At 73.1% G+C, this 57,671-nt stretch carries 47 protein-coding genes and 1 pseudogene (2 of these 48 only partly in view); 30 read left to right on the plus strand and 18 right to left on the minus strand.

Annotated elements, in window-relative coordinates; all coding sequences use genetic code 11:
- Positions 1-305 carry the 5' portion of a YitT family protein gene (locus tag ACGFIW_RS22155; protein WP_393318714.1) on the minus strand. 361 nt of this gene lie to the left of the window's left edge, so only the first 305 of its 666 coding nucleotides appear in the window; its start codon is at positions 303-305; its stop codon lies off the left edge, out of view.
- A 59-nt stretch (positions 306-364) separates the two neighbouring features.
- Here ACGFIW_RS22155 and ACGFIW_RS22160 point away from each other — a divergent pair, with 59 nt between their 5' ends.
- Positions 365-1,822: a PLP-dependent aminotransferase family protein gene (locus tag ACGFIW_RS22160; protein WP_393318717.1), complete on the plus strand. Its 1,458-nt coding sequence runs from the start codon at positions 365-367 to the stop codon at positions 1,820-1,822.
- Between the two features lie 61 nt (positions 1,823-1,883).
- Here the strand turns inward: ACGFIW_RS22160 and ACGFIW_RS22165 are convergent, their stop codons facing one another.
- From ACGFIW_RS22165 to ACGFIW_RS22175, 3 genes are all read right to left on the minus strand, one after another.
- Positions 1,884-3,710, minus strand: coding sequence for an AMP-dependent synthetase/ligase (locus tag ACGFIW_RS22165; protein WP_393319403.1), 1,827 nt, complete (start codon positions 3,708-3,710; stop codon positions 1,884-1,886).
- Between the two features lie 138 nt (positions 3,711-3,848).
- Positions 3,849-4,796, minus strand: coding sequence for a terpene synthase (locus ACGFIW_RS22170; RefSeq protein ID WP_393318720.1), 948 nt, complete (start codon positions 4,794-4,796; stop codon positions 3,849-3,851).
- A gap of 128 nt (positions 4,797-4,924) precedes the next feature.
- The gene (locus ACGFIW_RS22175) at positions 4,925-5,554 is read right to left on the minus strand and encodes a TIGR03085 family metal-binding protein (protein WP_393318722.1); all 630 of its coding nucleotides are present in this window, start codon (positions 5,552-5,554) and stop codon (positions 4,925-4,927) included.
- A gap of 172 nt (positions 5,555-5,726) precedes the next feature.
- Between ACGFIW_RS22175 and ACGFIW_RS22180 the strand changes: the two genes are divergently transcribed.
- The 3 genes from ACGFIW_RS22180 to ACGFIW_RS22190 all read left to right on the plus strand — a co-directional run bounded on the left by ACGFIW_RS22180 (position 5,727) and on the right by ACGFIW_RS22190 (position 10,342).
- Entirely contained in the window at positions 5,727-7,610 is a 1,884-nt protein-coding gene (locus ACGFIW_RS22180) for an ABC transporter ATP-binding protein (RefSeq protein ID WP_393318725.1), read from the plus strand.
- Between the two features lie 116 nt (positions 7,611-7,726).
- Positions 7,727-9,505, plus strand: coding sequence for an ABC transporter ATP-binding protein (locus tag ACGFIW_RS22185; RefSeq protein WP_393318728.1), 1,779 nt, complete (start codon positions 7,727-7,729; stop codon positions 9,503-9,505).
- Between the two features lie 87 nt (positions 9,506-9,592).
- On the plus strand, positions 9,593-10,342 hold the full coding sequence (locus ACGFIW_RS22190; protein ID WP_393318731.1) for a DUF2470 domain-containing protein: 750 nt from the start codon (positions 9,593-9,595) through the stop codon (positions 10,340-10,342).
- Positions 10,343-10,536: 194 nt separating this feature from the next.
- Here the strand turns inward: ACGFIW_RS22190 and ACGFIW_RS22195 are convergent, their stop codons facing one another.
- The 3 genes from ACGFIW_RS22195 to ACGFIW_RS22205 form a co-directional block, all read right to left on the minus strand.
- Positions 10,537-11,133: a TetR family transcriptional regulator gene (locus tag ACGFIW_RS22195; protein WP_393318734.1), complete on the minus strand. Its 597-nt coding sequence runs from the start codon at positions 11,131-11,133 to the stop codon at positions 10,537-10,539.
- Positions 11,134-11,364: 231 nt separating this feature from the next.
- Positions 11,365-12,120 (minus strand): ABC transporter permease, encoded by a 756-nt coding sequence (locus tag ACGFIW_RS22200; protein WP_393318737.1) that lies wholly within the window; start codon positions 12,118-12,120, stop codon positions 11,365-11,367.
- Positions 12,117-12,872: an ABC transporter ATP-binding protein gene (locus ACGFIW_RS22205; protein WP_393318740.1), complete on the minus strand. Its 756-nt coding sequence runs from the start codon at positions 12,870-12,872 to the stop codon at positions 12,117-12,119. The genes ACGFIW_RS22200 and ACGFIW_RS22205 overlap by 4 nt, the downstream gene beginning before the upstream one ends.
- 556 nt (positions 12,873-13,428) lie before the next feature.
- On the opposite strand from ACGFIW_RS22205, the pseudogene ACGFIW_RS22210 reads away from it, so the two are divergent.
- From ACGFIW_RS22210 to ACGFIW_RS22225, 4 genes and pseudogenes are all read left to right on the plus strand, one after another.
- A pseudogene (locus tag ACGFIW_RS22210) lies at positions 13,429-13,752 on the plus strand (phosphoribosyl-AMP cyclohydrolase); the annotation flags it as partial.
- Positions 13,753-13,932: 180 nt separating this feature from the next.
- Positions 13,933-14,364, plus strand: coding sequence for a phosphoribosyl-AMP cyclohydrolase (gene hisI / locus ACGFIW_RS22215; protein ID WP_393319406.1), 432 nt, complete (start codon positions 13,933-13,935; stop codon positions 14,362-14,364).
- A 58-nt stretch (positions 14,365-14,422) separates the two neighbouring features.
- The gene (locus ACGFIW_RS22220; RefSeq protein ID WP_393318743.1) at positions 14,423-15,976 is read left to right on the plus strand and encodes an anthranilate synthase component I; all 1,554 of its coding nucleotides are present in this window, start codon (positions 14,423-14,425) and stop codon (positions 15,974-15,976) included.
- Positions 15,977-16,149: 173 nt separating this feature from the next.
- Positions 16,150-16,740: a Trp biosynthesis-associated membrane protein gene (locus tag ACGFIW_RS22225; protein WP_393318745.1), complete on the plus strand. Its 591-nt coding sequence runs from the start codon at positions 16,150-16,152 to the stop codon at positions 16,738-16,740.
- A gap of 29 nt (positions 16,741-16,769) precedes the next feature.
- Here the strand turns inward: ACGFIW_RS22225 and ACGFIW_RS22230 are convergent, their stop codons facing one another.
- Positions 16,770-17,039, minus strand: a complete 270-nt coding sequence (locus ACGFIW_RS22230) for a hypothetical protein (RefSeq protein WP_393318748.1) — start codon at positions 17,037-17,039, stop codon at positions 16,770-16,772.
- Positions 17,040-17,526: 487 nt separating this feature from the next.
- Between ACGFIW_RS22230 and trpC the strand changes: the two genes are divergently transcribed.
- Genes trpC through trpA form a run of 3 tightly spaced genes read left to right on the plus strand, consistent with a single transcriptional unit; the run spans position 17,527 to position 20,412 of the window.
- Entirely contained in the window at positions 17,527-18,330 is an 804-nt protein-coding gene (trpC, locus tag ACGFIW_RS22235; protein WP_355032734.1) for an indole-3-glycerol phosphate synthase TrpC, read from the plus strand.
- A 38-nt stretch (positions 18,331-18,368) separates the two neighbouring features.
- Positions 18,369-19,607 (plus strand): tryptophan synthase subunit beta, encoded by a 1,239-nt coding sequence (gene trpB, locus ACGFIW_RS22240; RefSeq protein ID WP_393318751.1) that lies wholly within the window; start codon positions 18,369-18,371, stop codon positions 19,605-19,607.
- Position 19,608: 1 nt separating this feature from the next.
- Complete coding sequence (gene trpA, locus ACGFIW_RS22245; protein ID WP_393318754.1) at positions 19,609-20,412, plus strand: tryptophan synthase subunit alpha; 804 nt, start codon at positions 19,609-19,611, stop codon at positions 20,410-20,412.
- 87 nt (positions 20,413-20,499) lie between these two features.
- On the opposite strand, the gene ACGFIW_RS22250 is transcribed toward trpA, so the two are convergent.
- Positions 20,500-21,204: an NUDIX domain-containing protein gene (locus tag ACGFIW_RS22250; RefSeq protein WP_393318757.1), complete on the minus strand. Its 705-nt coding sequence runs from the start codon at positions 21,202-21,204 to the stop codon at positions 20,500-20,502.
- Positions 21,205-21,306: 102 nt separating this feature from the next.
- On the opposite strand from ACGFIW_RS22250, the gene lgt reads away from it, so the two are divergent.
- Together lgt and ACGFIW_RS22260 are read left to right on the plus strand one after the other, a co-directional pair.
- On the plus strand, positions 21,307-22,491 hold the full coding sequence (gene lgt, locus ACGFIW_RS22255) for a prolipoprotein diacylglyceryl transferase (protein WP_393318760.1): 1,185 nt from the start codon (positions 21,307-21,309) through the stop codon (positions 22,489-22,491).
- 15 nt (positions 22,492-22,506) lie between these two features.
- Positions 22,507-23,694: an FAD-dependent oxidoreductase gene (locus tag ACGFIW_RS22260; protein ID WP_393318762.1), complete on the plus strand. Its 1,188-nt coding sequence runs from the start codon at positions 22,507-22,509 to the stop codon at positions 23,692-23,694.
- 170 nt (positions 23,695-23,864) lie between these two features.
- On the opposite strand, the gene ACGFIW_RS22265 is transcribed toward ACGFIW_RS22260, so the two are convergent.
- The gene (locus ACGFIW_RS22265) at positions 23,865-24,710 is read right to left on the minus strand and encodes a GNAT family N-acetyltransferase (RefSeq protein ID WP_393318765.1); all 846 of its coding nucleotides are present in this window, start codon (positions 24,708-24,710) and stop codon (positions 23,865-23,867) included.
- Between the two features lie 164 nt (positions 24,711-24,874).
- On the opposite strand from ACGFIW_RS22265, the gene gltB reads away from it, so the two are divergent.
- The 4 genes from gltB to ACGFIW_RS22285 all read left to right on the plus strand — a co-directional run bounded on the left by gltB (position 24,875) and on the right by ACGFIW_RS22285 (position 33,299).
- Positions 24,875-29,557 carry a glutamate synthase large subunit gene (gene gltB, locus ACGFIW_RS22270; protein WP_393319410.1) on the plus strand — a complete coding sequence of 1,561 codons (4,683 nt, stop codon included), beginning with the start codon at positions 24,875-24,877 and terminating at the stop codon, positions 29,555-29,557.
- A complete protein-coding gene (locus ACGFIW_RS22275) occupies positions 29,550-31,085 on the plus strand; it encodes a glutamate synthase subunit beta (protein ID WP_393318768.1) in 1,536 nt (511 codons plus the stop codon). The genes gltB and ACGFIW_RS22275 overlap by 8 nt, the downstream gene beginning before the upstream one ends.
- Positions 31,086-31,253: 168 nt before the next feature.
- Positions 31,254-32,639 (plus strand): MFS transporter, encoded by a 1,386-nt coding sequence (locus tag ACGFIW_RS22280; RefSeq protein WP_393318771.1) that lies wholly within the window; start codon positions 31,254-31,256, stop codon positions 32,637-32,639.
- A 69-nt stretch (positions 32,640-32,708) separates the two neighbouring features.
- Positions 32,709-33,299 carry a hypothetical protein gene (locus tag ACGFIW_RS22285; protein ID WP_393318773.1) on the plus strand — a complete coding sequence of 197 codons (591 nt, stop codon included), beginning with the start codon at positions 32,709-32,711 and terminating at the stop codon, positions 33,297-33,299.
- 231 nt (positions 33,300-33,530) lie between these two features.
- On the opposite strand, the gene ACGFIW_RS22290 is transcribed toward ACGFIW_RS22285, so the two are convergent.
- Complete coding sequence (locus tag ACGFIW_RS22290; protein ID WP_393319413.1) at positions 33,531-35,057, minus strand: M1 family metallopeptidase; 1,527 nt, start codon at positions 35,055-35,057, stop codon at positions 33,531-33,533.
- Between the two features lie 153 nt (positions 35,058-35,210).
- Here ACGFIW_RS22290 and ACGFIW_RS22295 point away from each other — a divergent pair, with 153 nt between their 5' ends.
- From ACGFIW_RS22295 to ACGFIW_RS22305, 3 genes are all read left to right on the plus strand, one after another.
- Positions 35,211-37,940: a hypothetical protein gene (locus ACGFIW_RS22295; RefSeq protein ID WP_393318776.1), complete on the plus strand. Its 2,730-nt coding sequence runs from the start codon at positions 35,211-35,213 to the stop codon at positions 37,938-37,940.
- 82 nt (positions 37,941-38,022) lie between these two features.
- The gene (locus ACGFIW_RS22300; protein WP_393318779.1) at positions 38,023-40,578 is read left to right on the plus strand and encodes an FtsK/SpoIIIE domain-containing protein; all 2,556 of its coding nucleotides are present in this window, start codon (positions 38,023-38,025) and stop codon (positions 40,576-40,578) included.
- A gap of 2 nt (positions 40,579-40,580) precedes the next feature.
- On the plus strand, positions 40,581-41,693 hold the full coding sequence (locus ACGFIW_RS22305) for a hypothetical protein (RefSeq protein WP_393318781.1): 1,113 nt from the start codon (positions 40,581-40,583) through the stop codon (positions 41,691-41,693).
- 147 nt (positions 41,694-41,840) lie between these two features.
- Here the strand turns inward: ACGFIW_RS22305 and ACGFIW_RS22310 are convergent, their stop codons facing one another.
- On the minus strand, positions 41,841-42,170 hold the full coding sequence (locus ACGFIW_RS22310; protein ID WP_393318784.1) for a hypothetical protein: 330 nt from the start codon (positions 42,168-42,170) through the stop codon (positions 41,841-41,843).
- Between the two features lie 236 nt (positions 42,171-42,406).
- Between ACGFIW_RS22310 and ACGFIW_RS22315 the strand changes: the two genes are divergently transcribed.
- Together ACGFIW_RS22315 and ACGFIW_RS22320 are read left to right on the plus strand one after the other, a co-directional pair.
- The gene (locus ACGFIW_RS22315; protein WP_393318787.1) at positions 42,407-42,529 is read left to right on the plus strand and encodes a GntR family transcriptional regulator; all 123 of its coding nucleotides are present in this window, start codon (positions 42,407-42,409) and stop codon (positions 42,527-42,529) included.
- A 191-nt stretch (positions 42,530-42,720) separates the two neighbouring features.
- Entirely contained in the window at positions 42,721-42,984 is a 264-nt protein-coding gene (locus ACGFIW_RS22320) for a DUF6244 family protein (RefSeq protein ID WP_030489032.1), read from the plus strand.
- 275 nt (positions 42,985-43,259) lie between these two features.
- Here ACGFIW_RS22320 and ACGFIW_RS22325 read toward each other — a convergent pair whose 3' ends face one another.
- Both ACGFIW_RS22325 and map read right to left on the minus strand, forming a co-directional pair.
- Complete coding sequence (locus ACGFIW_RS22325) at positions 43,260-43,727, minus strand: nitroreductase family deazaflavin-dependent oxidoreductase (protein WP_393318790.1); 468 nt, start codon at positions 43,725-43,727, stop codon at positions 43,260-43,262.
- A gap of 104 nt (positions 43,728-43,831) precedes the next feature.
- On the minus strand, positions 43,832-44,650 hold the full coding sequence (gene map, locus ACGFIW_RS22330) for a type I methionyl aminopeptidase (RefSeq protein ID WP_393318793.1): 819 nt from the start codon (positions 44,648-44,650) through the stop codon (positions 43,832-43,834).
- A 100-nt stretch (positions 44,651-44,750) separates the two neighbouring features.
- Between map and ACGFIW_RS22335 the strand changes: the two genes are divergently transcribed.
- Entirely contained in the window at positions 44,751-45,017 is a 267-nt protein-coding gene (locus ACGFIW_RS22335) for a helix-turn-helix domain-containing protein (RefSeq protein WP_393318796.1), read from the plus strand.
- 117 nt (positions 45,018-45,134) lie between these two features.
- Here ACGFIW_RS22335 and ACGFIW_RS22340 read toward each other — a convergent pair whose 3' ends face one another.
- Both ACGFIW_RS22340 and ACGFIW_RS22345 read right to left on the minus strand, forming a co-directional pair.
- Positions 45,135-46,121, minus strand: coding sequence for an SEC-C metal-binding domain-containing protein (locus tag ACGFIW_RS22340; RefSeq protein WP_393318799.1), 987 nt, complete (start codon positions 46,119-46,121; stop codon positions 45,135-45,137).
- Between the two features lie 106 nt (positions 46,122-46,227).
- On the minus strand, positions 46,228-47,694 hold the full coding sequence (locus ACGFIW_RS22345) for an MFS transporter (RefSeq protein ID WP_393318802.1): 1,467 nt from the start codon (positions 47,692-47,694) through the stop codon (positions 46,228-46,230).
- Between the two features lie 208 nt (positions 47,695-47,902).
- Here ACGFIW_RS22345 and ACGFIW_RS22350 point away from each other — a divergent pair, with 208 nt between their 5' ends.
- Entirely contained in the window at positions 47,903-48,478 is a 576-nt protein-coding gene (locus ACGFIW_RS22350; protein ID WP_393318804.1) for a TetR/AcrR family transcriptional regulator, read from the plus strand.
- A 7-nt stretch (positions 48,479-48,485) separates the two neighbouring features.
- On the opposite strand, the gene ACGFIW_RS22355 is transcribed toward ACGFIW_RS22350, so the two are convergent.
- Positions 48,486-49,844, minus strand: a complete 1,359-nt coding sequence (locus ACGFIW_RS22355; protein WP_393318807.1) for a pentapeptide repeat-containing protein — start codon at positions 49,842-49,844, stop codon at positions 48,486-48,488.
- Positions 49,845-50,139: 295 nt separating this feature from the next.
- Here ACGFIW_RS22355 and ACGFIW_RS22360 point away from each other — a divergent pair, with 295 nt between their 5' ends.
- A complete protein-coding gene (locus ACGFIW_RS22360) occupies positions 50,140-52,344 on the plus strand; it encodes a M48 family metalloprotease (RefSeq protein ID WP_393318810.1) in 2,205 nt (734 codons plus the stop codon).
- A 12-nt stretch (positions 52,345-52,356) separates the two neighbouring features.
- Positions 52,357-52,746: a hypothetical protein gene (locus ACGFIW_RS22365; protein WP_393318813.1), complete on the plus strand. Its 390-nt coding sequence runs from the start codon at positions 52,357-52,359 to the stop codon at positions 52,744-52,746.
- Between the two features lie 25 nt (positions 52,747-52,771).
- On the opposite strand, the gene ACGFIW_RS22370 is transcribed toward ACGFIW_RS22365, so the two are convergent.
- The gene (locus ACGFIW_RS22370; RefSeq protein ID WP_393318815.1) at positions 52,772-53,644 is read right to left on the minus strand and encodes an aldo/keto reductase; all 873 of its coding nucleotides are present in this window, start codon (positions 53,642-53,644) and stop codon (positions 52,772-52,774) included.
- Positions 53,645-53,818: 174 nt separating this feature from the next.
- On the opposite strand from ACGFIW_RS22370, the gene ACGFIW_RS22375 reads away from it, so the two are divergent.
- The 4 genes from ACGFIW_RS22375 to ACGFIW_RS22390 all read left to right on the plus strand — a co-directional run.
- Positions 53,819-54,181, plus strand: a complete 363-nt coding sequence (locus tag ACGFIW_RS22375) for a YciI family protein (protein WP_357556258.1) — start codon at positions 53,819-53,821, stop codon at positions 54,179-54,181.
- Positions 54,182-54,314: 133 nt separating this feature from the next.
- A complete protein-coding gene (locus ACGFIW_RS22380; RefSeq protein ID WP_393318818.1) occupies positions 54,315-55,697 on the plus strand; it encodes an FAD-binding oxidoreductase in 1,383 nt (460 codons plus the stop codon).
- A gap of 199 nt (positions 55,698-55,896) precedes the next feature.
- Positions 55,897-57,345 carry a pyruvate kinase gene (gene pyk, locus ACGFIW_RS22385; protein WP_393318821.1) on the plus strand — a complete coding sequence of 483 codons (1,449 nt, stop codon included), beginning with the start codon at positions 55,897-55,899 and terminating at the stop codon, positions 57,343-57,345.
- Positions 57,342-57,671 carry the start of an acyl-CoA thioesterase II gene (locus ACGFIW_RS22390; protein WP_357556255.1) on the plus strand. Its footprint extends 555 nt past the window's final position, so 330 of the gene's 885 nt are visible here — the first part of the coding sequence; its start codon is at positions 57,342-57,344; its stop codon lies beyond the right edge, outside the window. The genes pyk and ACGFIW_RS22390 overlap by 4 nt, the downstream gene beginning before the upstream one ends.

Here is a 57,671-nt window from a genome sequence, read left to right on the forward strand (position 1 = left end):
GGCAGGAGGGCCAGCGTGGCATCCACGACCAGGCCAATCACCACGACATTGCTGACCGTGCCGAGACCCGGTCGCTGTCGCAACGGGATCCAGAGCAGCAGCACCAGCGCGCCGACGGCGATGGTGACGGTGCCGAAGGAGAGCCCGGTCAGCTTGGACAGCCCCTGGTGGAACACGTCCCAGGGGTCGAGGCCCAGGTCGGAGCGGAGCATCAGGGCCATGCTGACGCCGTAGAGGGTGAGCCCGAGGTAGAGCTGCGCCAGTCGCCGAACCGGCCGGTGCCGCAGATTGCCAAGCAGTGCCATGCATGCCACTCTAGGTGCCAATCCTCAGCGAGGAAGAAGCCAATATTCCAGGAGTGGTTATGACCGGGCAGGTGCGTGGCGTCCAATTGGCCCGTCTGCTCGGCCAGTGGCACGCCCTGCCGGGTCGTCGGCGCAGCCCCGACTACGCCGCACTCGCCGGGTCGGTGCGCGGGCTGCTCGCCGACGGCCGGTTGCCGCTGGGCGTCCGCCTCCCGGCCGAACGGGAACTGGCCGAGGCGCTGCGGATCAGCCGGACCACGGTCACCGCCGCGTACCGGCAGCTACGCGAGACCGGGCACCTGGCCAGCCGCCGCGGTGCCGGCAGCTGGACGATGCTGCCCGGCAACCACCGGGTGGCCAGCACCGGCCTGTGGACCCCGCTCGACGACCGGGACATGCTCGACCTCGGCGTCGCCGCGCTGGCCGCCCCGCCGCAACTGCTGACGGCCGCCCGCGCGGCCACGGAGGACCTGCCCCGATACCTGGGTGGGGCCGGTTACCACCCGACCGGCATCATCGAGCTGCGCGAGGCGGTGGCCGGCGCGTACACCGCCCGGGGTCTGCCCACCTCGCCCGACCAGATCATGGTCACCAGCGGCACCCAGCACGCACTGGACCTGGTGTTGCGACTCGCTCTCGCCCCGGGCGGCAACGTCCTGGTCGAGTCACCGACCTATCCCAACGCGCTCGCCGCGCTGGCCGGCCGCCGCGCCCGGATCACCACCCACGGCCTGGCCGCCGACGTCGGGGGGTGGGAGCCGGACCTGCTGCTGGGCAGCCTCCGGCAGACCCGGCCCAAGCTGGCCTACCTGATCCCGGAGTTCCAGAACCCGACCGGGCACCTGATGCCCGCCGTGCTTCGGGAGCGGGTGGTGGCCGCCGCCCACGCGGTCGGCACCGACCTGGTCATCGACGAGTCCTTCGTGGACCTCGCGTTGGACGGCGGCGAGCCGCCACCCCCGGTCGCCGTCTACGACCGGCACAGTCGGGTGATCAGCATCGGCGGGATGAGCAAGACCTACTGGGGCGGCCTGCGGATCGGCTGGGTGCGCGCCTCCGCGCCGCAGGTGCAGCGGCTGGCCGCCGTCCGGGTCGGGGTGGACATGGCCAGCCCGGTGCTGGACCAACTGGTGGCGGTGCACCTGCTCGCCGACGCCGAGGCCATCGTCGCCGACCGCCGCGTCCAGTTGACCGGCCAGCGCGACGCCCTGCTCGGCGCGCTGGCGCACCGGCTGCCGGACTGGCGGGTCACCGTGCCAACCGGTGGCGTGACGCTCTGGGCCGAGTTGGACGGCCCGGTCTCCAGCGCGCTGGCCCGGGCCGCCGAGGAGGTCGGCGTACGGCTGGCGCCCGGCCCCCGGTTCGGCCTGGACGGCACCCTGGAGCGTTTCCTGCGGCTGCCGTTCACCCTGCCCGCCGCGGATCTGGTGGAGGCCGTCGGGCGGATCGCGGCGGTCCGCTACGACCTGGACCGGACCGGCGGGCAGCGGTGGCGGCAACCGGCGGTCATCGCCTGAGCCGGACCGACGGAGAAGCCGGTGGCCCCGCACCGGCGGGTGCGGGGCCACCGGCGACGCGTCACAGTTCGGCGAGGCTGCCGGCGTACATCTTGTCGATCTCGGCCGCGAAGTTGCTCTCCACGCCCCGTCGCTTGATCTTCAGGGACGGGGTGATCTCGCCGTCCTCGATCGTCAGGTCGCGGGGCAGGATGGCCACCTTCTTGATCGTCTCCCAGCGGTTGAGCTTGGCGTTGAGCTGGGCCACGTACTCCTCGACCATCGTCTGGGCCTCCGGCGAGGCGACGATCTCGGTGTAGTCGCGTCCTTCGAGAGGGCCGCCGGCGACCCAGCCCCGGATCGCCTCCGGGTCCAACGTGACGAGCATCGTGCAGAAGTTGCGGGCCTGACCGACCACGATCGCCTGCGAGGTGTACGGGCAGATCGCCTTGAACATCCCCTCGATGTGCGACGGTGCCACGTACTTGCCGCCCGAGGTCTTGACCAGGTCCTTCTTGCGGTCGGTGATCCGCAGGTAGCCCCGCTCGTCCAGGGTGCCGATGTCACCGGTACGGAAGAAGCCGTCCTCGGTGAACGCGGCGGCGGTCTCCTCCGGCAGGTTGTGGTAGCCACGCATCACCGGCCGACCCCGCACCAGGATCTCCCCGTCGGTGTCGATCCTGCACTCCAGGTCACCCATCGCCCGGCCCACCGTGCCGATCTGGAGCCCGGACGGCGGGTTGACGAAGTTGCCGGCGCTGGTCTCGGTCAGGCCGTAGCCCTCGGAGATCGGCAGGTTCGCCGCGGCGAAGAAGGTGGCGATCTCCGGGCTGAGCGGAGCCGCGCCGGACACCAAGACCCGCATCCGGCCGCCGAGGCGGGCCTGTAGTTTGCTGAACACCAGCTTCTCAGCCAGGCCGTAGCGCAGCTTCAGCCCACCCGGCACCGGCTTGCCGGCTTGCTCCAGGGCCACCTTCTCCTTGCCGACCCGGACGCCCCAGGCGAAGATCTTCGCCTTCGCGCCGCCGGCGCCCTGTGCGGTGGTCACCGCCCGGTTGTAGACCTTCTCGAACACCCGGGGGGCACCGCACATCAGCGTCGGGCGGATCACCGACAGCAGGTCGACCAACTTCTCCACCCGCCCGTCGACATAGGTGGGCAGGCCGACGTGGATGGCGCCGCAGAGCAGCGTCTTGCCGAACGAGTGGGCCAGCGGCAGCCACAGGTACTGCAGGTCGTCGTCGCGTAGCAGCCCGACCTCCGCCTGCGCCACGGCCTCCCAGCACCAGCCGCCGTGCAGCAGCTCGACGCCCTTGGGCCGACCGGTGGTGCCGGAGGTGTAGATCAGGGTGGCCAGGTGGTCGGGGCCGATGCCGGCCACCAGCATGTCGATCAGCTCCGGCTCGGCGGCCAGCGCGCGGGTGCCCCGCTCCTCCAACTCGGCGAGCGTCAGTTGCGGGATCGCGGCGGCGGGGTCGACGGCGCCGTCGAGGAGCACCACGTGGGTCAGCGCGGGCAGGTCGGCGCCGGCGATCTTCCCCGCCTGGGCCGGGTTCTCCGCGAAGAGCACCTTCGAGCCGGAGTCGGCGACGATGTACGTCGCGTCCGCCGGCTCGGTGGTCGGGTAGACGGTGGTCGTCGCCCCGCCGGCGCACATGATGCCGAGATCGGCGACCACCCAGTCCAGTCGGGTGTTGGCGAGGATCGCGACCGGGTCCTCCGGGCCGACGCCCAGACCGTGCAGGCCGGCGGCGACCGCCTTGGCCCGCTGGCCGACCTGCTCCCAGGTCAGCCAGACCGGTCCCGCGTCGTCGGGGGCCGGGGACGCGAACGCGTGCCGGTCGGGGGTGGCCGCCACGCGCCTGAGAAACATGTCCGGGATGGAGCGGTACGGGACATCGAGAGCCATCGCTGTAGCCGCCTTCGGGGGTGGTGGCGTGACGGTCGTCACGTCATGATGGTTACCGAAGAGTATTGCCTGGCGCGGTGCGTCGGCTAGCCCCGGTGATCGTCCGGCCGTCGCGCCCCGCCGATCGGTACCGTCGGATCAGGCGTACCGGGCGGCCACGACCGACCAGTCGTAGGTGGCGCGGACCCAGTTGCGCCGTGCGGCCAGCGTGTCGCGCATGCCCTCGCCGCCCCTGGCCAGCAGCGCCTCCTCGGCATCGACGAACGCGGTAAGCCCCTCGTTGAACCGGTTCGCCGCCGCCCACAGCGCGGTCGCCTCGTCCGCGCCGCTGGCTCGGGCGAGCACCGTCACCAGATTGTGCGCGTCCGGGTCCGCCTGGCTCTCCTTGCCGTAGGAGAAGAGGTCGTTGCACCAGCAGACCAGGTCCACCGTCAGCAGGTCCAGGGCGACAAGTGCCGGGTCGGCGCGCAGGCGCGACCCGAGTGGTCGCGCCGCCGCCAGGTCGGTGAGCGTGAGGCAGGGGCGTACGCCGCCGATGTGCCGCCGCAGTTGGACGTACTCCGCCACCTCGGGTATCCGCCGCCGCTCCCGGTTGGCCGCCTCCCACAGCAGCGCCAGCAGGTACTCCCGCATCTGGCTGACGAACCGCAGCAGCAGTGTCGGGCGGTCGTGCAGCCGGGTCCGGCGGCACAGGTCGTGCAGCGTGTCACCGAGCGGCCCGACGGCGGGCGGCACCACCTCCGGGTCCCCGCAGCGGTCCAGCACGTCGATGAGGGTGCTGATCGCGGGCCCCAGCCGGGCCGGGTCGGCGCCGAGCCCGTCCTCGTCGCAGGCGTCGTCCATGACGAATAGCCAACTGATCAGGTCGGTGAGCAGTCGTAGCCCGTCCACCGATCCGTACGGGCAGGCGCGCCCGGCCAGGCCGGCGGCGTCGGCCCGTTGCAGTCGGTGGACGCGATGGCTGGAATCGACCAGCCCGAACGCACGCGCCCACTCGACGCTCTCGCTCGCCACCTGCTCCGTGGCCCCGTGGTGGTCGGCGCGAAACGGGGGCTCCCGCAGCGCCGAAATCGCAAAATTCCGCACAGTGCGCCCCCCACTTCGTGCCGCTCGGCGCAGAGCGGCGCGGTGAAGCGTACGGGAGGGAAAATCAGCGTGTTTCGCTGGGTGTGGGGAACGCCACACCGACTCTGTGACCGAATAAGCTCAGGGAGTCACATGCCCAGCTTGGCGGCGCGCAGTCGACGCGCGGCCTCCGTCGTCCCGTCCAGTTGGACCTTCGCCACCCGCTGCCGGCCGGAGAGGAACAGCACCAGTTCGGCGGGGGCACCGACCAGCCGCAGCGGTTCGCCACCACGACCCACGGAGATCTCGCCGTGGCCGGGCGCCTGCACGTAGAGGTCCGCCGGGAAGCGCCGCAGGGTCAGCCGGGCCAGCGGGGCGGCGCGCTTCCACAGGGCGCTCTGCAGGCCGGCGGGCAGGTCGCGTCGTTGCCACCCGGCGACGGCCCGTCGCACGTCCTCGTGATGGATGAAGAACTCCATCGTGTTGGCCAGCTCATCGGTCAGCGGATTGCTGACCGGGCTCCACACCGGCGGCCGTCGCACCTGCGCCACCAGCTCCGGGTAGGGCCGCGCGGCGAGTCGACGACGGACCCGTTCGGCGTGGCCGCGCAGCGGCGGCAGCACGATCCCACCGGCCGCGTCCGGGCGGCGTTCCCGCAGCACCAGGTGGGCGGCGAGGTCACGGGTCGCCCACCCCTCGTTGATCGTCGGGGCGTCCGGCCCGAGGGCCAGCAGGAGATCGGCCAGCGCCTCGCGCTCGGCTCGGGCGTACCGCGGCATGGCCCGATCGTAGGCCCGGTGGCCCGCCGCCCTGCGCGGCGGATGCCGGCCCGGCGCCCGCCGCCCGTCGCCGTCCGATACGTGATGGTCGACATATCCCGACCGGGTCGGCGGTGCTGGCCCGGACCGGTAAGGATGAGGGAGATAATTGCGGCTTACGGCGGGGGAGAGCGTGGCGAGCAAAACAAGTCGGGACGTGCTCAGCCGAGGGCTGGGAGTCCTGCGGCAGGCGATCCGCGAGCAGCCCCGGATCTTCACGATCGCGGTCGTCGGCAGCGTGCTGTTCGGCGGGATGATCATCGTCAGCGCCCGGGTCGTCGGGACGGTCGTCGGCGAGGTGGCGCTGCCGGCCATCGCCCGCGGAAAGGTGGGCGCCGGCACCCTGGCGCTGGCGGCGGCCGCGTTGTTCGGGATCAGCGTGCTGCGGGTGGCGGGCATCTTCGGGCGCCGGCTCGGCGCCGGATACATGCAGTACCGCCTCCAGGCCTCCTACCGTCGCCGGGTCACCCGCCGCTACCTGGAGCTGCCGCTGTCCTGGCACCACCGCAACTCGACAGGCACCCTGCTGTCCAACGCCAACTCCGACGTGGAGGCGGCCTGGTACCCGATCGCACCGCTGCCCTTCGCCGTCGGCACGTTGGTGATGCTCGTCGGCGCGATCGTCTCGCTCTTCGCCACCGACTGGGCGCTCGCCCTCGTCGGCCTCGCGGTCTTCCCCGCGCTGTTCGCGCTCAACGTCGTCTACTCCCGCCGGATGGCACCCCGCCAGGCTCGGGCGCAGCGGCTGCGCGCCGAGGTCAGCGGCATCGCCCACGAGAGCTTCGACGGTGCCCTGGTGGTCAAGACGATGGGCCGCGAGGCCCAGGAGACCGCCCGGTTCGCGGGCCGCGCCGGCGAGCTGCGCGACTCGCTGATCGCCGTCGGTCGGCTGCGCGGCGTCTTCGACCCGCTGCTGGAGACGCTGCCCAGCCTCGGCACCCTCGCCGTGCTGGTGGTCGGGGCGTTCCGACTGCGCCAGGGTGCCATCAGCGTGACCGAGCTGGTCAGCGTGGCGTTCCTCTTCACGGTGCTCGCCTTTCCGGTCCGGGCCATCGGGTGGGTCCTGGCGGAGTTGCCGCGCAGCGTCGCCGGCTGGGACCGGGTCCGCCGGGTGCTCGACGCCACCGGCGAGATGCCGTACGGGCAGCGCGTGCTCGACCCGGGCAGCTCCGGCCCGGCCACCCTCACCTTCAGCGACGTGCACTTCTCCTACCCGCCGGCCGAGGCGCACCAGACCGGCGCGCAGGTCCTCGGCGAGGTCGGTTTCACCGTGCCGGCGGGCCGGACGGTGGCCCTGGTCGGGCCCACCGGTGCCGGCAAGTCGACAATCGCCTCCCTGGCGATCCGCCTCGTCGACCCGGACTCCGGCACCGTCGCCCTGGACGGGGTCGACGTGCGCGAGCTGACCGCCGCCTCGCTGGCCGGCACGGTGGCGCTCGTCGCCCAGGTGCCGTTCGTCTTCGACGACACGGTCCGCGCGAACATCGCCCTGGACCGGTCGGGCATCGACGACGAGGCGGTGTGGGCGGCGCTGCGGCTGGCCGAGGCGGACGGGTTCGTCGCCGCGCTGCCCGACGGTCTGGACACCATGGTCGGCGAGCGGGGCACCTCACTCTCCGGTGGGCAGCGCCAGCGGCTCACCCTGGCCCGCGCGCTGGCCGGTCGGCCGCGCCTGCTGGTGCTCGACGACGCGACGAGCGCTGTCGACCCCCGCGTCGAGGCGGCCATCCTGGCCGGGTTGCGCTCGTCGACGGCCCAACCGGGGGCGCCGGCCGCGTCGATCCTGGTGGTGGCGTACCGCCGGGCCACCATCGCGCTCGCCGACGAGGTCATCTACGTGGAGCAGGGCCGGGTGATCGCACGGGGCACGCACAGCGAGTTGTTGGCCACCGTGCCCGGCTACGTCGACCTGGTCACCGCCTACGAGCAGGCGGAGGCCGAGCGGGCGCAGGAGAGCGCGTACGGCGACGAGGTCGCGCCGCTGCCCTCGGGCCTGGAGATCGAGGTGGACCGGTGAGCGCGAGGAGCGCGGCGAAGCGGAGCACCGCGGTCGCGAACGATAGGCCGGCTCCGGTGAGCGTGAGGAGTGCGGCGAAGCGGAGCACCGCGGTCGCGGGCGAGAGGCGGGAACCGGTGACGACGACGGTGGATGGTGCCAAGCGGGAGGAGACGACCTGGCAGACCCTGCGCCGAGGTCTGGCGCTGTCGCCGGAGCTGCGGACCGGCCTGGCCGGCACCCTGGCCCTGGCGTTGGTCTACATGGTCGGTCGGGTGGCCGTGCCGGTGGCCGTGCAGCAGGGCATCGACCGCGGCCTCGTCGGCGGGCTGAACCTGGACGTGGTCTGGACGGTGGTGGCGGTCACCGCCGGGATCCTGGTGATCACGACGGTCTGCGGCTACCTGATGATGCGCCGGCTCTTCACGGTCAGCGAGACGGCCCTGGCCAACGTACGCACCCGGGCGTTCCGGCACGTGCACGACCTGTCGATGCTGCACCAGCAGTCCGAGCGGCGGGGATCGCTGGTCTCGCGGGTCACCAGCGACGTCGACCAGATCACCCAGTTCCTCCAGTGGGGCGGGGTGATCCTGCTCGTCAACCTCGGTCAGCTGGTGGTCACCACCGCCGTCATGCTCGCGTACTCCTGGCAGTTGACCCTCGTGGTGTTGGCGGCGTTCCTGCCGGCGGTGTTCGTCATCCGGCAGTTGCAACGCCGGCTGGGCTCGGCGTACGCGACGGTGCGCCAGCGCACCGGCACGCTGCTCGGCACGATCGGCGAGAGCGTGGTGGGCGCGCCGGTGATCCGGGCGTACGGCATCGCGGGGCGCACCGAGCGGCGGTTGGACGAGGCGATCGACGCGCAGCGTCTGGCGCAGCAGCGGGCGATTCGGATCAGCATCGTGGGCAGCTCGGTCGGCGAGTTGGCCGCCGGGCTGGCGCTGGCCGGTGTGGTGGTGCTCGGCGTGACGCTGGGCGTGGACGGCACACTGTCGATCGGCCAGTTGACCGCGTTCCTCTTCCTGGTGACGCTCTTCATCCAGCCGGTGCAGATCGCCACCGAGGTGCTCAACGAGGCGCAGAACGCGATTGCCGGCTGGCGTCGGGTGCTGGACGTGCTGGACGTCGCCCCGGACGTGGCCGACCCGGGGGAGCAGGGGCGCAAGCTGCCGGCCGGGCCGCTGGACATCCGGTTCGCCGGTGTGCGGTTCGCCTATCCGGGTGGCCCGCCGGTGTTGCACGACATCGAGCTGGAGATCGCGGCGAAGAGCCGGGTCGCGGTGGTCGGTGAGACCGGCAGCGGCAAGACCACCTTCGCCAAGTTGCTGACCCGTCTGATGGACCCGTCGGCCGGGGCGGTGCTGCTGTCCGGGGTGCCGCTGTCCGAGGTGCGGTTCGACTCGCTGCGCTCCCGCGTGGTGATGGTGCCGCAGGACGGGTTCCTCTTCGACGCGACGGTGGGGGACAACGTCCGGTTCGCCCGGCCGGAGCTGACCGACGAGGAACTGACCGTGGCGTTCACCGAGTTGGGCCTGTCGGACTGGTTGGAGGGTCTGCCGGCGGGTCTGGACACGCCGGTCGGGGAGCGCGGTGAGGCGCTCAGCGTCGGTGAGCGGCAGTTGGTCGCCCTGGCCCGCGCGTACGTGGCCGATCCCGACCTGCTGGTGCTGGACGAGGCGACGAGCGCGGTGGACCCGGCGACCGAGGTGCGCCTGCAACGCACCCTGGACGCGGTCACCAGGGGACGGACCACCCTCGCGATCGCGCACCGGCTCTCCACGGCGCAGGCCGCCGACGAGGTGATCGTGGTGGACCGGGGTCGGGTGGTGCAGCGCGGCCCGCACGACGAGCTGGTCCGTGACGCCGACTCGGTCTACGGCCTGCTCTACGCCTCCTGGCTGGAGCAGACCCGGTAACGAGGTGCGTGGGTGCGGTGGACGCCGACGGTCGAGTGCTCTAGGCTCCGTCTTAGGTAAGCCTAACCTTCGAAGGAGGTCGCGCCCATGCGGCCCAACCCCGCCGAGATCGTCCGTACCCTCGTCGCCGGTCGGCTGCCCGGCCTCGTCCATCTCGCCCATCGGCCGAGCCCGCACCACGCCCGGCACGTGACCGACCCGGACGGGCGGGTACTACTGCTGGTGCCGGTGGCCAGCCACCTGGCCGCCGCACTACAGCCGGCCGCCGGGACCAGCGACATCGCGGTGGTGCTCGACGTGCTCGACCTGCCACCCGCGGCCGGTGCGCCAGGTCTGGGTCGGGCCTGGGTCTCCGGCTGGGCGGCCGAGCTGCACGGCGACGAGGCCCGCCAGGCGGCGATCGACTTCGCGGCGGTGGAGCCGACCGGGGACCTGCTCGACCTGGGCACCCGGTTCCGGCTGTTCCGCTTCGAGGTGATCGAGGTCCGCTGGGAGCGGGCCGGCGTCGTGCACCGGGTCGACCCGGGAGAGTACGCGGAAGCAGAACCGGACCCGGTGCACCCGGTCGAGGCACGCCTGCTCGCCGACCTCGCCGAGCGCGGCGGTTCCCAGGTCACCGAATACCTGTGCCGGCAGCTCGGCCTGACCGACCAGAGCAACGACGGGCCACCCCGGGTGGTACGCATCGACCGCTACGGCCTGGTGGTCGCCCTCGGCCGCCCCGGTGCCCGACGCCGCATCCGGTTGACGTTCCCCCACCCGTTGTCCGACCCAGCCGACCTGCCACGCCTGCTACCACCACTGCGCCTCCCGGCGAACACCCACCCCCCGCGCTAATCCCCGAGCCGTGCTCGCGCCGTGCCGTGCTCGCGCCGTGCCGTGCTCGCGCCGTGCCGTGCTCGCTCCGTGCCCCGCGCCGATCTTGCACTTCTGGTCGCCGGTTCATCCCGTATCGCGCCTTTCGTCGGGGCAGAAAGTGCAAGATCGGCGCGGACGTGGGGCGCGGGCGCGGGGCGGGGTGCGGGTGCGGGTCAGGTTGGTAGGGGGCCTGTGAGGTAACGCTGGATTGTGGGGCCGATCGCGGCCACCAGGGTTTCCGGGTCCGCCGAGGCGATCGGCTCGAGGCGCACCACGTGCCGCATCATGGCCAGGCCGATCATCTGGGTGGCCACCAGGGAGCCGCGCAGCGGTAGCTCGGCCGGATCGACGTCGAGGTTCTCCAACACCCGGCGCAGCACCTGGGTGGTGACGAACTCGCGTAGCAGCCGAGCGGTCCACTCGTTGCTCACCGCGGAGCGCAGCAGGGCCTGCGCGGCGCTGCCGGTCGGGGAGTCCCAGACGCCGAGGAAGATGCGCACCATCCGCTCACCAGCGCCGTCCCGGTCGCCGGTGAGCACCTTCGGCACCAGCTGACCGGGGTCGAAGGGAAAGTCCATCGCGGCCCGGAAGAGCTGGTCCTTGCTGCCGAAGTAGTGGTGCACCAGCGCCGGATCGACCTCTGCCGCACCGGCGATGGCCCGGATCGAGGCGGCGTCGAAGCCACGTTCGGCGAACGCCGTCCGCGCCGCGTCGAGAATCGCCTCCCGGGTGCCCGGGTTGCCGGGCCGCCGGCCGGTCCGCCGCGTCATCGCCGCCCCTCGTTCGTTCACCTCGGCCCGCCGTGGGCCGGTCGTCTCCGCCCCGCCGCCGCTGTGCCCCGCACGGGCACCCGCTGCGCCGTACGTGCGGGCGAGGCGGCACCCGCCCCGTACGTACGGGCGTGGCGGCACCCGCCAGCGGCCACCCGCCAGCGGCCACCCGCCGCGCGGCACCCGCCCGCGCCGGTGCTGGGCTGTCACCCGCCGCGCCGGCGCAGGCTGTCAGCCGCTGCGCCGGCGCAGGGTTGCCGCCGCGAGCACCAGCGCCAGCACCACCGCGCCGAGCACCACCGCCACGTCCCGCCACATTGTGCCGGTCGGCTCGGCGTGGGCGCCGACCTCCTGCAACGCCTCGATGGCGTACGACAGGGGGAAGGCATCACTGAGCGCCTGGAGCCAACCGGCCATCTCGTCGCGGGCCACGAACAGCCCGCAGAGCAGCAGTTGGGGGATCACCACGACTGGCAGGAACTGTACTGCCTGGAACTCGGTGCGCGCGAAGGCGCTGCACAGCAGCCCGAGGGCGACGCCGAGCACGGCGTCGACGACCGCGATCCCGATCACGAGCCCGATGCTGCCGGCGGTGTCCAGGTCGAAGATCCAGTACGCCACACCGGCGGCGACCGTGGCCTGCACGGCGGCGGCCAGGCCGAACGCGATGCCGTACCCGAAGAGCAGGTCGAGCTTGCCCAGTGGCGTGGTGAGCAGGCGCTCCAGGGTGCCGGAGGTGCGCTCCCGGAGCATCGCGATGCTGGTCACCAGGAACATGATCACGAAGGGGAAGATGCCCAGCAACACCAGCGCGACCCGGTCGAACGTCCCGGGCTGCCCGGGTGGGGTCGGCTGGTCGGCGTACATGAAGTGGATGAGGGTGAGCAGGGCGGCCGGCACCACCACGAGCAGCGCGATGGTGCGCCGGTCGTGCCGGAGCTGGCGCAGGATGCGGCCGGTGGTGGCCGCCAGGATCCGGGCGTTCATGACTGCTCCTGTCCGGCCTTCGGGACGGTGGTGGTCGGGCCGGTTTCGCCGGCTCGGATGAGGCGCAGGAACGCCTCGTCGAGGTCGTCCACGCCGGCGGTGGCGCGGATGGCGGCCGGGCTGTCGTCGGCGATCAGCCGCCCCTGGCGGATCAGCAGCAACCGGTCGCAGCGGGCCGCCTCGTCCATCACGTGGCTGGACACCAGCAGGGTGGTGCCCGCGGCGGCCATCGCGTGGAACCGGGCCCAGAGGTCGGCCCGCAGCACCGGATCCTGACCGACTGTCGGCTCGTCGAGGATGACCAGCTCCGGCTCCCCGACCAGGGCGCAGGCCAGCGAGGCTCGGCTGCGTTGACCGCCGGAGAGGGTGGCGACCAGTTGGCCGGCCGCCTCGGCCAGGCCGACATCGCTGATCGCCCGGTCGGCCTCGACCCGCCCTCGCCCGTGGAGGGCCGCGAAGTAGCGGGCGTTTTCCCGGACGGTCAGGTCGGCGTAGACGCTCGGCGCCTGGGTCAGGTAGCCGACCTGGTGCCGCAGCGCCGGGGTGCCCGCCGGACGACCAAGCACGGTGACCGTCCCGCCGCTGACCACCTGCACCCCGACGACGGCCCGCATGAACGTGGTCTTGCCGCTGCCGCTGGGGCCGAGCAGCCCCGTCACGGCGCCGCGCGGGACCCGGCAGCTGATGCCGTCCAGCACGCGCCGCCCTCCCCGGTCCACGACCAGGTCGCGGACGGCTATCGCGTCGTCCATCACACACCTCCGAAGAAACTCATCACCTGTTGAACTCAACGCTAGATGAAATGCTGCTCCCGGTGCAACGGCCGAATCGGCGAACGGTTGCCGGTCCCGCGCCCAACGCGAGAACGGGCAGTAGGCTTCGGACCGGACACGGAGTCCGCCAACGGGCATTGCGCGCCGATCGGGCGTACGGCACGATGGCGCCGTGGGTCACGCTCCGTTACCGGATAGCGGTTTTCTTGAGGACTGGGCCGCACGGTTGCGGCAGACCGTCGAGCGGCCGGTCGTCGGCATCCTGCTGCGCGGCAGCCACGCCCGCCGCGCCGCCACCGCGCACAGTGACGTCGACCTCGACGTGTTGGTCGGCGGCGCGCCGTACGCCGAGCGGCGTGTGTACCTGGCCGAGTCCGCTGGCCGGGTCACCCACGTCTCGGTGGCCGCCCGCGACGTCCGCTCCTGGGTGCACCGGCTCGGCGAGCCGGCCGACTGGGCGTTCGGGCTGCCGGTCACCGCGCCGGCGCGGCTGCTCTGGGCCGACCCGCACTGGCGGCCCCGGATCGACCTGCCGGTGCTCTGCCAACCCGCCGAGCCACCCCGACTCGAAGAGCTGATCGCCACGCTGGGTAAGGCGGCAGCGGCCCGGTCGGCCCACGACCGCCTCGGGGTCCGGCTCGCCGTCGCCGACCTGGCCCGACTCTGCCCGTCGGTGCTGCGCCCGGCCAACCCGTCGGTGCGGGTCCACTCCCGACGGGCGGCCTTCGCGGCGGCCCTGGACCTACCGGTGGCCCCACCCGGCTACCGGGCGGACATGCTGCTCTGCCTCGGGCTGCGCCCGGGCACGACCGGCCAGCTCTGGGCCGCCGCCGTACGGCTGGTCGCCGGCACCCTGCCGTTGATCCGGCCGTACGCCGAGGAGATCGCCGAGGTGGCCGGCGCGGACCTGGCCGCCGCCCTGGTCGACGGCCGGCTGGAGCGGTACGTGGCCCAGCTGGCCCGGCCCGACGGGCCCGCGCCGCAGCCTGACCGGGAGCGGTCGCCGGTACCCGCGCCCCGTGCGGGAGACTTGGTCACTGTGTCCGTACCTGACGCGCCGGCGACCGGCGTCCCCAGCGATCCGAGTGACCCGGTGACAGCCGCACTGGCTCGCCCGTCCCGACTCGACGCGGCCATCGCGGCCCGGCTGCGTCGCACCGCCGACGGTCTGGTCGCCGCGGTGGTCCGCGCGCACGACTCCGGCGAGGTGCTGATGGTCGCCTGGATGGACGACGAGGCGCTGCACCGCACCCTCACCACCGGCCGGGCCACCTACTGGTCGCGCAGCCGACGAGAATACTGGGTCAAGGGGGCCACCTCCGGGCACCACCAGTACGTCCGGTCGGTCGCGCTGGACTGCGACGGGGACGCCCTGCTGGTCAGCGTGGACCAGGTCGGTGCCGCCTGCCACACCGGGCACCGGACGTGCTTCTTCACCGAGTTGCCCGTCACCGCCCCGGAGGCACGGTGAGCGCTCGCAGCGCAGTGCGGCGGAGCCCCACAGTCGCGAACGAAAGGCAAGCCAAGCCATGACCGACGGCACCGTCAGCCCCGACCTGTCCACCTTCGGCGAGCTGGCCGCCGACTGGCGGGTGGTGCCGGTCACCCGACGGCTCCTGGCCGACGCGGAGACCCCGGTCGGGGTCTACCGGAAGCTGGCCGGTGGGCCGGGCACGTTCCTGCTCGAATCGGCCGAGCAGGGCGTCGGCTCGGCCGGCCTGGCCTGGTCGCGATACTCGTTCATCGGCGTACGCAGCAGCGCGACCCTTGTCGAACGCGACGGCGTGGCGACCTGGCTCGGCCAGCCGCCGGCGGGATTGCCCACCGAGGGTGACCCGGTGCGGGTGCTGCGGGAGACGGTGGCGGCGCTCGCCGGCCCGGTGGGGGACCCGTCCGACGGGTTGCCGCCGCTGACCGGGGGCATGGTCGGCTACCTCGGCTACGACCTGGTCCGCCGCTTCGAGCGGCTGCCCGAGCTGACCGAGGACGACCTCGGCGTGCCGGAGCTGGGCATGATGCTCGCCACCGACCTGGTGGTGCTCGACCACTACGACGGCTCGGCGATCCTGGTCGCCAACGCGGTCCTGCCCCCGTTGGACGCCCCGGACCGCGCCCCGCAGGTCGCCGCCGCGTACCACCACGCGGTGGGCCGACTGGACGCGATGACCACGGCGCTGTCCCGGCCCATCCCGCCGATGATCTCCACCGTCGAGCGTCCGCCGGCGGGGGAGGTGCTCTGCCGTACGCCCGACGGCGGCTACCCGAAGGCGGTGGAGGCCGCCAAGGAGGCGATCCGGGCCGGGGAGTGCTTCCAGATCGTGCTCTCCCAGCGTTTCGAACGGTCGACGCACGCCGACCCGCTGGACGTCTACCGAGTGTTGCGCACCAGCAACCCCAGCCCGTACATGTACCTGCTGCGCTTCGACGGGTTCGACATCGTCGGCTCGTCCCCGGAGGCGCACCTGAAGGTCACCGGCGACGTAGACGGGCGGCGTCGGGCGTTGCTGCACCCGATCGCCGGCACCCGGCCGCGCGGCGGCACCCCCGCCGCCGACGCCGTGCTCGCCGCGGAGCTCCTCGCCGACCCGAAGGAACGGGCCGAGCACGTGATGCTCGTCGACCTCGGCCGCAACGACCTGGGCCGGGTCTGTCAGCCCGGCAGCGTCGAGGTGCCCGAGTTCGCCACCATCGAGCGGTACAGCCACGTCATGCACATCGTCTCCACCGTCACCGGCACGCTGCGCGACGACCAGAGCGCGTTCGACGCGCTCGCCGCGACCTTCCCGGCCGGCACCCTCTCCGGTGCGCCGAAGGTGCGCGCCATGGAGATCATCGAGGAGTTGGAGCCGGTGCGCCGTGGCCTCTACGGCGGCACGGTGGGCTACTTCGGCTTCGGCGGCGACCTGGACATGGCGATCGCCATCCGGACCGCGCTCATTCGCGACGGCCGCGCCTACGTGCAGGCCGGGGCCGGGGTGGTGGCCGACTCGGACCCGGCCGCCGAGGACCAGGAGACGAGGAACAAGGCCGCCGCCGTGCTGGCGGCGATCGCGGCCGCCGAGACATTGCGCCCCGCCCGGTGAGCGCGAGGAGTGCAGCGCAGCGGAGCCCCGCAGTCGCGAACGAAAGGTGGGCCCGGTGAGCGCGAGGAGTGCAGCGCAGCGGAGCCCCGCAGTCGCGAACGAAAGGTCGGCCCGGTGAGCGCGAGGAGTGCAGCGCGGCGGAGCCCCGCAGTCGCGAACGAAGGGTCGGCCCGGTGAGTGCCGGCGAGCGGTCCTCCGTGGGCCGGCGCGAGTTGACGTACGCCGTGTTGCTCTGTCTGGTCGGCGCGGGCCTGGCGCTGTGGGCCGCGACGCGGATCTGGTCGGTGGAGCTGACCGTCCGTCCGGCGCCGCTGCCGCCGGTACGCGACACCCACAGCGGTGCGGGGCTGTTGCCCTGGCTGCCGGCGTTGGCCCTGGTGACGGTGGCCGGTGGTGGCGCGGTGCTGGCTACCCGGGGCCGGCTGCGGCGGGTGCTCGGCGCGCTGCTCGGCGTGCTCGCTCTGGCCGTGGCGGCCGGCGGTGGGTACGGGCTGGTTGTCGACGTCGAGGGCTCGGTGAGCCGGCAGTGGCCGGCGCTCTGCCTGCTCGGTGGCCTGCTGGCCGCCGTGGGCGGGTTCTGGACGGCGTCGCGCGGTGGGGGGTGGCCCGCGATGGGCGCCCGGTACGAGCGGCCGGCTCGGACCGCTCGGGGGGCCGCGTCCGCCCCAGCCGGCGCATCGGAGCCGTCCGCCCCGGTGGCCGGGCGGCGGACCACCGAGGCGTGGGACGCGTTGGATCGGGGTGAGGACCCGACGGCCGACTGACGCGACGGCTCGTACCGCCGATGGGGTTGTCAGCCGACTGGCTGACGGTCCCGCTGCGGTCGGTGGCTGGCGGCGCGGGCTGCGGTCAGCTCGGCCACCAGGCGGTTGAGTTCGGCACGCCGGTCGGCGCGGGCCCGGTCGGCGCAGACGGCCTCCCAGGCGTTGCCCCGTGCGGTGCGCATCCGTGCCTCGCCCACCACGGCCCGCTCCACCGTGTGCACCATCCCGACGGCGAGTGACGCCACCGTCCGCGAGATGGTCGTCAGGCCGATTGTCGCTTGCGGCTCGGACATGCTCATGGTCACCTCGCACGAGGGGTTGCGACGGTCGGGGCAGGCGCGTCATCGAGTCTGCCTGAGGACGATGCTGACCGGCTGACGTTTCGCCGTCGTGACCGCCCGGTCAACTGTCCCGCCCCGGCCGTGACCAGGGCCCGTCCGTTCGGCCTTGACCTTGCTCACAACATCGACAAACGCCGTTGTCGTCGGGCGCCGGTCGGGAACTGGTGGCATGATCGATGCAACGGCACGGTCCGCCCGTGGCCGCCAGGCTCCATACCGCGTGGCGATTGTCGATACGGGAGGTGGCGCTGCGTGACATACCGTTCACGGCAAGTCGGCCATTATGCCGCAGCCCTTTTCGTGAGCAGCGCCATACCCCCGGCATTCGGCGTCGGTCGGCTGCCCCTAGCATCGGCCCATGACGCCCGGAGAGGGGAGTCCGTTGGTGACTGCTGAGCATGCGCACGCGGAGGGGGACGAGGCCGGTCAGGCAGCGTCCGTAAGCGTGCTCGACGAGATTCTGGCTGGCGTGCGTGAGGACGTCGCCCGACGCCAGGAGCAGGTTCCGCTGGAGCGGATCCGTGAACTGGCCGCGGCGGCACCGCCGCCACTGGACGCGTACGCGGCGCTGCGTAAGCCCGGCGTGGCCGTGATCGCCGAGGTGAAGCGCTCGTCGCCGTCCAAGGGGCGGCTGGCCGAGATCGCCGATCCGGCTGACCTGGCGGTCGACTACGCCGCCGGTGGGGCGCGGGCGATCAGCGTGCTGACCGAGGGGCGCTGGTTCGGCGGCTCACTTGACGACCTGGCGGCCGTCCGCGCCGCGGTGAGCGTGCCGGTGTTGCGCAAGGACTTCGTGGTCTCCAGCTACCAGGTGCACGAGGCACGTGCGCATGGTGCCGACCTGGTCCTGCTGATCGTCGCCGCGCTCGAGCAGAACGTGCTGATGGGCCTGCTGGAGCGGATCGAGTCGCTGGGCATGACCGCACTGGTCGAGGTGCACGACGAGGAAGAGGCCGACCGCGCTCTGGAGGCGGGCGCGCAGGTGATCGGGGTCAACGCCCGTGACCTGCGTACCCTGGAGGTCGACAGGTCCGTTTTCGAGCGGATCGCGCCCGGCCTGCCCAGCAGTGTCGTCAAGATCGCCGAATCCGGCGTTCGTGGTCCGCACGACCTGATCCGGTACGCCTCCGCGGGCGCCGACGCGGTCCTCGTGGGCGAGGGCCTGGTCACGCAGAAGAGCCCCCGCGAGGCGGTCGCCGAGCTGGTCAACGCGGGTAACCATCCGGCGACGCCCCGGCCGGTGCGCTGACCCCGCACCGCAGTGCCACCCCACCGAGAGGATTTCCGATGAGCGCCGACGCGCTGGCCCCGCAGGCCGGCCCGCAGCCCGACTCCGCCGGCCACTTCGGCCGCTTCGGCGGTCGGTTCGTTCCCGAGGCCCTGGTGGCCGCGCTGGACGAGCTCGACGGGGCGTGGCGTACGGCGATGGCGGACGAGTCCTTCCGGGCCGAGTTCGACGCGCTGCTGCGCGACTACGCGGGCACGCCGTCGCTGCTCTACGAGGCCCGGCGGTTCTCCGCGAAGCTCGGTGCGCGGGTGCTGCTCAAGCGCGAGGACCTCAACCACACCGGCGCGCACAAGGTGCGCAACGTGCTCGGCCAGGCGCTGCTCACCAAGCGGATGGGCAAGACCCGGGTGATCGCCGAGACCGGTGCCGGCCAGCACGGGGTGGCCACCGCGACCGCCGCCGCCCTGTTCGACCTGGAGTGCGTGGTCTACATGGGCCAGGTCGACACCGAGCGGCAGGCGCTCAACGTGGCCCGGATGCGGATGCTCGGTGCCACGGTCGTTCCGGTCACCAACGGCTCGCGCACCCTCAAGGACGCGATGAACGAGGCGATGCGCGACTGGGTGGCCAACGTCGACGAGACGCACTACCTGATCGGCACCGCCGCCGGTCCGCACCCGTTCCCGGCGATGGTCCGCGACTTCGTCCGGGGCATCGGTGACGAGGCCCGCCAGCAGTGCCTCGACCTGACCGGCGCACTGCCGGACGCGGTCACCGCCTGCGTCGGCGGTGGCTCCAACGCGCTCGGCATCTTCCACGCGTTCGTCGGCGACGACGACGTGCGGCTGTACGGCTTCGAAGCCGGCGGCGACGGGGTGACCACCGGCCGGCACGCGGCGAGCATCACCGGTGGGTCGGCCGGGGTCCTGCACGGCACCCGCACCTACGTTCTCCAGGACGCCGACGGGCAGACGCTGGAGTCGCACTCGATCTCCGCCGGTCTGGACTACCCGGGCGTCGGGCCCGAGCACGCCTGGCTGCACGACACCGGCCGGGCGAACTACCTGCCGGTCACCGACGACGAGGCGATGGCCGCGTTCGAGCTGCTCTGCCGCACCGAGGGGATCATCCCGGCGATCGAGAGCGCGCACGCGCTGGCCGGCACCGTCGCGCTGGCCCCGAAGCTCGCCGCCGAGCTGGGCCGGGAGCCGACCATCGTGGTCAACCTGTCCGGGCGGGGCGACAAGGACGTGCACACCGCCGGCGACTACTTCGGCATCCTCGACAAGGAGCGGTGAGATGAGCCGGATCGGGGTGGCCTTCGACAAGGCCCGCGCCGACGGACGGGCCCTGCTGGTCGGCTGCATGCCGGCCGGGTTCCCGACCGTCGAGGGCAGCATCGCCGCGATGACCGCCATGGTCGAGGCCGGCGTCGACGTCATCGAGGTGGAGATTCCCTACTCCGACCCGGTGATGGACGGGCCGGTGATCCAGAAGGCCAGTGACATCGCGCTGGCCGGCGGCGTCCGCACCAGGGACACTCTGCGCATCGTCGAGGCGGTCGCGGCCACCGGCGCTCCGGTGGTCACCATGACCTACTGGAACCCGGTCGAGCGGTACGGCGTGGACGTGTTCGCCCGTGACCTCGCCGCCGCCGGTGGCACCGGTCTGATCACCCCCGACCTCATTCCCGACGAGGCGGCCGAGTGGCTGGCCGCCTCGGACGCGCACGGGCTGGACCGCACGTTCCTCGTGTCGCCGTCGTCCACCGACGCACGGCTGGCGATGACCGTGCAGCACTGCCGGGGCTTCGTCTACGCGACAGCGGTCATGGGTGTGACGGGTGCCCGGACGCGTACCTCGGATGCCGCCCCGACGCTCGTCTCCCGGGTCCGGGAGGTCACCGACCTGCCCGTGGGCGTCGGCCTGGGCGTGGGCAACGGTGCGCAGGCCGCCACCGTCGCCGGTTACGCCGACGGGGTGATCGTCGGCAGCGCGCTGATCCGCTGCCTGCTCGACGCGCCCACCGAGGCAGACGGGCTGGCCGCCCTGCGCACCCTCAGCGCCGAGCTGGCCGAGGGCGTCCACAACCCCACCCGCTGAGCTGCCCTTCGCCCGCGTTGCTGCTGCGCTGTTCGTGCGGCACCCGCCGGGCACGCCCGGCCGGGTCGGTCTCGGACCGGTGCTCCGTCAGGGCAGGAGGGACGGGTCCGTGGACGCCTCGCCGCGCTGCTCCGGCGGCTGGCCCGCGCCCGGCCGCCCGTCATGCTCAGCGGCCGGCGGGCCCGCCCCGGTCGGCTGGTTCGTTCCCGCCGGCTGGCTTTGCTCGGTGGGATGGGGCGTGACCGATGGCTGGCTTTGCTCGGTGGGACGGGGTGTGACCGGTGGCTGGCTTTGCTCGGTGGGATGGGGCGTGACCGGTGGCGCGGGGTCGAGGGTGTCGGGCACCCGGAGGACACGCCGGAGGGTGCCGGATCGGCCGGCGAGCGCGTCGGTGACCGCGGCCCGGGTGAGTGGGGTGGCCGCCTCGGGCAGCGTGGCGGGCGCGTGCCAGGACAGGCGGCAACCCGGCAGTGGGTCGGCGGTCGGTCGAACGTCGACCGCGCGGGCTCGGAACACGTGCACGAGGACGTCCGGCAGCGGCCCGGCGCGTCCGGCCGGGGTTTGCCTCGGCGGACCGGTCAGGTGGTAGAGGCCGACCAGGTCGACGAGCTCGATCTCCCAGCCGGTCTCCGCGCGGATGTCGCGCAGGGCCGCCAGCGTCGGACTCTCGGCCGGGCGCAGCCGTCCACCGGGTAGCGCGTGGCGACGCTCACCCCGGCCCTGCCGGCAGAGCAGCACCCGACCGGTGTCGTCGGTGACGACCGCGGCGACCGCCCAGGTGAGCGCGCTCATGGACAAAGAGCGTACGGCGGTGCAAACCAGAAGTCACCGAAATGCGCGCCGCCGTGGCCCGGGGTGCCGCTGCGGGGGTGTGCAGCGGTAGCGTGTGCACCCGTGACCCTCGCCTCGTTGTCCCCCCAGGCGGCCCTGCCCAGTCCCAGCACCGCGGTCTGGCAACTCGGGCCGGTGCCGATCCGGGCGTACGCGCTCTGCATCATCGCCGGCATCGTGCTGGCCTGCTGGGTGACGGAGCGCCGGCTGCGGCAGCGCGGCGTCGCGCCCGGCGCGGTGCTCGACATCGCCGTCTGGGCGGTGCCGGCGGGCATCATCGGTGCCCGGATCTACCACGTGGTCACCTCACCGGAGAAATACTTCGGCGCCGGTGGTGACCCGATGAAGGCGTTCGCCATCTGGGAGGGCGGTCTCGGCATCTGGGGCGCCGTCGCCGGCGGCGCGGTCGGTGTGTACATCGCCGCCCGGCAGCTCGGCATCCCGTTCGGGGTGGTGGCCGACGCGGTGGCACCGGGGCTGGCGCTGGGCCAGGCGGTCGGCCGGGTCGGCAACTGGTTCAACAACGAGCTGTTCGGTGGACGCACCACCCTCCCGTGGGGCCTTGAGATCCACCGGATGGATCCGGACAACCCGGGGCACGCGCTGCGTGACGACGCCGGGCAGCCGATCCTCGAACCGGGCCTCTACCAGCCGACGTTTCTCTACGAGGCGCTGTGGAACCTCGGCGTCGTCGCCCTGGTCCTCATCCTCGACCGCCGGCTGAAGCTGGGCCGCGGCCGGGCGTTCGCGCTCTACGTGATGGGCTACACCGCCGGCCGGTTCTGGATCGAGCAGATGCGCACCGACGAGGCCAACCAGATCTTCGGGGTCCGACTCAACGTCTGGACCGCCGCCCTGGTCTTCCTCGGCGCGTTGATCTACTTCGTCCGGGTGCGTGGTCCTCGCGACTACCTGATCCCGCTCGGCGCGGCGGCGACGCCGACCCCGCCCCCCACCTCCGACCTGTCCCAGGTCGATCTCTCCGAGCGAGAGACCCCCGCCCGGGTCACCGCGCCGGAGGGCTACCGCGTGGTCAGCGAGGAGCAGTACGCCGCCTGGCAGGACACCGGCGTCATGCCACCGGAGCCGGCCACCGATCAGGGCTCCCGCCCGGGCGGCGAGCCGCTCGGTGCCGCGGCACCCGTCGCCGGCTCGTCGACCGACGACGAGTCGCCGGACGATGCGACGGCATCGAGTGCCGAGCGGGCCGACGCCGCGGGCGTGCGGCCCGCCGACCGGGACAGCTGAGCGGAGGCGGCACCAATGCGAAGCGCGGTGGTGGTCGGCGCAGGGGTCGGTGGCCTCGCGGTGGCCGGCGCGCTGGCCCGCTCCGGCTGGCAGGTCACCGTCTTGGAGCGGGCCGAACGGATCCGCCCCGAACCGACCGCCGTGGTGCTCTGGCCCAACGGAGTCCGCGCGTTGCAGGCCCTCGGCCTCGGCGCGGGCCTGGCCGCCATCGCCACCCCGCTGCCCGACGGTGGGGTCCGTCGCCCCGATGGGCACTGGCTCGTGCAGCCTCGGCCCATCCCGGCCGACCGGATGCCGGTCGTGGTGCACCGCGAGGACCTGCACGACGCGCTGATCGCCGGCCTCGGCGAGCGGGTCGAGCTGCGTACCGGCGTGACCGTGCGCCACGTCCGGGTCGAGCCGGGGGAACGGCCCGCGGTCAGCGACGGACGGCACCTCATCGAGGCCGACCTGGTGGTCGCCGCCGACGGCACGGACAGCGGCATCCGCCGCCAACTCGCCCCCGAGTCCCGGGTGATCAGCTCCGGATGCGCGGCGTGGCGGGCCGTCATTCCCTGGTACCAGGCACCTCGGCTGCCCGACGACCAACCGTTGGCCGGTGAGATCCTCGGTGCCGGTTACCGGTTCGTGGCCGCGTCGCTCGGCGATCGCGGTTCCTCGGGTGGGTCCACCCGAGGCGGCATCTACTGGGTGGCCACCGCCGCCGGCGCGCCACGCCCGGAGCCACCGGAGACCCAGCTCGCCCTCCTACGCCGCTGGTACGCGGGCTGGCCCGCCCCGATCGGCGCGCTGCTCGACGCCACCGACCCGGCCGACCTGGTCCAGCAGGAGGTCCGCGAGTTACGTCCGCTGCCCCGTACGTACGGGTTCCCGGTCGGGCCGGGCGGAGTGGTGCTGCTCGGCGACGCGGCGCACGCCATGCCGCCGCACCTGGGACAGGGCGCCTGCCTGGCGTTCGAGGACGCCGCCACGCTCGCCTCCCTGCTGCGCGAGGCTCGACTGCCCGACGCGGTCCAGGCGTACGACCGGGTACGCCGCCCCCGGGCCGCGACGGTGGTCCGGCAGACCCGGCGGATGTCGGCGGTGCTTCAGACCCGGGGCCGGCTGGCGCTGCGCGCCCGCGACGCCGCACTGGGCACGATCAACACCCGTCTACTCTCCAGCGCCGCCGCCTCCGCCGCCCAGTGGCGCCCCCCAGCCTGAGCAACCCACCCCGCGCCCACCCCACCCCACCCCACCGCGCCGATCTTGCACTTTCTGTCGCCGATATGCGTTCAATGCCCTGTTTCGTCGCGGCAGAAAGTGCAAGATCGCGCGGGGCAGGGCGGTGTGCGCGGGGCAAGATCGCGCGGGGCAGGGTGCGCGGGGTGGGATTACGGGATGAGGGGGGTGGGCTCGGCTATGCAGGCGGTGCCGATTCGGCGGAAGCCGACCCGCAGGTAGACCCGGGCGATGTCGTCGCTGCCCGCCGAGAGGAAGATCAGGTCGGTGCCGGCCGCGTGTAGCTCGCGGGCGAGGGTGGCGGTGAGCGCGGCGCCCAGCCCGCGTCGGCGAGCGGCCGGCAGGGTGGCCACGCCGGCGATCTCCGCGACGTCACCCACGCGCATGGCCATGCCACTGGCCAGCGCACCGTCGGACGGGGTGGCGGCGAGCGCGGAGATCCGTCGGCCGTCGGCGATCCGGGTGCGCTCCTCGTCGAGCGCGGCCAGTTCGAGTTCGGTGACGGCGGCGTCCCGCTCGGCCGGGCCGGCCTCACCTGGTGCGGTGCCGGCGGCGGCGAACGACACCGCTGCCACGGCGCGCCGGGCGGCGACGTCGGCGGCGAAGCCGGGGGAGTCCGCGGCCAGCACCCGCACCGCGACGTCGGACAGCGTCGCCGGGTCGGGCAGCGCGGTCGGGTCGAGCACCATGAGCGGCGCCTCCAGCACGCTCAGCCCCGCCGAGCGGGCCACCGCCAGCAGCTCGGGAGTCGTCTCGTGGACCCACTCGAAGGCTTCCGGCAGGCCCAGGTCGCGCTGCCGCTCGCGTACCGAGGTCACGTCGGCCAGGGACGGCGGCTCGCTGGCGCCGATCCGGGGACGGGCGTAGAACGGCCAACCGGCACCCTCGCGGACGAACAGCACCAGCCCGCCATGCTCCTCCGCACCGGCGACGTCGCGGGGCACCGCGTCGTAGAAGCGTTCCAACCGGTCGAAGATGTCCCTGTGTAGCGGATCCACCGCGCGAGACTACACGTCCCAGACTCTGGACGGTGTGATCAATCTCGGGTGGCAGTGCGTGCCTGGCCCTAACGTAGACTCAATAGACCCACGGGCCGACGTCGTCCCCACCATGATCAACCTGAGTGACGACAGGAGGCCCGGTGGTTCAGCCGTACGCGGAAATGACACAGCCGCACCCGCACAGCCCGCAGGCGTCCCCGATGCCCGGCGCCCGTCCGTCCGCCCAGGGCCTCTACGACCCCGGGCAGGAGCACGACGCCTGCGGGGTGGCCTTCGTGGCGGACCTGCACGGTCGCCGTTCACACGCGGTCGTCGCCAACGGGCTCGGCGCGCTCTGCCGCCTGGACCACCGGGGTGCCCGGGGCGCGGAACCGAACACCGGCGACGGCGCCGGCATCATGATCCAGGTGCCCGACGCGTTCCTGCGCGCGGCGGCCGGCGTCGCGCTGCCTCCGGCGGGCGAGTACGCCACCGGGCTGGTCTTCCTTCCCGACGACGACGCCGCCGAGGCGCGTGCCCGGCAGGTGGTCGAGAAGTACGCACTGGTCGAGGGCGCCGACGTGCTCGGCTGGCGGGACGTGCCGATCGTCCCGGAGGGGCTCGGCGAGACCGCCCTGGCGGCGATGCCCCGGGTCCGGCAGGTCTTCGTGGCCGCGCGCCGGCTCACCGACTCACCCGCCGGCCCGGCCGGCTCCGCGCTGAGCGGCATCGAGCTGGACCGGGTGGCGTTCTGCCTGCGCAAGCAGGCCGAACGCGAGACCGCCGAGCGGGGCGTGCCGGCCTACTTCCCGTCGCTGTCCAGCCGGACGATGGTCTACAAGGGCATGCTCACCCCCGACCAGCTGCCGGCGTTCTACCCGGACCTGCGCGACGAGCGGGTGGACAGCGCGATCGCGCTCGTGCACTCCCGTTTCTCGACCAACACGTTCCCGTCCTGGCCGCTGGCGCACCCGTACCGGTTCATCGCCCACAACGGCGAGATCAACACGATCCGCGGCAACCGCAACTGGATGCAGGCCCGCGAGGCGCTGCTGCGCTCGCCGAACGTGCCGGGCAACATCCGGCGGGTCTTCCCGGTCTGCACCCCCGCCGCCTCCGACTCGGCGAACTTCGACGAGGTCCTGGAGCTGCTGCACCTGGCCGGTCGGAGCCTGCCGCACGCGGTGCTCATGATGATCCCCGAGGCATGGGAGAACGACCCGGGCATGGAGCCGGCCAAGCGGGCCTTCTACCGCTTCCACGCCAGCCTCATGGAGCCGTGGGACGGGCCGGCGTCGGTGGCCTTCACCGACGGCGACATCGTCGGCGCGGTGCTGGACCGCAACGGGCTGCGCCCGGGTCGCTGGTGGCAGACCGACGACGGCCTGGTGGTGCTCGGCTCGGAGGCGGGCGTGCTCGACCTCGACCCGGCGCACGTGGTCGCGAAGGGGCGGCTCCAGCCGGGCCGGATGTTCCTGGTCGACACCGTGGCCGGTCGCATCGTGCACGACGAGGAGATCAAGTCCGAGTTGGCCGCCGCGCAGCCGTACGGTGAGTGGCTGCACGCCGGGCTGATCGAGTTGGACGACCTGCCGGCCCGCGAGCACACCGTCTACACCCACGACTCGGTACGCCGCCGGCAGCAGACCTTCGGGTACACCCAGGAGGAGCTCAAGATCCTGCTCGCGCCGATGGCCCGTACCGGCGCCGAGCCGCTCGGCTCGATGGGCACGGACACTCCGATCTCGCCGCTGTCCACCCGGCCGCGGCTGCTCTACGACTACTTCCACCAGCTCTTCGCCCAGGTCACGAACCCGCCGCTGGACGCCATCCGCGAGGAGTTGGTGACCAGCCTGGCGTCCACGATCGGGCCGGAGGGCAACCTGCTCGACCCGGGTGCGGCGAGTTGCCGGCAGATCGTGCTGCCACACCCGATCATCGACAACGACGAGCTGGCGAAGATCCTCTCCATCGACGAGGACGGCGACCTGCCCGGCTTCAAAGCGGTCCGGGTGTCCGGCCTGTACCGCATCCGGGAGGGCGCCGCCGGGATCAAGGCGCGGCTGACCGAGATCTGCCGGCACGTCTCCGAGGCGATCGAGGACGGCGTCCGCATCCTGGTGCTCTCCGACCGGGACTCCAACGCCGACCTGGCGCCGATCCCGTCGCTGCTGCTCACCGCCGCCGTGCACCAGCACCTGGTACGGGAGCAGACCCGCACCCAGGCGGCACTGATCGTCGAGTCCGGCGACTGCCGGGAGGTGCACCACGCGGCGGTGCTGATCGGCTACGGCGCGGCGGCGGTCAACCCGTACCTGGCGTTCGAGTCGGTGGAGGACATGATCGCCACCGGTGCCCTGCCCGGCGTCGAACCGGCCGCCGCGGTGCGCAACTACGCGAAGGCGCTCGGCAAGGGCGTCCTGAAGATCATGTCGAAGATGGGCATCTCGACGGTCTCCTCGTACTGCGGGGCCCAGGTCTTCGAGGCGGTCGGCCTGGACGGCCGGCTGATCGACCGCTACTTCCGGGGTACGCCCAGCCGCATCGGTGGTGTGGGTCTCGCGGGCGTGCACACCGAGGTGGCGGCACGGCACGCGCTGGCCTGGCCGCCGGCGGGCACCGCCGACTCCGACCGCCTGGAGGTCGGCGGCGAGTACCAGTGGCGCCGTGAGGGTGAGCTGCACCTGTTCAACCCGGAGACGGTCTTCCTGCTCCAGCACGCCACCCGCAGCCGGCAGTACGACGTGTTCCGGCAGTACACCGCCAAGGTCGACGCGCTCGCCGCGCAGGCCGGATCGCTGCGGGGGCTGTTCACGCTGCGTACCGGGGTCCGTCCGGCGGTGCCTCTGGACGAGGTCGAGCCGGCCTCCGAGATCGTGAAGCGGTTCGCCACCGGTGCCATGTCGTACGGGTCGATCTCGGCGGAGGCGCACGAGACGCTCGCCATCGCCATGAACCGGCTCGGCGGCAAGTCCAACACCGGTGAGGGCGGCGAGGACGTCGAGCGGCTGCACGACCCGACTCGCCGCTCGGCGGTCAAGCAGATCGCCAGTGGCCGGTTCGGTGTGACAAGCGAATACCTGGTCAACGCCGACGACCTCCAGATCAAGATGGCGCAGGGCGCCAAGCCCGGCGAGGGTGGCCAACTGCCCGGCAACAAGGTCTGGCCGTGGATCGCCCGCACCCGGCACGCCACGCCCGGCGTCGGCCTGATCTCCCCGCCGCCGCACCACGACATCTACTCCATCGAGGACCTGGCCCAGCTCGTCCACGACCTGAAGTGCGTCAACCCGGCCGCCCGGGTGCACGTCAAGCTGGTCAGTGAGGTCGGCGTCGGCACTGTCGCGGCCGGTGTCGCGAAGCTGAAGGCCGACGTCATCCTCATCTCCGGCCACGACGGCGGCACCGGCGCGTCCCCGATGAACTCGCTCAAGCACGCCGGCACCCCGTGGGAGCTGGGGCTGGCCGAGGCCCAGCAGACGTTGCTGCTCAACAAGCTGCGTGACCGGGTCACCGTGCAGGTCGACGGTCAACTCAAGACCGGTCGCGACGTGTTGGTCGCGGCGCTGCTCGGCGCGGAGGAGTTCGGCTTCGCGACCGCGCCGCTGATTGTCGAGGGCTGCGTGATGATGCGGGTCTGCCACCTGGACACCTGCCCGGTCGGCATCGCCACCCAGAACCCGGTGCTGCGGGAGCGCTTCACCGGCAAGCCGGAGTTCGTGGAGAACTTCTTCCTGTTCCTCGCCGAGGAGGTCCGGGGTTACCTGGCGGAGCTGGGCTTCCGGTCCATCGAGGAGGCGATCGGGCAGTCCGAACTGCTCGACGTGGCCCCGGCGGTGACGCACTGGAAGGCGCACGGCCTGGACCTGGCACCCGTGCTGCACCTCCCGGAGCTGCCCGCCGGCGCGGCCCGGCGCGGCGTCCGCGCCCAGGATCACGGCCTGGACCAGGCACTGGACAACGAGCTGATCGCGCTGGCCCGTCCCGCGCTCTCCGAGGGCGCGCCGGTGCGGGTCGAGGTGGCGGTGCGCAACGAGCACCGCAGCGTCGGCGCGATGCTCGGCGGCGAGGTGACCCGTCGTTTCGGCGGTGCCGGCCTTCCGGACGACACCATCGAGTTCGTGCTGCACGGCACGGCGGGGCAGTCGTTCGGCGCGTTCCTGCCGCGCGGGGTGACCCTGCGGCTGCACGGCGACGCCAACGACTACGTGGGCAAGGGCCTCTCCGGGGGGCGGCTCGTCGTCCGTCCGGACGCCGCCGCGCCGTTCCTCGACCCGGACGCCGAGCCGGGCAAGCGCGCGGAGGACCAGATCATCGCCGGCAACACCATCCTGTACGGGGCCACCGCGGGCGAGGTCTTCCTGCGCGGGCGGGTGGGGGAGCGGTTCGCGGTGCGCAACTCCGGTGCGGTCGCGGTGGTCGAGGGTGTCGGTGACCACGGCTGCGAGTACATGACCGGTGGCACGGTGGTGGTGCTCGGCGCGACAGGCCGTAACTTCGCCGCCGGCATGTCCGGCGGTACGGCGTTCGTGCACCACCTGGACCACTCCCGCGTCAACGCGGAGCTGGTCGACCTGGCGCCGCTGAGCGAGCAGGAGCAGACGCTGCTGCACGAGCTGGTCCAGCGGCACGTGGCCGAGACCGGCTCGGCGGTTGCCGAGGAGCTGCTCAAGCGGTGGCCGGAGGCGGTCACCGAGTTCACCGCGGTGGTGCCCCGCGACTACCGCCGGGTTATGGAGATCATGAGGGCCGCCGAAGCCGCCGGCCGCGACGTCGACGACGCGGTGATGAGCGCGCTCAGCGCACCCGCCGCGCCGGTGCCGCCCGCCCCGCGGGTGGCGGCCCAGGAGGTGGCACGTGCCTGACCCGAACGGTTTCCTGCGCTACGACCGGCGACTGCCGGCCCGCCGCCCGGTGCCGGTGCGGATCAGCGACTGGCGGGAGGTGTACCCACCGGCCGGCGAGGAGCTGGTCCGTGAGCAGGCCACCCGCTGCATGGACTGCGGCATCCCGTTCTGCCACGACGGTTGTCCGCTGGGCAACCGCATCCCGGACTGGAACGACCTGGTGCGCACCGGCAACTGGGACGCGGCGGTGGAGTCACTGCACGCCACCAACAACTTCCCGGAGTTCACCGGCCGGCTCTGCCCGGCGCCCTGCGAGGCGGCCTGCGTGCTGGGCATCTCCGGTGGCCAACCGGTGACCATCAAGCAGGTCGAGGTGGAGATCGCCGACGCCGCCGCGGCGCGTGGGTTCACCCCTTCGCCGGTGCCGGCGCCGTCCGGCCGGTCGGTCGCCGTGGTCGGCTCCGGGCCCGCCGGTCTGGCCGCCGCCCAGCAACTGGCCCGCGCCGGTCACGCGGTGACGGTGTACGAGCGCGACGACGCGATCGGTGGCCTGCTCCGGTACGGCATCCCCGACTTCAAGTTGGAGAAGCGGCACATCGACGCCCGGCTGGCCCAGCTCACCGCCGAGGGGGTGCGCTTCCGCACCGGCGTGAACGTCGGGGTGGACGTCACCGCCGAGCAGTTGCGGGCCGAGCACGACGCGGTGCTGCTGACCTGCGGTGCGTTGCAGGGCCGGGACACTCCGGAGACCCCGGGGCGGGCGCTTCGGGGCGTACACCAGGCGATGGCGCACCTGGTCGCGGCCAATCGGGCGGTCGCCACCGCGGCCACCGACGAGCCCGGCGTCGTGGCCACCGGCGAGGGCCGGGCGGGGCGGGCGGTGTTGCCGGACGGCACGCCGATCGACGCGGCCGGCAAGCACGTGGTGATCATCGGTGGTGGTGACACGGCGGCCGACTGCCTCGGCGTGGCGCACCGGCAGGGCGCGGCCGGCGTGCACCAACTCGACCTGTACCCACAGCCGCCGCAGGAGCGCGACGAGGCACGGGACCCGTGGCCGACCTGGCCGTGGATCCTGCGCAGCTATCCGGCGCACGAGGAGGGCGGCGAGCGGGTGTTCGCCGTCGCGGTGCAGGAGTTCGTGGACGACGGCACCGGCCAGGTGCGGGCGGTGCGGATCGCCGAGGTGACTGTGGAGAAGCGCGACGGCCGGCGGGTCGTCACCGTCGTGCCCGGCTCGGAGCGGGAGCTGCCGGCCGATCTGGTGCTGCTGGCGATCGGCTTCGAGGGCACCGAGCAGCAGCCGCTGCTGGCCCAGTTCGGCGTGGCCCGCAACGCGCGGGGTGCCATCGACGCCCGCGACGACTGGCAGACCGACGCCGACGGGGTGTTCGTGGCCGGTGACATGCACCGGGGCGCCTCGCTGATCGTCTGGGCCATCGCCGAGGGTCGTGCGGCGGCCGCCGCCATCCACGGTTACCTCGGCGGTGTGGGTGCGTTGCCGGCCCCGGTCGGCCCGGGCGCGCAGGCCCTCGCCGTTCGCTGACCCTCGGGCGTCCGGCCGGTGCGGCAGTTTGCTGCCGTGCCGGCCGGACATTCCCGCCGGTGAGTCCACTCACAAACATGGGCAAAAAGGTTTAGGTCGGCAAGACTTGCCGGCTGCCGAACCGCGCCGCGATCGGCTCGATCATCTGTCGATCGTGGGAGGTTCGTCGTGGCCACCGGTGCCACCTTCGCCGCGCTGCGCCACCGCAACTACCGGATCTGGGCGCTCGCCGGCTTCGTCTCCGTCATCGGCACCTGGATGCAGGTCCTCGGGGTCAACTGGTACGTCCTGAAGGAGACCGGCTCCGCGACGTCCATGGGCTTCGCGGTGCTGCTCCAGGCGGCGCCCACGCTGCTGCTCAGCGTCTGGGGCGGTGTGCTGGCCGACCGCCTGCCCGCCCGCCCGCTGCTGATCACCGCCCAGGTGGCCCACGCGACGCTCGCCGCCGGCCTGGCGGCGGTCGCCCTGACCGGGGTCGGCGGCCTGCCGCTGATCTTCGCGATCTCCCTGGCCACCGGTGCCGTCTCGGCGATCGAGGGCCCGGTGATGGGGCGCTGGGCCGCCACCCTCGTCGACCGGGAGACGCTGGGCAATGCCCTGGCGCTCGGGTCGCTCACCAACTCCGCCGGGCGCATCCTCGGCATGAGCCTCGGTGCCGTGGCGGTGGCCGCCGTCGGGCCCGCCCTGCTGTTCGGGATCAACGCGGCCAGCTTCGCCGCCGTGGTGGTGGCGCTGTTCGCCGTACGCCCGGGAGCCGCGCCCGGCCTTGCGGGCCCGGACGGCGGATCGAACCGGGGCGGTGTCCGGGCCGGGTTCGCCTACCTGCGCGGGCAGCCGGTGCTGCTCCTCGCGCTCGCCCTGTCGTTCGTGCTCGGCAGCCTGGGCCGCAACTACCAGGTGACGATGGCCGCGATGAGCGACGGGCCGTTGCACGGCGGCGCGTCCGGCTACGGCGTGCTCTCGACCGTGTTCGCTGTCGGCACGGTGGTGGGTGCGCTCGTCGCGGCCCGGCAGCGATCCCTGGGCTACCGGACGCTTGCCGTCGCGGGCATGCTCGCCAGCGGGCTGCAGATCGTCGCCGGCCTCGCACCGGGCACCTTCAGCTTCGCCGCGGTGATCCTGCCGATCGCCGCCGCCGCGGTGGTCATCGACACCACCGTCGGCACCCGCGCCCAACTCGACACCGACGGCGCGATGCGGGGCCGGGTGCTCGCCGCGCTGGCGGTCACCGGCTCGGTCTCCGCCGCGGTCGGTGCGCCGCTGCTCGGCTGGCTCGCCGAACACGCCGGCCCCCGCCAGACGCTCGTGCTCGCCGGATCCACCGCCGCGATCGCCACGGTGGCGGCGGCCGTCGCCCTGGATCGCCAGCGCACCCGCGCGGCCCTCGCGCTTGTCGCACCACGGCCACGTCATCCGGTACGACGAGTGGCGTGGAGGGCGGCCCGGATCGTCCGACCCGCCGGGGCGGTCTGCGTCATCGCGCCCGCCGGGGTGGGGGTGGGCGCGTCCCGGCTCGGGGAGCTGGCCACGGCCGGGCCGCCGGCACGCCGCTGAGACAGCGGTCACCCCGGCCAGCCGGCCTGCGGGACCGACCGCCACGAAGATCATCGTTACGCTGCGATCATGGACATCGAGGAGCGGCTACGGTGGACCCGCCGGTGGCTGTGGATCGTGCTGATCGGGCTCTTCCTGAGCGGTGCCACGGCGTTCCCGCTGGAGATCGAGGTGCGGTGGCTCCTACGCGCGCTGGACCCGCTCTCCGGCCAACTGCCCGCCCTGGTGGGCTGGATCGAGCGGGTGCACACCGGGCTGGTGACGGCCGGCGAGGACTACCCGTTCCTGCTCTACGGCACCGACTGGCTCGCCTTCGCGCACCTGGTGCTGGCGGTGGCGTTCTGGGGGCCGCTGCGCGACCCGGTGCGCAACGTCTGGGTCGTGCAGGTCGGCATGATCGCCTGTGTGGGCATCGTGCCACTGGCGGTGATCTGCGGCCCGATCCGGGACATCCCCTGGTTCTGGACCCTCATCGACCTGTCCTTCGCGGTCGGTGCGTTCCCGCCGCTCTGGTTCGCCTACCGGCACATTCGCGCCATCGAGGCGAGCGCGGGAACTGCCCCTGCCATTCCCGAACGGGTGTCGTCAGCTAGCTGGTCGGGCGGGGGTGAGCAGTACCCCGGTGGTGCCTGTGGAGCTGCCCCATACCTGGGGCGGTGACCTCGCCCCGTTGGCCCGTTGGCCCGTTGGCCCGTTGGCCCGTTGGCCCGTTGGCCCGTTGGCTTGGTGACCCGTTGGCTTGGGACCTGGTGGCCTTGGACCTGGTGGCCTGGTGGCCTGGTGGTCCGGTGGTCCGGGGGTCCGGGGGAAGCCGGGCGCCGGGGGAGGCCGGGCGCCTGGCGGCCGGAGGCGCCCTCCGCGTGGGCGGCGGGCGCCTCCGGTCGGCACGCCCTAGTGCGACAGCAACTCGTGGGACTCGCGGATCTTGGCCCAGGACTTCGGTGCGGTCGGCGCGGCGGTGGCCTTGCGTGCGGTGGCGGCCACGTCGGGTCGGCCGGCGGTGAACAGCCAGGTGGTGAACAGGCCGTCCAGGTCCAGCCCGGAGATCCGTTCGGCCAGGGCCTGGAACTGCTCGATGGTGCCGTTGCCGTACCGGTGCTCGGCGGTCCAGGCCGGCAGGATCTCGAAGAACGCGTCGTCGCCGACGGCCAGCCGGAGCTGGTGCAGGGTCATCGCGCCCCGGTCGTAGACGGCGTCGTCGAAGATCCGGCTTGCCCCCGGGTCACCGGGGAGCACCTGCCAGAACTCGCTGTCGGCCGGGTAGCTGGCGTAGGCGAAGTCGAACACCTCCTGCGCGGTGCCCTCGCCCTGTTCCTCCGACCAGAGCCACTCGGCGTACGACGCGAAACCCTCGTTGAGCCAGATGTTGCGCCACTCGGCCACCGAGACCGAGTCGCCGAACCACTGGTGGGCGTTCTCGTGTGCCACCACGTAGGTGTTGGCGCCGCGCCGCCAGAAGCCCGGCCCGTACACCGGTCGGGTCTGCGTCTCCAGCGCGAAGCCGATGCCGTCGACCGGGCCGGCCACGCCGCCCTGGGCCTCGAACGGGTACGGGCCGAAGATCCCGCTCTCCCAGTCGACGATCTCGGCGGTCCGCTCGATGCTGGCCCGCGCGGCCGGCCCGAGCGCGCCCAGCGAGGTGCTGTACGCGTTGACCACCGGCTGGCCGCTCGGCGTGGTGTCGGTGACGATGTCGTACTGGCCGATGGCCATGAAGGCCAGATAGGGGGCGGTGGGTGAGGTGGTCCGCCAGATCCACCGGGTCCGGTTGCCGGCCTCGGCCGCCGGTGGCCTCGGCTGCACGCCGTTGCTGATCACCTCGACGCCGGTGGGCACCGACACCGAGATGTCGAAGGTGGCCTTGTCCAGGGGGTGGTCGTTGCTCGGGAACCACCACCACGCCGACTCGGGTTCGTTGACCGCGAGTGCCCCGTCATCGGTACGGGTCCAGCCGGTGTAGCCGTCGACCAGCGTCTCCGACGGGATGCCCGTGTAGCGCACCACGATGGTGAGCTGCTGGCCCCGGGTGATCGTGCGGGCCGGGGTGACCACCAGCTCGTGCACACCCGTGGTGCTGGTGGTCGCCGCCCAGCCGTTGACCCGCACCGACTCGACGTCGAGCAGGAAGTCCAGGTTGAACGCCGAGAGGTCCTGTGTGGCGGTGGCGAGAATGGTGGCGGTGCCGCTGAGCTGGTCGGCCGCCGGGTCGTAGCGCAGCCGGACGTCGTAGTGCTCGACGTCGTAGCCACCGTTGCCGTAGTCCGGGAAGTAGGTGTCGCCCAGGCCCGCCGCGCCGGGTTGCGGCGCGGCGGTGACGACGGGCCGGCCCCAACCGGTCGGGGCGGCCTGGCCGGGGGTGCCGGCGAGTAGGGTGCCGGCGGTGGTGAGGGTCAGGACGGCGGTGGCCGCCGTGAACATTCGTCGCACGGGGGGACTCCCTCCATCGGGTGTTCGCCACGTCAACCTAATCGACAACCGTGAGCGTCGCCGGCCCGGCGCGCCCATGGCCGGTCGCCCCCCTCTGGTGTGCCTTGCGCCGCAAGGTCACACTGTGTGGATCGGAGGTGACGTGTGCCGCGATCCGAGGTGCCCAAACGGGAGTTGATCGGCCAGCGCCAGTCGCCCGGAGGCCGGGACCGGCTGCCGCCCGGCGGGCTGGAGTTCTTCGCGCTGCTCGCCCGGCTGCTGCGGCGACCCCGCCGCGGTGACCGGCGACTGCCGCTGCTCTGGCTGGTCCGCTCCGACACCCCGGGCCGCTCCGACACCCCGGGCCGCTCCGACAGCTCGGATCTGATGGTGCCGCTGCGCCGGTTCCTCGGCCAGGGGCCCCGGCGGCGGGTGCCGCACGCCGTGCTGGACGCCGACGCGCCGCCGGGTGCCGGGGACGTGCCGGCGCTGCTGCGCGAGCTGCACCGGCAGCTCTCCCTGGAGGCGTTCGGTGCCGCGCGGCTGCGCTTCCGGCACTACCCGCTCGCCGACTGGCTGATGCACCAGAGCCTCACCTTCGGCGTCGACGCGGACGACAGCCGCTCGGCCCTGGTACGCCGGCTGCGCGACCGTCGCGGCCCGCGTACCCCGGAGACGTTGCCCTCCGGTGGTGACGCGGTCAGCATCGTCTCGCAGGTGCTGCTCTGGCTGGTCCGCCGTGCCGTGCCCAGCGTGGTCTTCCGGGCCGCCGTCTCCGGCCGGGTGCCGGTGCTCGGGCGGCACTACAACTGGTTCATGCGCCAGCAGTACCTCGCGCCCCGGCAGTCGGTCACGTTCCTCGGTTTCGCCGAGCGGCTCACCGCCGGGTGGCGCGACGGCGAGCAACCCGACCAGGTCAACAAGCTGCTGCACGCGTTCCTGGAGGACCTGCGGCAGGCGTACCGCCGTCGGCCGTGGCGGCCGTCGGACTGGCGGCGCACCGCGTACCCGGCGCTGCTGCTCGACCACGTCGCGCCCGGCAACGTCGGCGGGGAACTGGTCCGCCTGATCGGCGACGTCCGCACCGAGACCGGCCGCAACGACCCGCTGCTCATCGTCGCGTCCGGCGGGCAACCCCCACCGGAGCTGCCCGAACCGCACCCGCTGACCGAGGCCGACGAGGCGTACGACGAGTGGGCCGAGGCGCTGCCGGAGATGCGGCGGCTGCGCCGCCCGGCCGCCTGGCTGGTGGCGTTGCGGCCCGACGAGACCGACACCGGCCCGCCGTCGCGGGGCGGGATGCGACCGTTCTCCGCACCCGATCCGCCCTGGTGGTCGCGGCGCTTCCTGCCGGCCGCGCTCAGCCTGGTGCTGCTGGCCGCGGGTGGCGTGTGGGTGGGCAGCCGGTGGGGCCCGGGCTGCCACCCCTCGCTCACCGGTGGTCGGATCTCGGTCGAGGTTGCCGGCAGCGGCGAGTGCGTCGGCTACAGCGACAGCGCGGCGCAGGTGTTCAACAACGACCCCGGCCAGGAGGGGCTGCGGACGATCCAGCGGCGGATCTTCGCGCAGAACCGGGCCGCCGAGGAGGTCTGGCAGCGCAGCGACCGACGCCGGCCCTTCCTCACCCTGGTCTACCTGGGCACCCTGACCGGCAACCGGACCCGCGCCGACGAGGAGTCGTACGTCTCCGAGCGGGAGGAGTTGGAGGGGATGGCCACCGCCCAGTACGCGTTGCTGAAGGAGTCGGCCGGTGCCGACGGGGCCGCGCTGCTGCGGATCGTGGTGGCCAACGGTGGCCGGCAGATGAGCTACGCCGACCGGGCCGTGGCGATGCTGGCCGAGCTGGCCCGGGACGACCCCACGGTGCTCGGGGTGGTCGGGCTGGTGGAGAGCCGCACCAGCACCGCCCGCGCGTTGCGCGAGCTGAACCGGGTCGGGCTGCCGGTGCTGGCCCCCACCCTCTCCGCCGACAAGATGGACGCCAACTCCCGCCTCTACCTCCAGATCTCCGCCCCGAACAAGGACCAGGTGAAGCTCGTCGACGCGTACGCCCAGCAGGTGTTGAAGGTCGACCAGGCGCACGTCTACTACACGACCCTGGAGGGCAGCACGCTCAGCGAGGACCTGTACGTGAACACCCTCGTCGACGGGCTGCGGCAACGGTTCGGCACGCGGATCACCCGCCTGGACAAGTGGAGCACCGGTCAACGGTTGACCGACGAGTGCGGCTACCCGGGTCTGCTCTTCTACGCGGGTCGGTGGTCCGAGTTCGACGGTTTCCTGCGGGCGCTGCGCGAGTGCGGCGCCAACCCGCCCCGACACCTGGTCGCCGACGATTCGGCGAACCGCTACATGGCCAACCCCGGGCTGCGCGCCGCCGCGCCCGGCAACCTGCCTGTCACGTACGTCTCCAAGGCCGCGCTGGCCACCTGCGCGGCGCTGCGGGCGGCGCAGGACCGGCGCGACGACGCCCGGGCCAGCTTCCTGTCCTGGATCCAGGCCGACGACCTGCTCGATCAGCCGCGCTGCCGACCGGGCTCGGAGCGGCAGGTCGGTGAGCGGGTCAGCCTCGCCTACGACGCGTCGATGATGCTGATCCGGGCGGTGGAGAGCCTCGCCGCCCGGCTGCACCACGCCGACCCGCGGCAACGCTGGGAGCCGACGTCGGTCAACCCGGTCGGTGTGCACGCGGAGGTGCTGCGGCAGAACGCCGGCCAGGGCTACCCGGGGGTCGCCGGGCTGATCCGGTTCACCCCCGACTCGGGTGAGCCGGTCGACAAACGGCTCGCCCTGATGCGGGTGGAGCAGGTGCCCGACGTGGCGACGGCGCCGGTGGAGGTGTTCCGCTGTGGGGTGGCCGACGCGTCCACCCCGGCGACCTGCGGTCCGGCGTGACACGGCCCTGGGACTGTCCGGTTGTCCCAGGTGTCCGTTAGGGTTCCTGGGACCAGACGGCCGTTGGCGTTGGGGGCAGAGGTTGGGCAGGCTCGCGTCGGCGTACGAGCAGGCGGTTCACTCCCACCGGGCGGCCCGGTCACACCTGGACACCGCCCGCGGCGTGCTCGGCGCCGCGCCGACGGCCGCCGCGCCGGCCGGCACCGCCGAGCTGGTGGCCCGCCTCGCCCACCTCGGCGGCACCCTGGCCACTCCCGCGCCGGGTGCCACGCCGCTGACCGACGAGCCGACCGCGGTCCGGATCGGCGCGGCGTCCACCCCGGACGGCGGCTTCCCGGTGCTGGTCCCGCTCGGCGGCGGCCACCACCTGGCGGTGGACGCCGATGTCCGGGACCCGCAGGTCGCCGGGTTGTTGCGGGCGCTGGTGCTGCGGCTGGTCGCCACCGCGCCGCCCGGTCAGGTCCGGGTCGCCGGCATCGACACCGCCGCGGTGGGCGCCACCTTCGGTCCGCTGCGCCCGTTGCTCGACGCCGGGGTGCTGCTTCCGCCGGCGACCGGCGAGGCCGAGGTGGCCGCTCTTCTGGCCTCCGCCGAGCGGCACGCCCGCGCGGCGCAGCACGCCCAGCCCGCCGCCCGGCACCTGCTGGTGGTGGTCGCCACCGCCGCGCCGCCGCCGCGCGAGCTGGCCCGGCTCGCCGCGCTCACCCATGCCGGCCCGGCCGCCGCCGTCTGCGTGCTGCTCGCCGGCCACCCGTCGCGGCTGCCCGGCGAGACCCCGACGCCGCTGGGCGGCACCACCGCGATCCGGCTCCACCAGGGGTACGCGCACGTCGGCGACCCGCCCGGCACCCCGTTCAGCGCGGACGGCACCGGTCTCGCCGCTCCCGTCCTGCTCGACGGTGATCCGCCGGCGGCGTCGGTACGCGCGCTCGCCGACCACCTGGCCGCCGCCGCCCGCCGCTCCGACGCGCTGCCCTTCACCGACCTGCTGCCCGAGCGGCGGTGGGACGAGTCCGCCGCCAACGGCCTGCGGACGGTGATCGGTCGGGCCGGCGGCACCGCGCCGACCGTCGACCTCGACGCCCCGCTGACGCTCGCCTTCGACGACGCCACCCCGCACTGGCTGGTCGGTGGGCGCACCGGCGCCGGCAAGACCGTCTTCCTGCTCGACGTCCTCTACGGGTTGGCCGCCCGCTATTCTCCGGCCGAGTTGCAGCTCTACCTGCTCGACTTCAAGGAGGGGGTGAGCTTCACCGAGTTCGTGCCCACGAGCCGCGACCCGTCCTGGCTGCCGCACGCCCGTGCCGTCGGCATCGAGTCCGACCGCGAGTACGGTCTCGCCGTCCTGCGCGAGCTACGCCGGGAGGCGCAACGCCGGGCCACCGCGCTGAAGCGCCACGGCGTCACCAAACTCGCCGACCTGCCCCGGGACAATCCGCTGCCGCGCATCGTGGCGGTCATCGACGAGTTCCACGTGTTGCTCGCCGGCAACGACGCCCTGGCCCGCGAATCCGTCGACCTGCTGGAAGAGCTGGCCCGCAAGGGCCGCTCGTACGGCATCCACCTGGTGCTGGCCAGCCAGAGCATGACCGGCATCGAGGCCCTCTACGGGCGGGCCGAGGCGATCTTCGGCCAGTTCGCGTTGCGGGTGGCACTGCCCGGCGGTGGCGGGGTGCTCGACCAACTCAACACCGCCGCCGCGGCCCTGCCGGTCGGCTCCGCGGTGGTCAACACCGCCGCCGGTGCGGTCGGCGCCGACACGGTGCTGCGCTTCCCGGACGCGCACGCCGCGGCGGCGGACGTCGCCGCGTTGCGCCACGAGCTGTGGCAGGCCCGCCCGCCGGGCTCGCGGGCACCGGCGGTCTTCAAGGGGTACGAAGCCGCGCGGGTCGAGGACGACCCCACCTTCGCCGGGCTGCGCCCCGGTGGCCGGCGTCCGATGGCCCTGGTCGGCCGGACCGTCGACGTGCACGGCACCACCGCGCTGTTCCTGATGGACGCCACCCCCGGCCGGCACCTGGCCGTGGTGGGCACCGCACCGGCCGGCGCGGACGTGCTGCGCGCCGCGACGCTCAGCCTGGCCCGCCAGCACCACCCCGGCGACGCCCGGTTCCAGCTCGCCTCCCTGGTCACCGCCGCCGACCTGGTCGCCGACGACACCGAAGCGGTCCTGCGGGCGGCCGGTCACCCGGTGCACCGCCTCGACGCCGCCGGGCTGCGCGAGCGCATCGCCACGCTGGCCGCCGAGCCCACCGGCCGGGAATACCTGGTGGTGTTCGGCATGGACGCCGCCGCGCCGGTCCTCGGTGCCACCGACCCGGGCACCTTCCGCTCCGGTCTGGACGACCTGCGCGCCCTGCTGCGTCAGGGCCCCGGGCAGGGGGTGCACCTGCTCGGCTGGTGGCGGGGGCTGCGCCGGCTCGCCGACGACCTCGGCGGCACCCAGAACCGCGACGACGCGGCCTGCCTGGTGGCGCTCAACGTGCCCGGCAGCGAGTTGGCCCTGCACCTCGGGGCGCACGACCTGACCTACACGCCCCGCGCCGACCGGGCGCTGCTGATCGACCGGCACGACCAGCGCACCCGGCTGATCGTCCCGTTCGCCGGCGAGGAGCACGAGCCGGACGGGGAGCGGTGACAGTGTCCTTCGAGGAGTACACGGCGCTGGCCCGACAACTCGCCGCGCAGCGCCGTGCCGGCGAGCAGCACGCCGCCGCCGAGTCCGAGCGCCGTCGTGACCTGCACGCCGCCGTCGACTACCTGCACCAGCGGCTGACCGCCCAGGGGCATCGCCTCGACCAGCTCGGCCGAGCCATCGGCGTCGACACGCCGCCCGCGTCTCCTGCTTCCGGCTCTGGCGCGGCTTCCGGGTCCGGCGCGGCTTCCGGGTCCGGCTTCGGCGCGGCCTCCGGTTCCGGCGCGGCCTCCGCGTCCGGCTTCGGCGCGGCTTCCGGTTCCGGCGCGGCCTCCGGGTCCGGCTTCGGCGCGGCCTCCGGCTTCGGCGCGGCCTCCGGCTTCGGCGCGGCTTCCGGGTCCGACTTCGGTCCGGCCTCCGCTGCCGGCTCCGACCCGGTCTCCGGGTCCGCGTCCGGCTTCGGTTCGGCCTCCGCTGCCGGGTCCGTCCATCCCAGTGCGGCGGGGTCTGGCCCGGCCTCGGCTGCCGGGGCTTCGACGGCACCCGGAACCGGGGACGGGGGACCCGACGGCGCAGCCGGCGTGTCGGGGCGGGCGGGTGTCGGGGCGTACCCCCAGGTGCCGGCGGGGGAGGCGCGGCTGGCGCTGCCGACGGCGGTGAGTCCGGCGGGCGCCGGGGTGCCGGCGCAGCGGGCGGCGGTGGTCGACCCGGTGGTGGAGTTGGAGTTGGCCCGGCGGATGGCCGACGAGGCCGACCGGCACGGGCAGCAGGCGGAGCTGCTGGCCCAGCGGCCGGCGTTGCTGCCGACGTGGTCACCGCTGGCACGGGCGGTCGCCGTCTACGCCGGTTGCGGGGCCGCCGCCGGGGTGATCGTGCTGGCCCTGGTGCTCGCCTCCGGGGTGGGCCTGGTCGACGGGTTCACCCTGGGTGCGTGGATCTGCGCGGGGCTGCCGGCGGTGGCGTTCTTCGGCGGGTACCTGGTGCTGGGCCGCTGGGGACGGCCCGCGATGGTCGCCGGCACCCCGCCGCGATATCTGCCGCTGGGATTCCTGATCTGTTTTCTGCTGGTCCCGATGGGCTACTGCGCCTACCTGCTGTTGGTGCGCGGCCTGCGCTGAGCCTCGCCGCGGTCCCGCCCGGCCCGTGTCAGGCCTGCTCGGCCCGCGCTCGGCTTGATCGGCTCGGGTTTCAGGAAGTCGGGGTGTCCGGGCCGCTTGGACACCCCGACTTCCTGAAACCCGAGCCGATCTTGCGCCCTGTTGCGCTCACCGCCGGTCGGACTGGGCTGGAGCACCTACCTGGTGGCGATCCGTGCCCTGCGGCGAGTCGCCGGCGGCGTGTGCGGCGGCAACCAGGATTTCGTCGAGTTCGCGGTCGGTGAGACCCTCGTCTTCGAGCAGGCCGAGCAGCAGCACCGTCCGCGCGACGATTGCCGCCACGTCGTGGGGCACGGGCGGACGCTCACCGAGCGCCGCCCACACCAGCGACTCGGCCAGCACCGGGTCGACGCCGCATTCGCAGAGCCAACGCCGCACCACCCGGGGCGGGTGGGCGAAGACGACGTCGTCGGCGTCCTCGACGTCCTGATCGGACACGAGACGATGGCGTTGCTCGGCTGGGGCTGGGGGGTCGGTGGGGGATTCGTCGGGTCGATCGGGCGTCGGAGGGCTCCCGTCGGGTTGTCTCCTAGGCTGCACACGGCTTCTGCATGGGGCGGCGTGCGGGCACGCCCCCGGAACACCCGGCCGAATGGGGGGACCGACCGACCGGGCGCTTCCTGCGTGGTGGGAACGACCAACTCCGGGTTTGCAGACCTGGGAGCCCCTCCACGGTGCAGCTCAAGGCTCAGCACGGCGTTTCGACGACCGTGGTTCGGCAAGCCATCCTCGTCCTGCAGACTCAGGGCTGGGTGCAAGGCGTTCACGGGCTCGGGGTGTTCGTCGCCGAACGCTGAACCCGTGGACGCAATGCGATCTTGGAAGGAAAGTGCCCCTTGAGGGGCCGAATTCTTCCAAGATCTACCGCTGCGGGGTTGCTGACGCGCGATCGGGCGGTCGCGCTGGGTGCACGGATCTCGTACGCTCCCAGGTGGTCTCCGCCGGTGCGGTGGTGGAGGTCGATGGTCGATCACGGGGAGGTGTGCGCGTGAGCGCAGCACAGATCATCGCGCGGTTGGCGGCGGCGTCGCAGAAGCTGGACGAGGCGAAGGCCAAGACCGCAGCGGCAGCACAGGACGCAGCCGAGGCACGGGCACTCGTCGCCGGTGCGCTGGAAGGCGTGGCTGCTGGTCCACTGGTTGGCATGATCGACTCGTACCGTCAGGCGCTCGCGCAGGCGTCCCAGGGTGGCGACCCCGCCAAGCAGCACGTGCAGGAGACGATCGCCAAGGTCCGGGCGCTGGGAAACTGACCACGGGTGGTGGCAGCGCAACCCGCCAACCATCCGTGCGACCTGCGGTTCCTCCGTCGGAGCTGGCGGTCGATCGGCCAGCGCGCCCTTCACCTGAGGCTCTTCAACCGCGGGAGAAAAGCTGCCGCTGCTCCTGTCGTCGCGTGCCGACCAGCCCCGGCCGGGGACGGCGGTGACCTTCCGGTCAATTCGCTTCCCCAGCCAGCGCGACCGACGGGATCAGGCGGTGCTGCGGGCGTGCCGCCGCATCGGGGCAACGCCTCCGCTGAGGAAGATCAGCCGACCGGGGACTCCGCCTGGGGTGCGCGTTCGACGACGATGAGTGGGATCTCCCGGTCGGTGCCCTGCTGGTAGCGGGCGTACGTCGGGAAGACCTTCGTCATGACGGGCCACAGCCGGACCCGCTCCTCGGCCGTCGCCGTGCGGGCCCGGGCGGCGAACCGTTCCGCGCCGACCTGGACCTCGACGGCCGGGTCGGCGCTGAGGTTCAGATACCAGGCCGGGTGGGTGCTGGCGCCCCCGTTGGAGGCCACCAGGAGGTGGTTGTCGCCGTCTCGGCCGTACATCAGCGCGGTGCGGCGCAGTTTGCCAGTGCGGCGTCCGCGGGTGGTGAGCAGCAGCGACGGTACGCCATGGAAGGTCTCGCCGTCGGCGCCGTCGGTCTGCACGTAGCGCCGGACGTGCTCGGCGACCCAGCCGACCGGGCTGTCCTCGATCGTCTCGTGCTGCTCGTGCGTGGTCACGGCGCGTCTCCTCGGTGGGGGCCGGCCCGGCCCCACTCGCCTATGTGTCGGGCGCTGATCGACACATTGTGCCGGATGGCCTGTCGTCTCGCCGACCGCGCGGGTCAGGACGTGGTGGCGGACTGTCCACTGCGGTCGGCCGGCCGGGTGTCCTGCCCGGGGCGGGTGGTCAGCACCTGGGGCCCGGCCTCGGTGATCGCGACGGTGTGCTCGGAGTGGGCCGTGCGGGAGCCGTCCGCGGAACGGATCGTCCACCCGTCCTCGTCAAACTTGATCTTGTCGGTGCTGCGGCAGAACCACGGCTCGATCGCGATCGTCAGACCGGGCTTGAGCGTCATCCCCCGGCCGGGGCGGCCCTTGTTGGCGACGTGTGGGGCCTCGTGCATGGTGCGGCCGATGCCGTGCCCACCGAACTCGTTGTTGACCTGGTAGCCGTAGCGGTGGGCGACCTCGCCGATGGCGGCGGAGACGTCGCCGAGCTGGCGGCCCGGCTGCGCGGCGTCGATCGCGGCGGTCAACGCGACCTCGGTGGCCTCGATCAGCTTCAGGTCCTCCGGGGCGGGGGTGCCGACGATGACGGAGAGCGCCGAGTCGGCGACCCAGCCGTCGATCCCGACCGCCATGTCGATGCTCAGCAGGTCGCCGTCGCGCAGGACGTAGTCGTGCGGCAGGCCGTGCAGCACGGCGTCGTTTACCGAGAGGCACAGGACGTTGCGGAACGGGCCGCGGCCGAACGACGGCGCGTAGTCCCAGTAGCAGGACTCGGCGCCCCGCTCCTTGATCCGACGGCGGGCGTGGTGCTCCAGGTCCATCAGGTTGACCCCGACGGCGGCGACCTCGCGCAGATCTGCCAGCAACTCACCGACGAACTGGCCGGTCACGGCCATCCGTTGGATCTCCTCGGGGGACTTAAGCTCGATCACGACCAACCCTCCCTGTCCGTAGCGGTATATTTATACCACGCCTCGGCGCGCCCGCCCGGATGGCGTTGCTGCTCCGCCGAGGCAGATCTATCCTGCTCACATGGTCCGCCCACCGCTCACGCCCGCGCAGATCGCCGCGGGTCAACGTCTCGGTGCGGCACTTCGGGTCGCGCGAGGTGGCCGCCCCCTCGTCGAGGTGGCCCTGGCCGCCGGCATCTCGCCGGAGACCCTCCGCAAGATCGAGGTGGGTCGGCTCCCGGCACCCGCGTTCGGCACGGTGGTCTGCCTCAGTGAGGTCCTCGGCATCGCGCTCAGCGACCTCGCCGAGGTGTGGCTGGCCGACCTGCGCGTCCGCGAAGCCTCCTGAGGGCCGGCCGCGCGAGCGCGACACCGCCCCGCCCAACCGCGCGAGCGCGACATCGCACCGCCCAACCGCGCGAGCACGACACCCACGCGGCAAACCGCGCCAGCCGCGAGTACGCCGTCAGCCGCGCGAGCGTGGCAGGCAACACTTCTTGTACTTCGTACCCGATCCGCACCAGCAGGCGTCGTTGCGGCCGGGCGGCCAGGCCCGCAGGTCGGGCCCGGTGAGGGAGTCGGCGTACTCGTCCTGGGTTTCCTCGTCGGTGGGGTCGCTGCCCTCACGTTCGGCGAAGGCCGCCAGCCCGGCGACGGAGCCGACGACCACGCCCAGGTCGGCGCCGCCCAGCCCGGACGCCTCGACGAGGGCGCGTTCGATCTGGGCGCGGTGTTCGTCCCAGGTGGCGGGGTAGCTGTCGACCAGCGCGGGCCAGCGCAGCAGCGCCGCGTTGTACTCGGCCTGCGGCCAGAACAGCAGCGTCGCCGGGCCGTCGTCGAGGGCGTCGAGCGCGTGGTCGCTCGCGGCGCGCAGCCGGTCGGCGAGGTTGTCGTACTCGTCGTGGGGTAGGCCCATCTCCTCGCGCAGGTTGTGCCGCCGCTGGGTCAGGCCGTAGATCATGGCCGCGGCCCGGTCCTGGGCGTCCTCGGAGTCGTGCTGCTCGGTTCGGGTGCGTTCCAGGATCGCGTCCAGCGCGGTGGTGAGCCATTCCAGCGCCAGGTCGGTGTGGCCGGATTCGGCCAGCTCGTCGACCACGTACGTGGCGGTGGGGTTGGTTTCCAGCAGTGGGCGCAGAGCGGTCAGCTCGGCGAGGCCCTCGTCGGAGCGGCCGAGGCGCAGCAGCAGACCGGCGCGCACCGACCGGGCGTACACGTCCTCGTCGGGTTGCTCGGCGATGGCCCGGGTGGCCAGCGCGAGCGCATCGGCCAGGTCACCCGCCTGCTCCAGGATGTCCGCGGCGACGAGCAGCGCGTACCCGGTGTCGTCGGGGTCGGCGACCCGCCCCTCGTCGACGGCGCTCACCAACTCGGCGACGAGCGCGGCCGGGTCCGGGCTCTGGAGGCCCCGTGCGCCGATCTCTTCGATACGGTCGGCGGTCAGCAACTCGGACATGGGCGCATCCTGAAAAGACGACGGGCGTGGGGTGGGGAAGCGGCCAGCGTACTCCCGGACATGGCGAAGCCCGGGCGGCGAACCGCCCGGGCTGCGACACGTTCCCTCAGCGGGTCGCCGGCATGGTGGCGAACTCGCCGGCTAGCTCCGACTCGACGATCGTCGCGGTGGACGGCCGGCGACCGGCCGCCTTCCGCCGGGCGGACGGGACGGCGAGGGCCGCGAGCGCGGCGGCCAGCGCGATGGCCGTGAGAACGAGAAACCCGGTGGTGAAGCCGGCCTCCCGCGGCAGCCCGTTGGCCTGCGGGTGGGCGGTGATCACGCCGCTGACCACGGCGGCGCCGATCGCGCCTCCGATGGTGCGGATGTTGGCGTTCATACCGGTCGCCACGCCGGTCTGGCTCGCCGGCACGCTGGCGACGATCAGGTTGGCCATCGACGCGAAGGCCAGGCCGATGCCGAGGCCGACCAGGCCGCCGGCGATGCCGACCTCCCAGCGGGTGTCGTGCGCGGCGGCGAGCATCGCGGAGGCGGCCACGTTGAACGCGGCGCCGGTGGCGAGCTGCGCCTTGGCGCTGAAGACGGCCTGGAGTCGGCCGGCGACGAGACCGGCGACGAACATCGCGACGAGCATCGGCAGCATGAGCAGACCGGCCTGGCTGATGCTCGCCCCGAAGCCGTAACCGGCGGCGGTCGGGGTCTGCACGAACTGCGGGAGGAACGCGTACACGGAGAACATCGACGCGCCGTAGAGCAGGGCGACCAGGTTGGTGGTCCAGACGCCGGGCAGGCGCATCATCCGCATGTCGATGAGGGGGTTGCTGGAGCGCAGTTCGGCGACAAGCCAGCCGACCAGCAGCACCACGGCGAGCGCCAGCAGACCGAGCACCCGGGTGGAGGTCCAGCCCCAGGCCGCGCCCTGGCTGATCGGCAGCAGCAGCGCCACCAGCCAGCCGGAGAGCAGCAGGGTGGCGCGCCAGTCGATGCGCCCGGGGGTACGGACCGGCGACTCGGGCACGAACAGGTGGGCGGCCACGGCGGTCAGCCCGACCACGACCATCGGGATCCAGAACAGCCAGCGGTAGTCCAGCGTGGTGACGATCGGGCCGGCCAGCACGATGCCCAGGCCACCGCCGACGGCGACGATCGCCGAGATGGCGGCCACGGCGGTGGAGACCCGCGCGGCCGGGAACTCGTCGCGGATGATGCCGAAGGACAGCGGGAAGACCGCCCCGCCGATGCCCTGTACGACCCGGGCGAGGATGAGGACGCCGATGTTGGGCGCGATGGCGGCCAGCAGGCAGCCGAGCGCGAGCGCGGCGAGCGAGACGACGAGCATCCGTTCCTTGCCGACCATGTCGCCGACCCGCCCGAGGATCGGCGTGAAGATCGACGCGGAGAGCAGGTAGGCGGTCAGGACCCAGGTCACGGTGTTCTGTGAGGTGTGCAGATCCTGCTGGATGGTCGGTAGCACGGGGGTGATCAGCGACTGGAGCATCGCGAAGAACCCGGCACCGGCCGCGAGCACGGTGAAGGTGAGCCGGCGCGAGCTGCGCCGGGAGGTTACTGCCACGAGAGAGGACTCCCCTGATTACGTACTGAGCCCGTCGTCTGCGACGGGCAGGGCTGTCGGGTCCGGGCGATCGGGTGGCCAGGCGGCGATCGGGCGGATACCGAGGTAAGCTAACCGGAGGCAGGCCTCCGGGGATTCCGGAGGGGTGCCTCCACTAAGCTAGCGGAGGGGTTCCTCCGGATGCAACCAGGGTGAGGTGACGCACGTCATGACCAGCGCGGGGCAGGCGCCCGAGGTCTTCGCCCAGCGGCCCAAGCGGGCCGACGCGCGGCGTAACTACGACGCCCTGATCGTGGCGGCGCGCGAGGCGTTCGCCGAGAACGGCGCCGCCGCATCCCTGGAGGACGTGGCCCGGCGGGCCGGGGTGGGCATCGGCACGCTCTACCGCAACTTCCCCAGCCGGCGGCACCTCTTCGAGGCCGTCTACGTCGAGGAGGTCCGGGCGCTGAGCCGCTCCGCCGAGGACCTGGCCGAGCTGCCCCCGTGGGACGCTCTCGTCGCCTGGCTGCACCGGTTCGTCGCGTACGTCGCCACCAAGCGGGCGCTCGCCGAGCAACTGCTGCACGACTCGGAGATCTTCACCAGCTGCCGGACGGAGATCTACGCCGCCGGAGAGCCGCTGATGCGCCGCGCCCAGGGTGCCGGCGCGGTCCGTGCCGACGTCAGCTTCGACGACGTGATACGCCTGATCAGCGGTCTCACCATGGCCCAGTTCCCGTCACCGGAGCAACGCGACCGGGTGCTCGGCGTGGCCCTGGACGGCCTGCGCGCTCCCACCCGCTGACCCGGCGTCAGCGGTCGACGAGCAGCAGCCACTCGTCGTCGAGCCGTTCCACCACCGTGCCCGCCGGCCAGCGGTGCCCCGGATCGACGACCGCGCGGGCCTGGTCGACGTACGTTGGCCCGCTGAACTCCGCTTCGCGGAAGCTGGCCATGCCGTGGAACCGGGCCCGGCCGAAGTTCGCGGCGTCGGTGAAGCGGGCCCGGTCGAACAACGCCTCCGCGCCGAACATCGCCCAGCGGAACGCCGTCATGTGCCGGAAACGGGCGGCGTGGAAGTTGGCCGGGGCACCGAACTCGGTGTGCTCCATCGACAGGGAGGCGTCGAAAACGGCCTCCCGGAACGAGGCGGCGTCCTCGAAGCGGGTCGCGTCGAAGCTGGTCGGCTGACCGAAGCTCGCCCGGCGAAACGAGGTCAGTCCGGCGAAGGCGGACCGCCGACAGGACAGGCCGCCGGTGAACGCGGCCCCGTCGAAGTTGGCCAGACCGCCGACGCGAACCTCGTCGAGCAGGACCTCGCCGTCGGCCGCGAGACCCTCGAAGCTCACGTCGCCGAAGGTGGCCGCCCCGAGCCGGAGTCGCCCCCGGGTCGTCGCGCCCGCGAAGGTGGTGGTGCCGGTGAACGCCGCCGCCGTGAAGGTCGCCTCGACGAGCGTGCAACCCGCGGCGTCGAAGTCGACAAGCGTGGCACCGGTCAGGTCGAGCGTCAGCTCCGGCCAGTGGGTCGCGTCGTCCGCGCGTAGGTGCCGGGTGAGCACGCGCTGCGCGGTGCGCCGGACCTCCGCCTCGCGCGGCTCGCCGTCCGGCGCCGGCATCCGCAGGTACGCGCAGAGCACCGCTGCGATCGTCGGGCGCTGGGCCGGATTGTCCTGACCGAGGCGCTCCAGCGCGTGCAGGCCGCCGAGGCGTACCGCCGCGCTGTCGTTGCCGAGCAACTCGACGGCCCGGGTGTACAACTCGGTCAGCCGGCGCTCCGCCGCGTCGTGCTCGGCGGCTGCGGACTGCCGGTCCTGGTGGCGCTGTGCGGCCTCGGCCACCGCCTCGGCGTGCGCCTGCACCCGGTCGCGGTGTGCCTGGTCCCGGGCGGCGACGCTCTCCTGGTGTCGCTGGGCGCGCTCGGTGATCCACTGTCGGCGGGCGGCCAGCAGCAGGGCCAGCCCTCCGCCGGTGCCGGCGACCACGGTCAGGCCGGTGCGGATCGCGTCGATGCGCAGCGTGGCGCGGGTGTCCGGCTGGCCGGCCCGGTCGGCCTCGGCCAGCAGCAGGCCCAGCACCAGCCAGCCCAGAGCGGCGGCGACGAGCAGGCCGACGAGCACCAGCCACCACGGCATCACCCGTAGCTGGCGCTCGGGAGGTTCGTCGGCGGCCACGGCCACAGCATGCCATTCGCGGTCACCGCCCGGGGGTGCGCGCAGGGCGCGGGTCTGCTGTACGGCGACGCCGAACCGCCGGCCTCGTACGCCGTCGTGTGCGGTGCCCCGGTGGACGGCCCGACCCGACCGCCTCGCGCGGTGCGTGCGCGGGTGGTCCCGGATGGACGCGCGACGGGTAAATGTCGGGTGGACGACGTTACTGGGAAAGGGGGTGTTCGCCGTCGGATGCGCTCGATAGCCTGCTCCGGCTGTCCATTCCCGACAGACGCGACGTCCCAGAGGAGCAGCGCGCATGACCGAGCCGCACACCGTGCCGCCGGAGAGCACCCCGCCGACCGTGCCGCAGCTCGACGTCCGGGCGGCCGAGCCACCGACCGCCGCGGCCCCACCATCCACCGGCGGGTTCGCCGACCGGCCACCCGGCTATCCGAACGCGCTGGTCTGGCTGCGCGCCGGCATCGTGCGGGACTGGCGGGGCGTGCTCGGCGCGTTCGTCGCCACCTGGTTCTACCTGCCCGTCGCGCTGCTGCTGGCGTTCTGGGGCGGTCTCGTCTTCGCCGTCACCGGCCTCTTCGCCGGCGGGTTGGGCGCCGACGACCAGGTGCCCCAGGTGCTGCGCGACGCCCCGCTGATCGGCTCCCTGCTGGAGGCGTTCCTGACCCGCTCCGGCGGGGTGCTCGGCGGGGTGGCCGGCTTCGCCGCCGGCTTCCTGATCGGCTTCCTCGCCGTGCTGGTGGCACCCTGGCTGGGCGCCGAGAACGGGGTGGTCACTGTGATCACCGGTCTGGTCGGCACGGTGGCCGCGGCGGCGCTGATCGGGGTGCTCTACACCCTCTACCGGGTGCTGCTGGAACCCCGCCTGCTGGTGGTCTCCGGTGCCCGCCAGCCCAGCCGGCGGGAGTCCGCGCGGCTGCGCCCCGTGCTGGACGAGTGCGCCCGGCGGCTCGGCCTGGCCAGCGTGCCCCGGCTGCTGATGGAGGACGACCCGGTCCTGAGCAACGCCCGCACGTACGCCCGGCACGTGGTGGTCACCACCGCCGTGCTGACCGAGCCGGACGACGAGGTCGCCGCGCTGCTCAGTCACGAGCTGGTGCACTGGCGCACCGGAGACGAGATCACCAGCGCCTTCGTGCGCGGTGTGGGCCTGCCGCTGACCCTCGCGCACGCGCTGCCGACCTGGCTGATGCGGACGTTCCCGCACCCGGGCACCAACTTCGTGGTCTTCCTGTTCTTCTGGCCGGTGCTGCTCACCATGCGCTACGTGGTGCTGCCGCTGCACGCCCGCGACGTCCGGGCGGCCGAGTACCGGGCCGACCTCGGCGCCGTGCTCACCGGGCACGTCGACGGCATGCGCCGCATCCTGGAGCGGCGGCTGTCCTTCGAGACCGGCCGCAGCGGCTGGGACGAGGCGGTCTGCGCCACCCACCCGCCGCACGAGCTGCGACTCGACGCGCTGGAGCGGGCGTCGGTGGCCGGTGTGCCCGCCGCAGCGGACGAGCCCGTCACCGCCGAGCGGTTGTTCGGCCATTCCGGCCCGGTCGGCACCCGCCGCACCTGGCTGCTGGTCGGTGCCCTCGTGCTGGCGGCCTGCTTCGGCACCGGCGGGCTCGGCGTGGTGCAGTGGGCGTTCTTCCGACCGCAGGCGACTGTCGACGGATACTTCTCCGCGCTGGCCGACCGCGACAGCGACGCCGCGCTCGACCTCCTGAGCGACCAGAGCGGTGTCACCGACCGCAGGTTGCTCGCCCAGCTGCTGCGCGGCAAGGGCTACCGACCACCGACCGACGTCGAGATCACCGAAGTGGAGCGGGACGGCGACAGCGCCACCGCCACGGTGGCGTACCGGTTGGCCGGTGAGCGGCGTACCACTCGTCTCGCCCTGAGCCGCGACGACGAGGCCACCGGCGGGCTCTTCCACGGCTGGCGGTTGAACGGCGGGCTGACCACGCTCGACACCCCGGTCGCCGGCCCCGGCGTGCAGCTCAACGAGGTGGCGCTGCCGGGCGCCGCCGAGGGTCCCGCACTGGTGCTGCTGCCCGGTGAGTACACGGCGACCGGCCCGTCCAGCGTGCTCAGTGAGACGCCGAGCGAGATCGTGGCGGTCGACCCGGGGCAGAGCGCCGCCACCCTGCAACTGGCCCCGGTGCTCAAGCCGGCGGCCGGCGAGGCCGTCGAGGCCCGCGTACGCGCCTGGTTGGACGAGTGCGCCAAGCAGACGGTCGCCGCGCCGCCGGGCTGCCCGTTCCGCTACTACGGCGGCTCCGCGCAGAAGGTCACCTGGAAGATCCTGGAATACCCGAAGATCACCGTCGAACTGACCGGCCCGGCGAGCGCACAGGTCGCCACGCCGTCCGAGACCCGGGGCAGGGTGCAGGTCAGCGGCACCACCACGTACTTCGGCACCACCTCGCCGTTCACCGACGAGGACACGTTGACCGTGACGGGCGTCGCCACCGCCGACGGGGACACCATCGACTTCCGCCCCGCCGCCAACTGACCGGGAGCAACCGTGACCGACAGTGACACCGCCGCGCGACAGCCCGTCCGGCTGACCATCAGTCCGCGGCACCGGCAGCCGCCACCGGTCGCCCTGCTCGACTGGATCCACCGCAACCCGCAGTACCGGCCGGTGGTCCGCCAGGCCGGCGGCGGGGGACGGGCGGGCTTCAGCGACGCGGTGATCGTCGCGGTGCTGGCCCAGGGGCTGCTCCCCGGGCTGTTCAACCTGTTGCAGTCCTGGGTCGACCAGCAGCGCACCGAGGCCAGCATCCGGATCCAGGCCGGGGACACCGAAGTGGAGTTGCAGGTGAGTGGCCGCACCGATTCGGCTCGCCTGCTGGCCCAGGCGACCGAGGCGCTGCGGGCCGCCCGGGAGCCCGGCCCGGACGCCGCCGACTGAGACCGGCGGCGTCCGCACCGGCGGGTCAGCTCGCCTTGGCCAGCGACTCGAACTCGTCGTCGGTCAGCCGCACGTCGGCCGCGCCCACGTTCTCCTCCAGGTGCGCCACCGACGACGTACCGGGGATCGGCAGCATCACCGGCGAGCGGCGCAGCAACCAGGCCAGCGCGAGCTGCGCGGGCGACGCGCCGTGCGCGGTGGAGATCGCGTCCAGCGGCCCGCCCGGGCGGGCCAGCTCGCCGGTGGCGATCGGGAACCACGGGATGAACGCGAGGTCGTTGCTCTCGCAGTACTCCAGCACGTCCTCGGCGCTGCGGTTGGCGAGGTTGTACAGGTTCTGTACGGAGGCGATCGTGGTGATCGCCCGCGACTCCTCGATCTGCGCGACGCTCACCTCGGACAGCCCGATGTGCCGGATCTTGCCCTCCTGCCGCAACAGCGCCAGCTCACCCAACTGGTCGGCGAGCGGCACCTTCGAGTCGATCCGGTGCAACTGGTAGAGCGGAATCGTGTCCAGGCCGAGGTGGCGCAGGCTCAGCTCACACTGCTGACGCAGGTACTCCGGGCGGCCCAGCGCGCGCCAGTCGCCCGGCCCGGAGCGGCTCAGCCCGGCCTTGGTCGCGATGACCAGGTCGTCGGCGTACGGGTGCAGGGCCTCGCGGATCAGCAGCTCCGAGACGAACGGCCCGTACGAGTCGGCGGTGTCGATGAACGTCACGCCCAACTCCACGGCCCGGCGCAGCACCCGGACCGCCTCCGCCGGGTCCTTCGGATCACCCCAGACACCGGGGCCGGTGATCTGCATCGCCCCGTAACCGAGCCGGTTGACGGTGACGTCCCCGCCGATCCGGTACGTGCCGGACGCCTTCGCGGGCTGCTCACTGATGTTTGTCGCCATGGGGTAGATCATCCCCCGGAAGTCGACGGGCATGCCGCCCGCCGGTCGACTGTGTGCCTGGACACGCGGTGGGCGGATCGAGACGGATTGCCGGGAAGCACCCGGTACGACCGGGGTGCCCGTGCGACGCTGGCGGGGCCGGTGCCGTCCGGCGCGACGGCGGAGGGAGCACCCATGGGAGTGCCGCAGGTCAACTTCGCGCTCGACACGTACGAGTGCATCGTGATCTATCCCGGCGCGGCCGGTCGGGCGCTGCCCGCCGAGACCGTGCAGCGGTTGCAGTCGGAGCACGCCGAGCACATGCAGGCGTTGCAGCGTGGCGGGATCATCCTGGTCGCCGGCTCGATCGACGGGCCGGCCCGCGAGCCGGAACCGCCGATCGGCTTCGGGCTGGCCCGCACCGGCAGCGTCGACGACGTCCGCAGCGTGCTGGAGGCCGACCCCGCGGTGCAGGCCGGGCTCTACCGGGTGGACGTGCTCACCTTCCTCTGCCCGGCCGGGTCCCTGGAGTTTCCACTGGTCAAGACCGAGAGCTGAGCTGTCGGTCAGTCGAGGCGTTGTCGTGATGGCGACGGCGCCCGGCGGCGTGCCGGTGCTACGGTCGCGCCCAGTGCGGGCCGCCGCCGGGGCGCACCCGGAAGCGTGGGGTCGGCCCGGTCGAGGAGTCGCCATGATCTCCGCTGCCACCCCTGATGTCGCGACGGCCACCGCCCGGCTGCGAGCCCTGCTCGGCGACCGGCTGCACGAGCCGGGCGATCCCGGTTTCGGCACCACCACGAGGCTCTGGAACGGCGCCGTGGACCGCACGCCCATCCTGGTCGCCACATGCCGGGACGCCGACGAGGTGGCCGGCGCGGTACGCATCGCCGCACGGTGCCACCTGCCCCTGTCGGTCCGTTCCGGTGGGCACGACTGGGCCGGCCGGGCACTGCGCGACGGCGGTCTGGTGCTCGACCTGACCGCCCTGCGCGCCGTCCGCGTCGACCCGGACGCGTGCACGGTGACCGTCGGCGGTGGTGCCACGACGGCCGAACTGCTCGCCGCCACCCGCCCGTACGACCTGGTGGTGCCCACCGGGGTGGTCCGTGACGTGGGCGTGGCCGGGCTCACCCTCGCCGGCGGGTACGGCCCGCTGTGCGGCCGGTTCGGTCTGACCCTGGACAACCTGCTCGGTGCGGAGGTGGTCCTCGCCGACGGCCGCCGGGTCACCGCCGATCCCCACCACGACGCCGAGCTGTACTGGGCGCTGCGCGGCGGCGGGGGCAATCTCGGCGTGGTCACCGAGCTGCGCCTGCGCGCGCACCGGCTGCCCGCCGTGCTGGCCGGCATGATCATGTTCGCGTTGGCCGAGGCGCCCGCCGTGCTGCGCGGCTACGGCACGCTCATCGCCGAGGCCCCCGACGAGCTGACCGTGATGACCGGCTTCCTGCCCGGCCCGGCGGGTGAGCCGATGGTCTTCGTCTGCCCGTTCTACAGCGGGCCGGACCTGGACGCCGGGCTGCCGTGGATGGCCCGGCTGCGCGCGCTGGGCACCCCGCTCGTCGACCAGGTCGCCCCGATGCCGTACGAGGACGCGCTGCGGATGTTCGACGGCGGGATGGTCGACGGCAACCACTACCTGCTGCGAACCCGCTGGCTGCCCGCGCTCACCGACGGCGTGGCGGACGCGCTCGTCGACGCCGCCCACCAGGTCGGCTCGCCGTACTCGGCGCTGGCCGTGCACCACTTCCACGGTGCGGCCACCCGGGTCCGGCTCGCCGACACGGCCTTCGGCCTGCGCCGCGACCACCTGCTGACCGAGATCATCGCGGTCTGGGCGCCGGGCGAGCCGGCCGGACCGCACCGGGAGTGGGCGGAGCGCACCTCGACGGCGCTCGCCGGGCTCGCCCTGCCCGGCGGTTACCCCAACCTGCTCGCCCCGGAGGAGACCGACCGGGTCCGGCTCGCCTACGGCGCGAACTGGGCGCGACTGCGCCGGGCCAAGCGCCGTTACGACCCCCGTGACCTGCTGACCGCGGTGCCCACCCTGCCCCCGTCGGTGCACCCACGGTGAGCGTTCCTCGGGAGCACCCCGACACCGCACACCGACGGAGGCGTACGATTCCCGGCGCGCGGTCGCCGTTGCCCGTCGCCACAACGTTCCCGGTGCGGTTCCGCCCGCCGGCCCGACGCGCACCGCGCGTCGTTCGACACCTGTTCCGCTGCCTGCAATGGGTCGGCCCCGAGTCCGACCTGAAGGAGAGACTAGCCTGATGGGCGTGACACGCCGTGTGAAGATCGTCTGCACCCTTGGTCCCGCCACCTCGTCCCCGGAGCGCATCCGGGGTCTCGTCGAGGCCGGCATGAACGTGGCGAGGCTCAACTTCAGCCACGGCAGCCACGCCGACCACGAGTCGGTCTATCGACTCGTCCGGGAGGCGTCCGAGGCGGCGGGTAAGCCGGTGGCGGTCCTCGCCGACCTGCAGGGCCCCAAGATCCGGCTCGGCCGGTTCGCCGACGGCCCCCACGAGTGGCGCACCGGTGACTCGGTCGTGATCACCAGCGACGACATTCTGGGCACCAAGGAGCGGGTCTCCTGCACCTACGACAAGCTGCCGCACGAGGTGAAGCCCGGTGACCGCCTGCTGATCGACGACGGTCGCGTCGCGGTCGAGGTCACCGACGTCACCGGCAACGACATCCGCTGCCTGGTCACCGAGGGCGGCCCGGTCTCCAACAACAAGGGCGTCTCGCTGCCCAACGTGGCGGTCAGCGTGCCCGCCATGTCCGAGAAGGACGCCGAGGACCTGCGCTTCTCGCTGGGTCTCGGCGTCGACCTGGTCGCGCTGTCCTTCGTCCGCTCGGCCGAGGACATCAAGCTCGTCCACAACATCATGGCCGAGGAGGGCGTGTTCCGCCCCGTGCTGGCCAAGGTCGAAAAGCCGGAGGCGGTGGAGCACCTCGAGGCCATCGTGCTGGCCTTCGACGGTGTCATGGTCGCCCGCGGTGACCTCGGTGTCGAGATGCCACTGGACCAGGTCCCCCTGGTCCAGAAGCGCGCCGTGCAGCTCTGCCGGGAAAACGCCAAGCCGGTCATCGTGGCCACCCAGATGCTCGACTCCATGATCGAAAACTCCCGGCCCACCCGGGCGGAGGCATCCGACGTCGCCAACGCGGTGCTCGACGGCGCGGACGCGGTGATGCTCTCCGGCGAGACAAGCGTCGGCAAGTACCCGGTGCTGACCGTCAGCACCATGGCCAAGATCGTGACGACCACCGAGGCCGGCTCGATCGGGGTGCCGCGGTTGCAGCACGACCCGCGTACCCACGGTGGCGCGCTCACCGTCGCCGCCTCGTCGATCGCCCGAGCCATCAACGCCAAGGCCCTGGTCGCCTTCTCGCAGACCGGTGACACCGTGCGACGGCTGTCCCGCCTGCACTGCGACCTCCCGCTGCTGGCCTTCACGCCGGTCCCCGAGGTGCGCGACCAACTCGCCCTCACCTGGGGCGTGGAGACCTTCCTGATGCCGTTCGTGCAGCACACCGACGACATGTTCCGCCAGGTCGACCAGGCGCTGCTCGGCCTCGACCGGGCCAACCCCGGCGACTACGTGGTGATCGTGGCGGGCAGCCCGCCCGGCACCCCCGGCTCGACCAACACGCTGCGCGTACACCAGCTCGGATCGCTTGTCGACGCGGCGTCGGCGCGGGCGCTGCAGTGAGCGACGGTCGGGTCGCGGTCGGCCAGGCGGCTGTCGACCAGCTGCTGGAAGTGCTGGACCTCGACCCGACCGGGGAGATGGCCTTCCGGGGGATGAGCCCCCCGGTCGGCCCACAACGGGTGTACGGCGGCCAGGTCGCCGGTCAGGCGCTTGTCGCCGCCGGCCGCACTGTCGACCCGGAGCGGTTCGTGCACTCGCTGCACGGTTACTTCGTCCGCCCCGGCGACCCGGTCGAGCCGATCGCCTTCCAGGTGGAGAACATCCGCGACGGCCGCTCCTTCTCGGTCCGCCGCGCGGTCGCGCTCCAGCACGACAAGCCGATCTTC

This window comes from Micromonospora sp. NPDC048935 (assembly GCF_043197875.1).
Classification (GTDB): Bacteria; Actinomycetota; Actinomycetes; order Mycobacteriales; family Micromonosporaceae; genus Micromonospora.

Excerpts from the sequence above, each read along its gene's own strand:
- ACGFIW_RS22160 (WP_393318717.1), top strand. The coding sequence starts at position 365 with ATGACCGGGCAGGTGCGTGGCGTCCAATTGGCCCGTCTGCTCGGCCAG.
- ACGFIW_RS22165 (WP_393319403.1), bottom strand. The coding sequence starts at position 3,710 with ATGGCTCTCGATGTCCCGTACCGCTCCATCCCGGACATGTTTCTCAGG.
- ACGFIW_RS22175 (WP_393318722.1), bottom strand. The coding sequence starts at position 5,554 with ATGCCGCGGTACGCCCGAGCCGAGCGCGAGGCGCTGGCCGATCTCCTG.
- ACGFIW_RS22190 (WP_393318731.1), top strand. The coding sequence starts at position 9,593 with ATGCGGCCCAACCCCGCCGAGATCGTCCGTACCCTCGTCGCCGGTCGG.
- ACGFIW_RS22195 (WP_393318734.1), bottom strand. The coding sequence starts at position 11,133 with ATGACGCGGCGGACCGGCCGGCGGCCCGGCAACCCGGGCACCCGGGAG.
- ACGFIW_RS22200 (WP_393318737.1), bottom strand. The coding sequence starts at position 12,120 with ATGAACGCCCGGATCCTGGCGGCCACCACCGGCCGCATCCTGCGCCAG.
- ACGFIW_RS22205 (WP_393318740.1), bottom strand. The coding sequence starts at position 12,872 with ATGGACGACGCGATAGCCGTCCGCGACCTGGTCGTGGACCGGGGAGGG.
- ACGFIW_RS22220 (WP_393318743.1), top strand. The coding sequence starts at position 14,423 with ATGACCGACGGCACCGTCAGCCCCGACCTGTCCACCTTCGGCGAGCTG.
- ACGFIW_RS22230 (WP_393318748.1), bottom strand. The coding sequence starts at position 17,039 with ATGAGCATGTCCGAGCCGCAAGCGACAATCGGCCTGACGACCATCTCG.
- trpB (WP_393318751.1), top strand. The coding sequence starts at position 18,369 with ATGAGCGCCGACGCGCTGGCCCCGCAGGCCGGCCCGCAGCCCGACTCC.
- trpA (WP_393318754.1), top strand. The coding sequence starts at position 19,609 with ATGAGCCGGATCGGGGTGGCCTTCGACAAGGCCCGCGCCGACGGACGG.
- ACGFIW_RS22250 (WP_393318757.1), bottom strand. The coding sequence starts at position 21,204 with ATGAGCGCGCTCACCTGGGCGGTCGCCGCGGTCGTCACCGACGACACC.
- ACGFIW_RS22260 (WP_393318762.1), top strand. The coding sequence starts at position 22,507 with ATGCGAAGCGCGGTGGTGGTCGGCGCAGGGGTCGGTGGCCTCGCGGTG.
- gltB (WP_393319410.1), top strand. The coding sequence starts at position 24,875 with ATGACACAGCCGCACCCGCACAGCCCGCAGGCGTCCCCGATGCCCGGC.
- ACGFIW_RS22285 (WP_393318773.1), top strand. The coding sequence starts at position 32,709 with ATGGACATCGAGGAGCGGCTACGGTGGACCCGCCGGTGGCTGTGGATC.
- ACGFIW_RS22290 (WP_393319413.1), bottom strand. The coding sequence starts at position 35,057 with ATGTTCACGGCGGCCACCGCCGTCCTGACCCTCACCACCGCCGGCACC.
- ACGFIW_RS22335 (WP_393318796.1), top strand. The coding sequence starts at position 44,751 with ATGGTCCGCCCACCGCTCACGCCCGCGCAGATCGCCGCGGGTCAACGT.
- ACGFIW_RS22340 (WP_393318799.1), bottom strand. The coding sequence starts at position 46,121 with ATGTCCGAGTTGCTGACCGCCGACCGTATCGAAGAGATCGGCGCACGG.
- ACGFIW_RS22350 (WP_393318804.1), top strand. The coding sequence starts at position 47,903 with ATGACCAGCGCGGGGCAGGCGCCCGAGGTCTTCGCCCAGCGGCCCAAG.
- ACGFIW_RS22360 (WP_393318810.1), top strand. The coding sequence starts at position 50,140 with ATGACCGAGCCGCACACCGTGCCGCCGGAGAGCACCCCGCCGACCGTG.
- ACGFIW_RS22370 (WP_393318815.1), bottom strand. The coding sequence starts at position 53,644 with ATGGCGACAAACATCAGTGAGCAGCCCGCGAAGGCGTCCGGCACGTAC.
- ACGFIW_RS22375 (WP_357556258.1), top strand. The coding sequence starts at position 53,819 with ATGGGAGTGCCGCAGGTCAACTTCGCGCTCGACACGTACGAGTGCATC.
- ACGFIW_RS22380 (WP_393318818.1), top strand. The coding sequence starts at position 54,315 with ATGATCTCCGCTGCCACCCCTGATGTCGCGACGGCCACCGCCCGGCTG.
- pyk (WP_393318821.1), top strand. The coding sequence starts at position 55,897 with ATGGGCGTGACACGCCGTGTGAAGATCGTCTGCACCCTTGGTCCCGCC.